This is a genomic window from Pilosibacter fragilis (genome assembly GCF_032490495.1).
Classification (GTDB): domain Bacteria; phylum Bacillota; class Clostridia; order Lachnospirales; family Lachnospiraceae; genus Pilosibacter; species Pilosibacter fragilis.
The window spans coordinates 115,343-162,378 of record NZ_JAVYJB010000009.1; the positions used below are offsets into that span (position 1 = coordinate 115,343).

Annotated in this window: 38 protein-coding genes and 2 pseudogenes (1 of these 40 cut by a window edge); 36 read left to right on the plus strand and 4 right to left on the minus strand. The window is 46.8% G+C overall.

Annotation, left to right across the window (positions count from 1 at the left end):
- Nucleotides 1-538 carry the 3' portion of an aldose 1-epimerase family protein gene (locus ABCW45_RS10375; RefSeq protein ID WP_015552484.1) on the plus strand. 509 nt of this gene lie to the left of the window's left edge, so the window shows 538 of its 1,047 coding nt (coding positions 510-1,047); the start codon falls outside the window, past its left edge; the stop codon is at nucleotides 536-538.
- A complete protein-coding gene (locus tag ABCW45_RS10380; RefSeq protein ID WP_117470460.1) occupies nucleotides 526-1,476 on the plus strand; it encodes a carbohydrate kinase family protein in 951 nt (316 codons plus the stop codon). The genes ABCW45_RS10375 and ABCW45_RS10380 overlap by 13 nt, the downstream gene beginning before the upstream one ends.
- A gap of 59 nt (nucleotides 1,477-1,535) precedes the next feature.
- Here ABCW45_RS10380 and ABCW45_RS10385 read toward each other — a convergent pair whose 3' ends face one another.
- A complete protein-coding gene (locus tag ABCW45_RS10385) occupies nucleotides 1,536-1,697 on the minus strand; it encodes a helix-turn-helix domain-containing protein (protein WP_117470459.1) in 162 nt (53 codons plus the stop codon).
- 132 nt (nucleotides 1,698-1,829) lie between these two features.
- On the opposite strand from ABCW45_RS10385, the gene ABCW45_RS10390 reads away from it, so the two are divergent.
- The 8 genes from ABCW45_RS10390 (at nucleotide 1,830) to ABCW45_RS10425 (ending at nucleotide 13,876) form a co-directional block, all read left to right on the plus strand.
- Entirely contained in the window at nucleotides 1,830-2,792 is a 963-nt protein-coding gene (locus ABCW45_RS10390) for a LysR family transcriptional regulator (protein ID WP_015552488.1), read from the plus strand.
- Nucleotides 2,793-2,981: 189 nt separating this feature from the next.
- Nucleotides 2,982-4,265: an SLC13 family permease gene (locus ABCW45_RS10395; RefSeq protein ID WP_015552489.1), complete on the plus strand. Its 1,284-nt coding sequence runs from the start codon at nucleotides 2,982-2,984 to the stop codon at nucleotides 4,263-4,265.
- Between the two features lie 33 nt (nucleotides 4,266-4,298).
- Complete coding sequence (locus ABCW45_RS10400; RefSeq protein WP_343220797.1) at nucleotides 4,299-5,738, plus strand: serine hydrolase domain-containing protein; 1,440 nt, start codon at nucleotides 4,299-4,301, stop codon at nucleotides 5,736-5,738.
- Between the two features lie 90 nt (nucleotides 5,739-5,828).
- The gene (locus ABCW45_RS10405; protein WP_015552491.1) at nucleotides 5,829-6,779 is read left to right on the plus strand and encodes a carbohydrate kinase family protein; all 951 of its coding nucleotides are present in this window, start codon (nucleotides 5,829-5,831) and stop codon (nucleotides 6,777-6,779) included.
- A gap of 145 nt (nucleotides 6,780-6,924) precedes the next feature.
- Complete coding sequence (locus ABCW45_RS10410; protein ID WP_343220798.1) at nucleotides 6,925-7,818, plus strand: DMT family transporter; 894 nt, start codon at nucleotides 6,925-6,927, stop codon at nucleotides 7,816-7,818.
- A 574-nt stretch (nucleotides 7,819-8,392) separates the two neighbouring features.
- Nucleotides 8,393-9,790: a magnesium transporter gene (gene mgtE / locus ABCW45_RS10415; protein WP_343220799.1), complete on the plus strand. Its 1,398-nt coding sequence runs from the start codon at nucleotides 8,393-8,395 to the stop codon at nucleotides 9,788-9,790.
- Nucleotides 9,791-10,184: 394 nt separating this feature from the next.
- Nucleotides 10,185-11,480 (plus strand): phosphopyruvate hydratase, encoded by a 1,296-nt coding sequence (gene eno, locus ABCW45_RS10420; protein WP_117552670.1) that lies wholly within the window; start codon nucleotides 10,185-10,187, stop codon nucleotides 11,478-11,480.
- Nucleotides 11,481-11,863: 383 nt separating this feature from the next.
- Nucleotides 11,864-13,876, plus strand: a complete 2,013-nt coding sequence (locus ABCW45_RS10425; RefSeq protein WP_117567135.1) for a tannase — start codon at nucleotides 11,864-11,866, stop codon at nucleotides 13,874-13,876.
- Between the two features lie 233 nt (nucleotides 13,877-14,109).
- Here the strand turns inward: ABCW45_RS10425 and ABCW45_RS10430 are convergent, their stop codons facing one another.
- Nucleotides 14,110-14,973 (minus strand): TMEM164 family acyltransferase, encoded by an 864-nt coding sequence (locus ABCW45_RS10430; RefSeq protein WP_485020648.1) that lies wholly within the window; start codon nucleotides 14,971-14,973, stop codon nucleotides 14,110-14,112.
- Between the two features lie 209 nt (nucleotides 14,974-15,182).
- Between ABCW45_RS10430 and ABCW45_RS10435 the strand changes: the two genes are divergently transcribed.
- From ABCW45_RS10435 to prfA, 7 genes and pseudogenes are all read left to right on the plus strand, one after another.
- Entirely contained in the window at nucleotides 15,183-16,364 is a 1,182-nt protein-coding gene (locus tag ABCW45_RS10435; protein ID WP_343220801.1) for an acyltransferase family protein, read from the plus strand.
- Between the two features lie 329 nt (nucleotides 16,365-16,693).
- Nucleotides 16,694-17,146 (plus strand): annotated as a pseudogene (gene tenpIN / locus ABCW45_RS17930) (type III toxin-antitoxin system TenpIN family toxin); the annotation flags it as partial.
- Nucleotides 17,147-17,194: 48 nt separating this feature from the next.
- Nucleotides 17,195-17,599, plus strand: coding sequence for a C-GCAxxG-C-C family (seleno)protein (locus tag ABCW45_RS10440; protein WP_343220802.1), 405 nt, complete (start codon nucleotides 17,195-17,197; stop codon nucleotides 17,597-17,599).
- Nucleotides 17,600-17,885: 286 nt separating this feature from the next.
- Entirely contained in the window at nucleotides 17,886-18,095 is a 210-nt protein-coding gene (gene rpmE, locus ABCW45_RS10445) for a 50S ribosomal protein L31 (RefSeq protein WP_015552500.1), read from the plus strand.
- A 260-nt stretch (nucleotides 18,096-18,355) separates the two neighbouring features.
- Entirely contained in the window at nucleotides 18,356-19,357 is a 1,002-nt protein-coding gene (locus tag ABCW45_RS10450) for a DUF1385 domain-containing protein (RefSeq protein WP_021905622.1), read from the plus strand.
- Nucleotides 19,354-20,505 (plus strand): N5-glutamine methyltransferase family protein, encoded by a 1,152-nt coding sequence (locus ABCW45_RS10455; RefSeq protein WP_343220803.1) that lies wholly within the window; start codon nucleotides 19,354-19,356, stop codon nucleotides 20,503-20,505. Before ABCW45_RS10450 ends, ABCW45_RS10455 begins: the two co-directional genes overlap by 4 nt.
- Before the next feature lie 13 nt (nucleotides 20,506-20,518).
- Nucleotides 20,519-21,592, plus strand: a complete 1,074-nt coding sequence (prfA, locus tag ABCW45_RS10460; RefSeq protein ID WP_015552502.1) for a peptide chain release factor 1 — start codon at nucleotides 20,519-20,521, stop codon at nucleotides 21,590-21,592.
- Nucleotides 21,593-21,869: 277 nt separating this feature from the next.
- Here prfA and ABCW45_RS10465 read toward each other — a convergent pair whose 3' ends face one another.
- Complete coding sequence (locus ABCW45_RS10465; RefSeq protein WP_215704878.1) at nucleotides 21,870-23,207, minus strand: MATE family efflux transporter; 1,338 nt, start codon at nucleotides 23,205-23,207, stop codon at nucleotides 21,870-21,872.
- A gap of 430 nt (nucleotides 23,208-23,637) precedes the next feature.
- On the opposite strand from ABCW45_RS10465, the gene rfbA reads away from it, so the two are divergent.
- The 10 genes from rfbA to guaA all read left to right on the plus strand — a co-directional run bounded on the left by rfbA (nucleotide 23,638) and on the right by guaA (nucleotide 39,278).
- Nucleotides 23,638-24,540 carry a glucose-1-phosphate thymidylyltransferase RfbA gene (gene rfbA / locus ABCW45_RS10470; protein WP_015552504.1) on the plus strand — a complete coding sequence of 301 codons (903 nt, stop codon included), beginning with the start codon at nucleotides 23,638-23,640 and terminating at the stop codon, nucleotides 24,538-24,540.
- Between the two features lie 162 nt (nucleotides 24,541-24,702).
- Nucleotides 24,703-25,728 (plus strand): dTDP-glucose 4,6-dehydratase, encoded by a 1,026-nt coding sequence (rfbB, locus tag ABCW45_RS10475; protein WP_343220804.1) that lies wholly within the window; start codon nucleotides 24,703-24,705, stop codon nucleotides 25,726-25,728.
- A 44-nt stretch (nucleotides 25,729-25,772) separates the two neighbouring features.
- Complete coding sequence (gene rfbD / locus ABCW45_RS10480) at nucleotides 25,773-26,621, plus strand: dTDP-4-dehydrorhamnose reductase (RefSeq protein WP_343220805.1); 849 nt, start codon at nucleotides 25,773-25,775, stop codon at nucleotides 26,619-26,621.
- Between the two features lie 315 nt (nucleotides 26,622-26,936).
- The gene (gene glmM / locus ABCW45_RS10485) at nucleotides 26,937-28,295 is read left to right on the plus strand and encodes a phosphoglucosamine mutase (protein ID WP_343220806.1); all 1,359 of its coding nucleotides are present in this window, start codon (nucleotides 26,937-26,939) and stop codon (nucleotides 28,293-28,295) included.
- Between the two features lie 587 nt (nucleotides 28,296-28,882).
- Entirely contained in the window at nucleotides 28,883-30,556 is a 1,674-nt protein-coding gene (leuA, locus tag ABCW45_RS10490; RefSeq protein ID WP_117472428.1) for a 2-isopropylmalate synthase, read from the plus strand.
- A gap of 337 nt (nucleotides 30,557-30,893) precedes the next feature.
- A complete protein-coding gene (locus ABCW45_RS10495; protein WP_015552510.1) occupies nucleotides 30,894-32,138 on the plus strand; it encodes a PspC-like choline-binding domain-containing protein in 1,245 nt (414 codons plus the stop codon).
- Nucleotides 32,139-32,244: 106 nt separating this feature from the next.
- The gene (locus tag ABCW45_RS10500; protein WP_117504601.1) at nucleotides 32,245-32,736 is read left to right on the plus strand and encodes a hypothetical protein; all 492 of its coding nucleotides are present in this window, start codon (nucleotides 32,245-32,247) and stop codon (nucleotides 32,734-32,736) included.
- Between the two features lie 289 nt (nucleotides 32,737-33,025).
- Nucleotides 33,026-35,875 (plus strand): excinuclease ABC subunit UvrA, encoded by a 2,850-nt coding sequence (gene uvrA, locus ABCW45_RS10505; protein ID WP_343220807.1) that lies wholly within the window; start codon nucleotides 33,026-33,028, stop codon nucleotides 35,873-35,875.
- A 336-nt stretch (nucleotides 35,876-36,211) separates the two neighbouring features.
- Complete coding sequence (iadA, locus tag ABCW45_RS10510; RefSeq protein ID WP_117470439.1) at nucleotides 36,212-37,360, plus strand: beta-aspartyl-peptidase; 1,149 nt, start codon at nucleotides 36,212-36,214, stop codon at nucleotides 37,358-37,360.
- Between the two features lie 373 nt (nucleotides 37,361-37,733).
- Complete coding sequence (gene guaA, locus ABCW45_RS10515) at nucleotides 37,734-39,278, plus strand: glutamine-hydrolyzing GMP synthase (protein ID WP_117504597.1); 1,545 nt, start codon at nucleotides 37,734-37,736, stop codon at nucleotides 39,276-39,278.
- A 335-nt stretch (nucleotides 39,279-39,613) separates the two neighbouring features.
- Here guaA and ABCW45_RS10520 read toward each other — a convergent pair whose 3' ends face one another.
- Entirely contained in the window at nucleotides 39,614-40,051 is a 438-nt protein-coding gene (locus tag ABCW45_RS10520) for a helix-turn-helix domain-containing protein (protein WP_343220808.1), read from the minus strand.
- Between the two features lie 59 nt (nucleotides 40,052-40,110).
- Between ABCW45_RS10520 and ABCW45_RS10525 the strand changes: the two genes are divergently transcribed.
- From ABCW45_RS10525 to ABCW45_RS10560, 9 genes and pseudogenes are all read left to right on the plus strand, one after another.
- Nucleotides 40,111-40,824 carry a hypothetical protein gene (locus ABCW45_RS10525; protein WP_015552545.1) on the plus strand — a complete coding sequence of 238 codons (714 nt, stop codon included), beginning with the start codon at nucleotides 40,111-40,113 and terminating at the stop codon, nucleotides 40,822-40,824.
- 14 nt (nucleotides 40,825-40,838) lie between these two features.
- Entirely contained in the window at nucleotides 40,839-41,099 is a 261-nt protein-coding gene (locus tag ABCW45_RS10530) for a hypothetical protein (RefSeq protein WP_343220809.1), read from the plus strand.
- A 195-nt stretch (nucleotides 41,100-41,294) separates the two neighbouring features.
- Nucleotides 41,295-41,630, plus strand: coding sequence for a histidine phosphatase family protein (locus ABCW45_RS10535; RefSeq protein ID WP_337495046.1), 336 nt, complete (start codon nucleotides 41,295-41,297; stop codon nucleotides 41,628-41,630).
- 18 nt (nucleotides 41,631-41,648) lie between these two features.
- Nucleotides 41,649-41,891 carry a hypothetical protein gene (locus ABCW45_RS10540; RefSeq protein WP_243121999.1) on the plus strand — a complete coding sequence of 81 codons (243 nt, stop codon included), beginning with the start codon at nucleotides 41,649-41,651 and terminating at the stop codon, nucleotides 41,889-41,891.
- Nucleotides 41,892-42,081: 190 nt separating this feature from the next.
- Nucleotides 42,082-44,631 carry an AAA domain-containing protein gene (locus tag ABCW45_RS10545; RefSeq protein WP_343220810.1) on the plus strand — a complete coding sequence of 850 codons (2,550 nt, stop codon included), beginning with the start codon at nucleotides 42,082-42,084 and terminating at the stop codon, nucleotides 44,629-44,631.
- A 17-nt stretch (nucleotides 44,632-44,648) separates the two neighbouring features.
- Entirely contained in the window at nucleotides 44,649-45,743 is a 1,095-nt protein-coding gene (locus ABCW45_RS10550; protein WP_015552550.1) for a restriction endonuclease, read from the plus strand.
- Nucleotides 45,744-45,781: 38 nt separating this feature from the next.
- A pseudogene (locus ABCW45_RS17935) lies at nucleotides 45,782-45,982 on the plus strand (helix-turn-helix domain-containing protein); the annotation flags it as partial.
- Nucleotides 45,974-46,492 carry an NUDIX hydrolase gene (locus ABCW45_RS10555; protein ID WP_425518602.1) on the plus strand — a complete coding sequence of 173 codons (519 nt, stop codon included), beginning with the start codon at nucleotides 45,974-45,976 and terminating at the stop codon, nucleotides 46,490-46,492. The pseudogene ABCW45_RS17935 and the gene ABCW45_RS10555, both read left to right, overlap by 9 nt.
- A 20-nt stretch (nucleotides 46,493-46,512) precedes the next feature.
- Nucleotides 46,513-46,923 (plus strand): AlbA family DNA-binding domain-containing protein, encoded by a 411-nt coding sequence (locus tag ABCW45_RS10560; RefSeq protein ID WP_343220811.1) that lies wholly within the window; start codon nucleotides 46,513-46,515, stop codon nucleotides 46,921-46,923.
- Nucleotides 46,924-47,036: the final 113 nt, after the last annotated feature.

Genomic DNA, 47,036 nt, shown 5'->3' on the forward strand with positions numbered 1-47,036 from the left:
GGAGATCGTATTCACGGACGAGATCGAAAATCAGGGCTTTGAGGACCAGCCGCTCTGTTTTCTCTATCACTGCAATGCCGGATACCCGTTTCTGGTGCCGGGGCTGCGGGTCGTGATGCCATCGATCTTCTGCGGTCCGAGAGATGCGGACGCAAAGGCAGGCGCGGCGGCCTGGAACGTCATGGAGGAGCCGGTGGAGCATGCGCCGGAGCAGGTATTCCAGCATGAGCTGGCAGCGGATCGTAATGGAAATACGTTTGCGGCATTTGTCAATGACGAGCTGCAGATTGGGCTCTGCATTCGTTTTGAAAAATCTGTGATCCCCTACCTGACCCAGTGGAAGAGCACGGCGGCCGGAGATTTTGCGATGGCGCTGGAGCCGACGAACTGCGGATTTGACGGGCGGGCCGGAAAGACGCAGAGTTTAAAGCCATTTGAGAAACATGAGAACCGGATCCGATTCCAGATCCTGGACGGAAAAGACGAGATAAAACAGCTGGAAGATGAGTGCAGGGAGGTATTGGAATGTACGATGTGATCGCTCTTGGTGAGCTTCTGATCGATTTTGCGGCAAAGGAGACGGATGCGGATGGATATCCGACTATGAAGGCGAATCCGGGCGGTGCGCCGGGAAATTTCCTTGCAGCGTTAAATAAATACGGAATGAAGACGGCATTTCTCGGGAAAGTCGGAGATGATGCGTTCGGAAAGCTCCTCTTAAAGACATTTGAGAAAGCCGGGATCGAGACAAAGGGGATCGTGACTGATCCGTCGGTGTTTACGACGCTGGCGTTTGTGACCTTCTCGCCGGAAGGAGACCGCTCCTTCAGTTTCGCAAGAAAACCGGGAGCGGATACGAGACTGAGCTTTGAGGAGATCGACCTTGCGATGATCGATGAGGCATCGGTCTTCCATTTCGGAACCTTAAGCCTCACGGATGATCCGGTGCGCACGGCGACGAAAAAATGTGTGGAATATGCGAAGAGACAGGGAAAATTCATCACGTTTGATCCAAACTTAAGACTTCCGCTCTGGGAGACAACGGATGCGGCAAAGGAGCAGATCTTATGGGGACTTGCACATGCCGATGTGGTGAAGATCAGTGATGAGGAAGTGGAGTTCCTCTGGGGGATCACGGATGAGAAAGAGGCGGCGAAGAAGCTCCTCGATGAGTTCGGGATCCGCCTCGCGATGATCACGATGGGACCGAAGGGGGCGTACCTAGCGAACCAAAACGGCGCTGCATACGCAAAGTGCCCGGAGGTAAAACCGATCGATACGACAGGAGCCGGGGATATCTTCGGCGGGAGTGCTGTTTCAAGACTCTTAAAGACCGGGAAGAAGCCGGAAGAGCTGGGAGTGGAAGAACTTGTCTTTATCGGCAAGTTTGCCTGCACGGCGGCGAGTCTTTCGACAACACAGTCGGGCGGGATTCCGAGTATTCCGGAGGAAGATGTGGTCCTGGAGAGAATATAGGGATAAATGGAAAGATGTATTTAGGCGATGAGGCCGGTGTTATGTGGAGTGGCATTGACTCACTGTTTCCGGTATTTGTTTGGCGTGCATCCAAAGATTCGCTTAAAGCAGTTTGTAAAATAACCCTGTGAGGAAAAGCCGGTATTCTGGGCGATCTCAGCGATGGTGAGGCTGGGATCTTCCGGGAATTCCCGGCTTTTTATGATCCTGCAGGAAATCACTTACATTTTTATTGGAATGCGGGCGCCGGCTTCTGGCAGAAATTCCTTTTTTCTGGTATACTGAATGGAAATAGAAACGCAGAAGAGGAAAGACGGATTTATTTGCTATAAATTGCGAAAAGGGGAAAGGATATGGACAGAAGTATTGATTATGTGATCGCTGTGGCAGAATGCAAAAGTATTTCGCAGGCAGCGGAAATGCTGTATATCAGCCAGCCATCGCTGAGCCGGTACCTTTCAAACCTGGAAAATGAACTGGGAGTCAATCTGTTTGTTCGGACGCTGAATGGAACGGAGCTGACAGCAGCTGGGAAAATTTATCTGGAATATGCAAAAGAAATAAAATTGTTAAAAGAAACGATGAACTCCAAGCTGAAAGAACTGAAAAGAGAAAAGAAGAGCCGGATCCGGATCGGAATGCCATTAAATGCTGCTTCTCTTGCCGCATTTGATGTAGTAAAGGAGGTAGAGAAAAAATACCCGGACTGTGGAGTCGAAATATATAATATTTTCTCAAAAGACATGGAGAAAGCCTTGAAGGAATGGGCATATGACTTTGTGATCGGTCCAATGGCCGACCTTTCAAAAAATGTTGATTATGATCTGATGTACCGTGATTTCTATGTATTGGTAGTGCCGAAACGATATGATCTCGAAACGTATGCGGAATATGGGGAACAGGGATCGTTCCCTGTGATCGATATGAAAAAACTCCCGCCGATGGATTATATTTTTCAGGATGAAACAACATTTGTGAGAAAAGGGATCAACCGGATCCTGGAGAAACAAAAGCTCAGCATTGCTCCCCGTCTGGTCGTGACGAGCAGTACGCTTGCTTTGCAGGCAGCGGAGAATGGATTTGGATGTTGTATTGTATCGACCGGCCATCTGGCCTATCTGAACCAGTCAGCCAATTTAAAGGTCTATCTGATCAAAGGCGAAGAGACTTCCTCCTGCGGCGTGGCTTATCTGCATAACAAAATATTTTCGGAAGAGGAAAAATGCTGCATTGCTCTGATCAGACGTGCGCTCCGGGAAGGTGAAAAGAAGATCATGCAGCGCTTTGGAACATGGGAAATGAAGGAAAGGGAATAGGAATAGATTTTTTGAAGGGGCATAGCATAAAGCTATGCCCCTCTTTCGTTTTGGCATTGGAAAAGATCGGGAGAATGTTTTACAATAAGGACAGATGAAAGATGTCGGCCGACATAAAATCGTAACTATGAGGATACTGAATGATTGTGGGAAATTTAGTAAGAAATTTCAACGAAGGAGGAAATTTTCATGAGTACGACATTAATATGGGCATTTGTATGTCTGATCATTTTTGTGGCGGTACTGGCACACCCGAAACTTCCGAACTGGATGACATTTATCTGCATGGCTCCCGTTGTTTTATTGGCAAAAGTTATGGAGGCAAAAGATATTTATGCGGTGCTTAACAGCTCCAGCCTGCATCTGATGATCATTATCTGTATGTTTTCCGGTATGATCGCAGCAACCGGTCTGGACATCATCATCGGGGATTTCGTGGATCACATGACAAGCTCCCAGACAGGGAAAAAGAAAGAAATGATGATCTTTGCGATCGTGTATCTGGTATCAGGACTGATCTCTACAGTCCTTCAGAACAGTTATGTAGCATTGGCATTCCTTCCGGTTCTCAAGAGTATTGCAAGAAAGAACCGGATCAGCCTTTCCAAACTGGTTTTATTTGTTATTTTTGCAACGACACTTGGCGGCGCGATCACATTGATCGGCACTCCGACGAACGTGTATGCAAACACCGCATTAGAGGAAGCGGGTCTCCAGCTGTTCGGCATGCTTGATTTTGCATGGGTTGGCATTCCGATCTTTATCGTCGGCGGAATTTATATGATCGTAATGAACCGCTGGTGTGCATCTTATGATGATTTTGGCGAAGAGACAGAAGAAAAAGCTCTTACAAGCGGACAGAGAAGAAAACAGATGGTCGTTGGCATCACATTCCTTGTATTTGTAGCAGCACTTGTATTAAAATCCCTGAAGGTGATCTCGATCGATCCGAACTTTATCGGATATGCAATGATCGCAGTTGCAGTTCTGACAACGGTTGTAACACCAAAAGAGGCACTGGAATCTCTGGATTCACAGATGATCCTGTTCTGTGCAGGCATCAACTTAATGATCGCAGTTATGAACCAGAGTGGGCTTGGACAGGTATTTGGCGATATGATCATCAACATTATCGGCGAATCCAAAAACCTGTATCTGATCACCGCAGTTTTATGTATCGGCGCTTCCATTGCGACCTCTTTCATGAATAACATGGCATGCGCAGGAATGCTGGCTCCGGTAGGTATCTCCATTGCAAATGCATTAGGAGCAAACCCACAGGCGATCGTTCTTGCGATTGCAATCGGAGCCGGCTGCTCTTACCTGACACCGATCGCATCAGGAACAAATCAGACCATGATGATCTTTACAAAATTGAAATTCCAGGATTTTGCAAAATTTGGCTGGCCGCTGCTGATCATCTCCTGGATCTTATGTATCGCGATCCTTCCGCAGGTATTCCCATTCTTCTAACAGAGATGGATCGTTAAAAAGGAGAGAGTGACTATGAAAACAGAACTGAGATATTCGTGGCCGTCAGCAGAAGGAGTGAATCCGGAATATATTGTTAATTTTCTGAATGCCTGTGAAAAAGCAGATTCCGAGATCCATGGGATCATGATCGCGAGACATGGAAACGTGATATTTGAAGCTTATAATGCTCCGTATGCAGCAGAGATTCCGCATATCATGCATTCCTTCACGAAGACACTGACCAACACGGCGGTTGCTCTGGCTTATGATGATGGTCTTCTGGATCTGGATAATCCGATCCTGAAGTATTTTCCGGAATATGAGCCGGAAGCAAATGAGTATTTAAAAAAATGTACGATCCGCAATATGATCACCATGCGGAACGGACAGGAGCGCTCCGTCGGCGGCAACGAATGGAGACCTTTAAAGACAAGCTGGAAAGATGCGTATTTTAAAATACCGTTTGATAAGGAGCCTGGGAAAACATTCATGTATTCCAGCGGAAACAGTTACATTTTGTCCTATATCGTGCAAAAACTTACCGGAAAGACATGCCGGGAACTTGTTCAGGAGAGAGTCGGAAAGGAGATCGGTCTGACAGACTTTCCATGGATGCTCAGCCCGGAAGGTGTCTGCTCGGGGGGAAACGGAGTTTCACTCACAACAGGGGACATGCTCCGAATCGGACTGCTTTACCTGAATAAAGGAAAGTGGAACGGAAAACAGCTGATTTCGGAGGAATGGATCGATCATGCGCTCGGATATACAGATCCGTTGGATCCGGTGGATGGACTTCAGTATAACTTCCACTGGGATCATGCCGGAGACATCTGGGCAGCCCGGGGAATGTTCGGGCAGACATGCGGACTTGTTCCGGCTTTAGATATGGTATTTGCCGTCACAGCTGCAGACAGCGGGTATCAGGCGATGAAATTGTTCCAGAAAGAGGTGATCGATCCGGTAAAAGAAAATGATGGAAGGCTGATCACAGACGGGACTATGGATGACATCCTGAAGCAGAAAGCTCTGCGGATGACATTGGAAGGAAAAAACTGTTCTGTACCGGGACATAAGGAGATCCTGAGAAAAATGACATGGACTCCTGAGAATCATGTGGATGGAATCAGAAAAATAGAACTGTGTCCGGCAGAAGGCAAGAATCTGATTTATCGGATGGAGGATGACAGAGGAGTTCATGAGATCCATGCCGGACTGGACCACTGGATCCATGGCACGACGACGATGACGGGAGCTTATCTTCATCATCAGTATGAACAGCCTGTCTCAAAAATCGCAGCGATCGCTTACTGGACAGCTCCGGATGTCCTGATGATGGAATGGAGATATCCGGAAATGGCATTCTGGGATCATGTGACGCTCACATGGGATCATGGAGATGTAAGAATGGATCGGTGGGTGAACATGAATTCGCAGGACTTAAAGAGACCGACCGTTTGTATGAAAGAACAGTAAAAATATAAAGAAAATCCCACTTTTAGCTGTCGTGACAGGAAAGGGGGATTCCTATATACTGTTGCACCATGAGTGCAGGGAGGTATTGGAATGTACGATGTGATCGCTCTTGGTGAGCTTCTGATCGATTTTGCGGCGAAGGAGACGGATGCGGACGGATATCCGACGATGAAGGCGAATCCGGGCGGAGCGCCGGGAAATTTCCTTGCAGCGTTAAATAAATACGGAATGAAGACGGCATTTCTCGGGAAAGTCGGAGATGATGCCTTTGGAAAGCTCCTCTTAAAGACATTTGAAAAAGCCGGAATTGAGACAAAGGGGATATTGACAGATCCGTCCGTGTTTACGACACTGGCATTTGTGACTTTTTCGCCGGAAGGTGACCGTTCCTTCAGCTTCGCAAGAAAACCGGGAGCGGATACGAGACTGAGCTTTGAGGAGATCGATCTTACCATGATCGATGAGGCATCGGTGTTTCACTTCGGAACCCTGAGTCTTACCGATGATCCGGTCCGCACGGCGACGAAAAAGTGTGTGGAATATGCGAAAGAGCATGGAAAGCTCATCACTTTTGATCCAAACTTAAGACTTCCGCTCTGGGAGACAACGGACGCGGCGAAAGAGCAGATCTTATGGGGACTTGCACATGCCGATGTTGTGAAGATCAGTGACGAGGAAGTGGAGTTCCTCTGGGGGATCACGGATGAGAAAGAGGCGGCGAAGAAGCTCCTCGATGAGTTCGGGATCCGCCTCGCGATGATCACGATGGGACCGAAGGGGGCGTATCTGGCGAACCAAAACGGCGCTGCATACGCAAAGTGCCCGGAGGTAAAACCGATCGATACGACAGGAGCCGGGGATATCTTCGGAGGAAGCGCGGTGTCCAGACTGTTAAAGGCAGGAAAAGCGCCGGAAGAGTTCAGCACGGAAGAACTTGGATTTATCGGTCAGTTCGCCTGCACAGCGGCAAGCATCTCCACGACACAGTCGGGCGGGATCCCGAGTATTCCGGAGGAAGCGGCGGTTCTGGACCGGATGTAAAGAAAGACAAATTCGGATTTTTATTGAAATTCTGCTGTACACATCTTCGAGATCCCGATATAATTCAAATGTCAGGGCAGCAGGTCCAGACGGGCAGGCTGCAATGACGATATTATGAAGATCGATCGATTATCTGGAGGGTGTTATGACAGACACAAAGGACAAGAAGAGAGAAAAACTTGGAATTCTCTGCTGCACGGCGGGGGCGACGAGCTGGGGACTTTCAGGAACCTGCAGTGAGGCGCTGTTTTCCCAGTACCCGGTAGATACGACATGGGTGACGGCGGTGAGAATGACATCAGCGGGGATCATATTGCTGTTTCTTGCGTTTGCGAAGCACAGTCTGAATTTGAAAGAACTTGGAAAAGACAAAAAAGGGCTTATAGAGATCATTCTGTTTGCCATTGCGGGTCTGGCGCTCTGCCAGTACGCGTACCTCAGCGCCATCAAATGGACGAATTCCGGAACCGCGACGGTGATCCAGAATCTATCCATCGTATTTATCGCAGTCTATGTCTGTCTGACCACAAGGACAGCACCGGATAAACGGACCGTATTCTGCATTATTCTGGCGCTGTTTGGTGTCTGGCTTCTCGCCACCGGCGGAAAGCCCGGAAACATGGAGCTCACACCGAGGGGACTCTTCTGGGGACTCATGGCCGGAATCGGCGCGGCAAGCTACTCCCTGCTTTCCAGAGCACCGGTAAAACACCGCGGAAGTATTCCGGTGTCCGGAATGGGGATGTTCATCGGCGGGATCGCTCTGTCCCTGATCGCCCAGAGCTGGAGGATCCCGGCAGGTCTGGACGGACGGGCGATGCTCTATATGGCGGTGATCGTCCTGCTTGGGACTGTCGGTGCGTTTACGTTATTCCTCCAGGGGATCGCTCTGGTAGGCCCCGTAAAAGCGGCACTCCTGTCCTGTCTGGAACCATTGACCGCGGCAACCTTGTCCGTCGTCTGGCTGCACTCCAGCTTTTCTCCGACGGATCTGATCGGGTTTGCGTGTATTCTGGCAACGGTAGTGTTGATGAGATAGAAAAAAATTACGGGCTTTTCCCGGATAGCTGTGTAGTCCTGTTATCGCGGACGTTGAGGATCAGGACAGCAGACAGCCGGAACATTTTACATGTTTTAACCGTATTTCCCACCTTTATTTTGCCAGATTTTTACTTTACAATTCCTATAAAAAAATGTTATACTGCTGTGTGCGGAAAAAGATATCTGTGCGCAGCAGTTTCCTTTTTTCGCAGAGAATATTTAAAACCAAGAAATTTTACGGAGGTGAATTGCATGGATAGTTGCGATAGTACAGGGCGAAGTACGAAATGCGGTGTGAAAAACAGACAGGCGCAGAATGCGGCTATCGGTGCGATGATGTAATCCTCTGATAGCTGGATTCCATATTGAGATGTCTCGAGAACACCGCAAGGGAACGGCCTGTCCATCACAGCGATGTATGGTTGGACCCCGCCAGGAATGATCCTGGGCGGTGTTCTTTTTGTTGCCGAAATTCAGGCAATTCGATCAGGAGGCGTGAAGATACGCATAGTCCTGATGATAAGAAGTAACTGGACGGATAAAAGACAGTTACAACGGAAAAGGAGGCAGAAATGGAAACAGAAGTTTTAAAAGAACAACATTATGTGGAAGAACTGGTCGATATCATCCGCAGCGGACTTCCGAAAGAGGAGCTGATCGACCGGTTATCCGATTATCATGATAACGATATCGCGGATGCCCTCACGAAGTTGACACCGGATGAGAGGCGGGAACTTTATCCGCTGATCGGTGTGGAGCGGGTTGCGGAGATCTTCGCGTACTTAGATGACGCGGAGCCGTACCTGAAGGAGCTTCCGATCGAGAGCGCCGCAAAGATCGTCTCCGAGATGGACTCCGACGATGCGGTGGATGTATTGGAAGAGATGGATGCGACGACGAAGCATAAGATCGTCGGCATGCTGGATAAGGAAGCCAGCGAGGATGTAAGACTCCTGTTCTCATACGATGAGGATGAGATCGGTAGCCGCATGACTACCAACTTTATTATGATCCACAATAACCTGACGATCCGTCAGGCAATGCGGGAACTGATCGAGCAGGCAGGAGAGAACGACAATATCTCCACGATCTATGTGATTGATGAGGAAGATAAGTTTTACGGAGCGATCGATCTGAAGGATCTGATCATCGCAAGAGAGTATACGGACCTTGAGGACCTGATCAGCCACTCGTATCCGTATGTCAAGGATCATGAAAAGGTTGCGGATTGTATCGAGCAGATCAAGGATTACGCCGAGGATTCCATCCCGGTACTGCAGGAAGACGGAACGATCGCCGGTATCATCACATCCCAGGATATCGTTGAGGCCGTGGATGATGAGATGGGCGAAGATTACGCGAAATTAGCCGGTTTGACTGCGGAGGAGGATCTGAACGAGAAGCTGACGGAGAGCGTGAAAAAGAGACTTCCGTGGCTGGTCATTCTGTTATTTCTGGGCATGGTAGTATCTTCCGTTGTGGGCGCTTTTGAGGCTGTCGTTGCGGTGATCCCGATCGTCATGTGCTTCCAGTCCCTGATCCTCGACATGGCAGGAAACGTCGGAACACAGTCTCTGGCTGTTACGATCCGTGTGCTTATGGATGAGGAACTGACTGCAAAGCAGAAGCTTATGCTTGTTGTGAAAGAGATGAAGATCGGTTTCGTGAACGGACTGTTTCTTGGAGTTATGGCGTGGCTTTTCCTCGGAATCTATATCTGCGTGATCAAGGGATATCCGATCCACCATGCGCTGCTTGTCTCCGGCTGTGTCGGAATCGCGCTTGTGACAGCGATGGTGATCTCCAGTATGGTCGGCACACTGATCCCGATGTTCTTTAAGAAGATCAACGTAGACCCGGCAGTTGCGTCCGGCCCGCTGATCACGACAGTGAACGACCTTGTCGCAATTGTGGTTTATTATGGACTGGCGATGCTGTTTCTGGTTGATCTGCTGCACGTGACGGGCTGATATCAGATGAAATAAAAATGCGAATAAATATAAAAAAATGGGCGATCCTAAGGATATCAGGATGGTCCATTTTTTATGCAACAGGAAATTCCGAGGAATTCTCTGTTACATAAAAAGACACACTCTTTTTTATTCCGGGAACTGCCGATCAATTTATGGTAACGACAACTTTTTTCAATTGAATGTTTTGGCATACGATCCTCTTGAACTGAAAATGATGCTATGATAAAATCATGATGGTTAGAAAAAACTAACCGAAATACTGGCTGGCATTTCCTAAACATGTGCAGGTGGTTGATTTCGCAGGTGGACAGATCAATAGATCACGTTGTTTTTCCTGCCTGATCCGGGTGGGAGAGTAATTGGCGTTGATACTCGAAAGGAGCTTATGATGATGAATTATCTGGAAATTGAGAAAGTCATTGGAAGAGAGATCTTAGATTCCCGTGGAAATCCCACGGTTGAGGCGGAAGTATATCTGGCAGACGGAACCATCGGGAGAGGAACCGCGCCGAGCGGTGCATCTACCGGCGAGTTCGAGGCGCTGGAATTAAGAGACGGAGATCAGGCACGTTATGGCGGAAAAGGTGTGACAAAGGCTGTTGAAAATATCAATACAATTATCAACGAGACCCTGACAGGCCTGGACGCGTCCGATATTTATGCAGTTGACCGCGCGATGATCAAGGCTGACGGAACAAAGGACAAGTCAAAGCTTGGCGCGAACGCGATCCTTGCGGTATCCATCGCCTGCGCGCGTGCCGCAGCCATCTCCTTAGATATTCCGTTATACAGATTCCTAGGTGGAATAGGCGGAAACCGTCTTCCGGTTCCGATGATGAACATTATCAACGGCGGCTGCCATGCACTTTCCTCCGGTCTTGATGTTCAGGAATTTATGATCATGCCGGTCGGTGCTCCGTCCTTCAAGGAGTGCTTAAGATGGTGTGCAGAGGTCTTCCATGCACTGGCTGCGATCTTAAAAGAACGCGGACTTGCAACCTCCGTTGGAGATGAGGGTGGCTTTGCTCCGGCATTGAAGTCTGATGAGGAAGCGATCGAGACGATCCTCGAGGCAGTAAAGAAAGCCGGATATGAGCCGGGCCGTGACTTCAGGATCGCTATGGACGCGGCGTCCTCCGAGTGGAAGACAGGAAAAACCGGAGAGTACAAGCTCCCCAAGGCAGGAACTGTCTATACTTCCGAGCAGCTCATCGAGCACTGGAAAAAGCTTGTTGAGAAATATCCGATTATTTCCATCGAGGATGCCCTTGATGAGGAAGACTGGGAAGGATGGAAAAAGCTGACCGCAGAGCTTGGAACGAAGGTGCAGCTAGTCGGAGATGACCTTTTTGTAACAAACACAGAGAGACTTTCCAAAGGGATCAAGCTCGGCTGCGCAAACTCCATCCTGATCAAGTTAAATCAGATCGGTTCCGTATCTGAGACATTGGAGGCGATCAAGATGGCGCACCGTGCCGGCTACACAGCAATCTCCTCCCATCGCTCCGGTGAGACCGCAGATACGACTATTGCAGACCTCGCCGTAGCTCTCAACACCTGCCAGATCAAGACTGGTGCCCCGTCCAGATCCGAGCGTGTCGCGAAGTATAACCAGCTTCTCAGAATCGAGGAAGAACTCGGAGAGAATGGGGTATATCCGGGAATGGATGCGTTTCATGTAAACTAAGACAGATTTATAATATAAAATAGATATTCTCCAACTAAAACTTAAGGTATGATTGCACGAAGAGATCCCCGACGGCTGATGAGGCTATTGGGGGTCTTTTTATGGTCTGATCCATTGTATTATTGAAAGAATAAACGCTCTGCGAGGGTGCGCGGTGATTCGGACAAGAACATGTCAGCTTCGCTGACCAGAATCACGCGGCAAGTCTCTAATGGTCCGATAGGGCTATTGGAGACTTTTATGATATCCGCTGCTGCAAAAAAGACACAATTCTTCTAAAAATTAACACAATATTTTCACAGGCTTTTCACAAAAGTTTCCTAATCTATAAAATAGACAGTGACGATGTGTTATAAATGGAAAGGAAACGGAGAGAAACGGTTATGATGAAGGTTGGAAGGCGGATCGGGTTATTTTTGGCGGCGGCGCTTATACTTTCCGGATGCAGCAACAGTGCGGCAGAAATCGGGAGCAGCGCGGCGCAGACGGAAGCAGAGACAAGTCAGGCGGAGACGGAGCGTGCCGGGGAGACGGCGGTGACATCGCTGCCGCAGATCGACTCCACGAAATGGCAGTATAATTCTGATGATAAGATATACTGGCAGACAGGAATCTCCTACTGTGAGAATCCGGCAGATGAAAATTATGAGACACTTGGAATCTTTATTCCGGCGGCATACATGAACGCGAAGGACAACGGGGACGGAACATTCACCTGTGAGATTAATAACCAGGCGGCTGTCCAAGGATATACGGCGGACTCTGCGCCCATCGTGATTCCGGTCAATACGCCTGGATATTCCGCAATGGAAGCGCCGACAGACTATGTGACAGATTCCGTATCTTACACGAGCGCCGGATTTATCTATGTGGCAGCAGGCTGTCGCGGACGCGACGCAGGCGCACCGGCGGGAGTGACAGATCTGAAGGCTGCGATCCGGTATATCCGGTATAATGACGGTGTGATCCCGGGAGATGTGGACAGGGTATTTTCCTTCGGCATGAGTGGCGGAGGAGCCCAGAGCGCACTTTTGGGAGCAACCGGTGACAGCGAAGAGTATGAGCCATATCTGACAGCCATCGGCGCGGTCTCCGGTGTCAGTGATGCAGTGACCGGTTCCATGTGCTGGTGCCCGATCACGGAACTCGATTACGCGGATGAGGCGTATGAGTGGAATCTTGGGAGCACAAGAACGGACCTTACGGAGCAGGAACAGACGCTGTCAAACGGAATGGCAGAGGCATTTGCGCAGTATATCAATGATCTTGGGCTCAAGGATTCTTCGGGAAATGTGCTGACATTGACGGAGTCTGAAGAGGGAATCTATCAGTCTGGCACATATTATGAGTATCTGAAAGGTGTGGTGGAGACATCACTGAATAATTTCCTGGAAGATACCACGTTTCCGTATACGGTGGAGACGAAAAAAGGTCCGCGGGGCGGCGGAGAACGACCGGACGGCCAGAAACCGGACGGAGCGCCGCAGGGAGAAAATAGTGGTCAGAAGCCGGATGGAGCACCGCAGGACGGAAACGGAATGCCTGATGATATGCAGAAAGACGGTCAGAAGGATGGACGACTGGACGGAAAACAAGCTCAGGGAACATCGGATGAAAATAAAGCCGGAGATGATACGACAAAGACAAGGACAGAAAAAAATCGCAAAGCATCGGAAGAGAAAGCACCGGCAGACAAGAATGCGGACGGAGATGCAGCTTCGGATAAAGGAAACGGCGCTCCTGATTTCTACGCCATGGACGGAGTAGACCGCAATCTCTCCACAGGCGGCGTGACACTCTCCGGTACCTACGAAACTGCCCAGGACTACATCGATGCCCTGAATGCGGACGGTACATGGGTCAACTATGACAGCGCAACCAACACGGCGACGATCACCAGCATCGTGGATTTCACGAACGCATGCAAGCGTGCCTCCAAAGGAATCGGTGCGTTCGACGCCCTGGATGAGAGTCAGGCAGAAAACACCTTATTCGGATATGGCGATGGAACGACATCCCACTTTGATGCCACACTGGCAGCCCTCTTAAAGGACGACGAGACCTACGGCGCGGCATTCACAGAGGCGATGGAAAAGACCGATTCACAGGGAAATACTGTAACTGAGCGTGGAAATATGTATAATCCCCTGTACTATCTGTCCAGCTATTACGACGGTTACCAGAAATCCACCGTTGCCGACTACTGGCGCATCCGCACCGGAATCGCCCAGAGCGACACTTCTCTCACAACAGAAGTAAATCTGGCGTTGGCGTTGAAAAATTATGGCGCAGATGTGGATTTTGCGACAATCTGGGGGGAAGGCCATACGATGGCAGAGAGCACTGGGGACTCTGTGACGAACTTTATTGAGTGGGTTAATAAGTGTCTGAAATAAAAGTCTTAGATTAGGATATGATCAAAAAGGCCGATATGTCAAACCACTGTGATGGAAAGAGATATCGGTCTTTTATGTTCGCAGACGTACATCAGGCAGACGCTGCCAGTGGTAGGTTGTGCAGGTGGTTATTCAAGTCGAACGTCCGTGAGACTTGGCGCGTGATTCTGGTCAGCAAAGCTGACATATTCCATACAGAATCACTGCGCATCCTCGCGGAGCGCTTTTGTTAATTATAAAAGCTGCGATGAAAATTTGTGCATTAGAAGTCCTCCTGCTATCATGGATACGACATACAGCAGATTTCCCCAGAAGATACCAGCCGTACACGCGATTTCGTGGAAAACCGGCTGCGAGGACGGATGGAATGGGGATATGTAGAACATGTCAGCGTCAGCGGTGGGACCTGCGGCGATGTTGATCACACAGGCAATTACACAGCATAGGAAAAAGAACGGAAGAATATCCATATAATCCCGCCGTTCATGTCCGGCGATGCCTGACATACAGGATAAAAGTCCAAGGAAGAGCAGAGTAAAATGCCAGAGGAAGCCATGGAGCGTCATCGTCCAGTACGGATGCATGAGTCCTGGCGGCACAGCCAGGGCCATGATTCCGCCCAGCAGCCCGAAATCCTGAAGGAAGGTGGCGGCGCGGCGAAGTGTTTTTTCGGAGTGAAGGAGCGGTGCAGCAAGACAGATGTACATGGGAATGCTGCAGAGTTGGAATGGAAAATACCACCAGTCGAAATGCCCGTGAAATTCGATGACATATAAAAATGCCTGCTTATAGAGTTCCATGAGTGCAAGAAGTACTCCACAGGAAAAGAGAATATGGCGGAAATACGGTTCAGGCGATGCCATGGACCGTATTTTTTTGCCGAAAACCCGTGCAAAAGAGAACGCAAATCCTGCCCCAAAGAGAGTCAGCAGAATATGGAAGGCAGAATAAGGCACCGGGGGTGTCATCGGCCATGCGGTCATGCGCAGGATGGACTGGAGAAAAATGTACATATAAGGACCTTCTTTCAAAAGGATCGTATTCTGAAAATATTCGCAATTTGCTCGTTTCTCTTTGAAAAATAGCTGCTTACACATGTTTGGGCGGGAATCAGGGTTAAAAATCCTCCTGCAAGCAGGCCTGAGGCAGGTTTCTGACCTCTTGCCCCGACATCACAAATATTAATGGGAAATGAGGAATCTGTCAAACCTCACGGACGTTCAACTTGATTTTGGATTCTTTGATAGTCTGTCTGGAAATGTCCTATTTTATATGGTAAGATAAAAGAAAACTGTGGGGAGTGCGTATGGTGACAGGCAGCGGAGAAAAACGATTTCATGACCAGATATCATGGCTGATGTTTCTATTCAGCATATTTGTGATCTGGGTCCACTCTTATAATGTGGATCTGTTTTCCGGCGGGGCGCAGGATGGGGTATGGAGCCTTGCGGACCGGATCGAAAATTTCGTGTCGGTGGGACTGGGACAGATCGCCGTTCCGGGCTTTTTCCTGCTGTCATCCTACCTGTTTTTCCGGAATTTTTCCTGGGACAAGCTTTTAAGAAAATGGAAGAGCCGGGTATTCAGCGTCCTGATCCCTTATGTAGTCTGGAATCTCATCTACTATCTGGGTTATATGGCAGCATCCCGGTTTCTCGCCATACGATCCGTGGTCGGACGTGACATCATTCCATTTTCCGTGCAGGAGATCTGGCGGGCGGTCTCACAGTATGCGTATGCGCCAATCTTCTGGTATCTTTATCAGTTGATCTTCCTGATCATCGTGTCACCGATGATCTACGCACTTGTTAAGAATCGGGCGGTCGGTCTTTTCTGGATCGTGGGACTTGTGTTTGCGGTGCATCTCCACCTGGATATGCGCCATCCGAATACGGACGCCCTGCTTTACTATTCGGTTGCCGCATACTTTGCGGTTCATCGCCGAGGGCTGGTGGAGAGAAGCATGGAGGAAGAGGCAGCCGGATGGAATGCAGATCATGGAACGAAAGAAAAGAAAGCTGCCCCAGAGGACAAAGATGGAAATACAGCCGGTGTCATCCCGGACCACGTGAGAAGGCGCTGTTTTGCAGAAGGCCTGGCGGGAGTCATGATCTCTGTATTCTGTTACAGGAGGATGATGGCACCTGAAGCGGCCGTCCTCTGGACCTGCTTTTACCGTATGGCTGTGCCGATGACCTGTTGGGCGTTTGCCTGTGGAGTGCGCCTTCCGAAGATCCGTCCATGGATGCGCCAGAGTATGTTCCTCTATGCGATTCACTTCATCGTCGTACGGTTCGTAAACAAAGGAACAGCCGTCGTGACGAGAAGTCTTGCAGGCACGACAACAGCCGCCGGAATCTCCCTGGTCGTCTATTTCCTGCTTCCGGCAATCGCAGTTATTGCCTCTTACATTCTCGCAAAATTCCTCGTCCGTTTCCTGCCGGGGGTGTGGAGAGTATTGTCCGGAGGGAGAAAACTGGAAGGATAGGGGGGAATAAGAACTGCAGAAAATCCGTTACTGTCTGCGTACCGCATGAACAGCAGCACGTAAAATTCAAACGTTCTTTTTTGTAAAAAATGCTAATAGTATTTCGATAAGAAATCCACTATACTATCAGTGAAAGAGTTAATCTTTCCTTCGCAGATGAGACGAGTGACGGTTCCGACTCGTCGGTAAAATAAAAAGTGACCGAGCGATGAGACGAGTGACGGTTCCGACTCGTCGGTAAAATAAAAAGTGACCGAGCGAAGAATCTTTGAGGGAGGAGAAATCCTCCCTTTTCTATACCAGTCTATTTTTCTTAGGGGATTCTTACCATGAATACATCAATTGAATTTTGTATAAAGAAATTAAGCAAAAAATTTTATCAGAGGTATCCATCTAAAATGTATGAGGAAATTCTAAGTAAAGAGGATAGACCATATTCATGTCTTCTTGTTAAACAACATGGATACTTGATATGTGTACCGTTTCGGACTGAAATACGTCATAAATATGCGTATCATTTCCAAGCATCAGAAAGATCGAGAAAGCATCATTCGGGATTGGATTTTACAAAAGTGGTAATTGTCACCAATCAAGAATTTATAAACGAGGATATCACTGTTGTTGATCAGGACGAATACAAAGAAGTTATATATAATATTGAAAAGATAGTAGATTCTGTGATAAAATTTGTTGATGATTATGTCGAACATATAAAAGGAATAAAAAAGCTTCATGAAAGAGAATTTGAACGTCGATATCATTTTTCATCATTAAAATACTTTAAGAGAGAATTGGGACTCAGTCAGAAAAAAGAACCGGAGGAAGAGGATATGCTGAGAGATAACGTAAAAAAATACTATCTGGAACAGGATTACAATTGTGCGGAGACGATCTTAAGATGTATTGACGAGGAATACGGGATCGGTCTTACGGAAGATGATTTCAAGTTGGTCAGTGCGTTTGGCGGCGGCATGGGATGCGGCTCCTCCTGCGGTGCATTATGCGGCGCAATGGCAGCGCTGGGACGGCTGACGGTGAAGACCCGTGCCCATGCAACCGATGGTTTTAAGGATACATGCGCGGACCTTGTAGATGAATTCCGAAAGAAGCTTGGAAACACAGACTGCTCAGAGCTGGTAAAGATCTATAAGAAAGACGATGTGCGCTGTCTGGAAACTGTCTGTCTTGCAGCAGATGTGTTTGAAGAGTTTTATAAAAAGAACATTGCCAGATAGGATCATGGCACCTGCAGGTCGGCTGCTTTTGAGCAAAACCGGTCCATTCCCGGGGCAATTTATTTGTGAATATGTGGACAAAGGCACTAAGAATAAAAAAACCTGTGGATAACCTGCAAAAATCATGAAAAACCGCGGAAAATATACTTGCATTAGCAGTATGCATATGCTATAATTATTAAGCTGTTCTGGCGGAACAGGACATATGGCTGTAAAGCTGTATTATTTTTTATTAACGTAACGTGACTGTCAGTCATGTACCAAAAATTTTAAAGAGGTGAAAATCATGAAACAGGGAATCCACCCAAATTACTATCAGGCCAAGGTCGTTTGCAACTGCGGTAATGAATTTGTAACTGGTTCTACCAAGAAAGACATTCACGTAGAAATCTGTTCCAAATGCCATTCATTCTATACTGGTCAGCAGAAGGCTGCTTCCGCTCGCGGACGTATCGAGATGTTCAACCGTAAGTATGGTATGAAAACAGACAAATAAGGTTTGATTAGTGAAAGGTTGAGCTTTTGGATAACTCTGAAAACTCAGCCTTTTTTGTCATACAGGGAATCAAGGAGAAAAAATCAACGCAAGCTTGCTTGCAGGGGATTTTTTATCTTTGATTCCCGCACAAACATGAACAAGCAGCCATTTTTCGTAAGAAAAATGAGCGGATTGTGAATGTTTGTGGAGAATCGCGGGAGCACAAAGTGCGGAGCGATTCGTGTATGACACTATGAGACATATATGGAGGTAAAATCTTGAAATATTCCGGTATCGGGGGACAGGCAGTATTAGAGGGTATCATGATGAAGAACAAGGACAATTACGCCACGGCTGTCAGAAAGCCGGACGGCGAGATCGTTGTCAAGAAAGATACCTATGTGAGCATGACAGAAAAAGTAAAGTTTTTCTCCCTGCCGTTTGTGAGAGGAATCTTTAGTTTCGCGGACTCCATGATCCTGGGAATGCGTTCCCTGACATGGTCGGCAAGCTTCTTTGAGGACGATGAGGAGGACGAGGAGCCGGGAAAGTTCGAGAAATTTTTGATCGATACATTTGGTGAAAAAGTAGATAATGTCGTTATGTCGGCGGTGATGGTATTCTCCATCTTTATGGCGATTGCGATCTTTATGGTACTCCCGCTTTTGATCGCGGGAATCTTCCGGAAATTTATCCACTCTGAGACTGTGATGGCGATTCTTGAAGGCTGTATCCGAATTGCGATTTTCATCACCTACATTAAGGTGATCTCACGGATGGAGGACATCAAGCGGACGTTCATGTACCACGGATCGGAACATAAATGCATCAATTGCTTAGAGCATGGCCTTGTGCTCAACGTGGAGAATGTAAGAAAAAGCTCCAAAGAGCATAAGCGCTGCGGAACGAGCTTTCTTCTGATCGTTATGGTGATCAGCATCCTGTTCTTCATGGTGGTCCGTGTAGATACGATCTGGCTTCGGATCGTCAGCCGGATCGTCCTGATCCCGGTGATCGCGGGTGTCTCCTATGAGGTGCTCCGCCTTGCAGGAACCAGCAATTCGAAGATCATGGACATCGTCAGCCGTCCTGGCATGTGGATGCAGGGACTTACGACGAAAGAGCCGGATGATTCGATGATCGAGGTAGCGATCGTCGCGGTCGAGGCTGTGTTTGACTGGAAGAAATATCTGGAAGAAAATTTCCCGGAGCAGTATCCGGCAGGATATTTTGAGAGAGAAGATCAGACAGGGAAGAACGCGCAGGAGATAACGGCATGAGCGAGATGAAGAACGCTGTCGGGGCTGGAACAGGTCGGTCTGGAGATGATCTATGCGCGGGAAATAGTGTGCGTGAATTTAAGATCTGGGCAGATGTCCTAAACTACGGAAAAAAGATCTTAAAGAATGCGGGGATCGCGGAGGCGGATCTTGACGCCTGGTATCTGTTTGAGCAGAGCTTCGGGATCTCCAGGGCGCAGTATTTTCTTTGCGCAAGGGAGAACATTGTCGGAAGCACGGCACAGAAGATCGCTGTGCAGGAGCAGCACGGAGATCTTTTAGAGAGCGGTAACGCGCTGGAATGTGCAGAACTGTGGCTGAAAGAGAAACTGTCAGTGTATGAGAGCGCACTGAAAAAACGCGCAGCCCGCATTCCTCTGCAGCAGATCATAGGGCGGCAGGAGTTCATGGGACTCACGTTTTTTGTCAATGAGCATGTTCTGATCCCGAGACAGGATACGGAAACGCTGGTGGAGCTTGTGCTGCAGGAGCAGAAGGATAAGGATATTTCGATCCTTGATATGTGTACCGGATCCGGCTGTATTGCGGTGAGCCTGAAGAAGCTTGGCGGGTATGCGCATGTGGAAGGCGCGGATATCTCAGAGGAAGCGCTGAAGGTTGCAAGAAAAAATGCAGCAGAGATCCTCAAAGAACATCCGGAAACGCTGACTGATGCGTTTGAACAGAACAAGGCCGTTCCGGAAGAGAATTGTCTGATGGCGTCTGGCCATCAGAAGCAATATGACGATTCTGAACAATGTATGATGTTGAATGCGGGCGTGAGCTTCCGCCACAGTGACATGTTCAGCGCTTTTCCGGAGACAGAACCGTTCGATGTGATCGTCTCCAACCCACCCTACATCCCCAGCGCAGTTATCGAAGAGCTGGAACCGGAAGTGCGGGACCATGAACCCCGGGGTGCCCTTGACGGGACCGCGGACGGGCTTTATTTTTACAGAATTCTGGCAGAAGAATGTGCCAAACATCTGACGCCGGGAGGACATGTGTATTTTGAAATCGGATATGACCAGGGGATGGCGGTGAAGGAACTGCTGGATAACCATGGTTTTAAGGATACAAGAGTGATTCAGGATCTGGCAGGAAAAGACCGCGTCGTGTGCGGAGCCTGGCAGACCGCAGGTGTATGAGGAGGTTTTATAGATGTTTGACCGTTTGGATGACATGTTACGGCATTACGAAGAACTGATGCTGGAATTAAATAACCCGTCGGTGGCGGAAGACCAGAGAAAATTCCGCAAGCTGATGAAGGAGCAGGCAGACCTGGCGCCGATCGTTGACGCCTACAAGCAGTATAAGCAGGCGAAACAGGATGTCGAGGACAGCCTGGCGCTTCTCGACGAGGAGAGCGACGAGGAGATGAAGGAACTCGCGAAGGAAGAGCTTGCCGATGCGAAGAAGAGGATCGAGGAGCTGGAACAGGAGTTAAAGATCCTGCTTCTTCCGAAAGACCCGAACGATGAGAAGAACGTTATCGTTGAGATCCGTGCCGGTGCAGGCGGAGACGAGGCGGCGTTATTCGCTTCCGAGTTATACCGCATGTACGTGCACTATGCGGAGAGCCAGCACTGGAAGACAGAGATGATCAACGTCAGTGAGAGTGGAATCGGTGGAATGAAGGAAGTGGAATTCATGATCACGGGACATGGCGCTTACTCCAAGTTAAAATATGAGAGCGGTGTTCACCGTGTACAGCGTGTCCCGGAGACAGAGTCCGGCGGACGGATCCATACCTCTACCGCAACCGTTGCGATCATGCCGGAGGCAGAAGAGTTTGACGTTGTGATTGATGATAAGGATATCCGTATCGATGTTATGCGTGCGTCTGGTAACGGCGGACAGTGTGTCAACACCACTGACTCCGCGGTACGTTTAACTCACATTCCGACAGGAATCGTGATCTACAGCCAGACAGAAAAATCCCAGCTGCAGAATAAGGAAAAAGCCTTCCGCTTACTGCGTTCCAAGTTATATGATATGGAGCTTGAGAGACGTCAGAATGAGGAAGCGGCAGAGCGTCGCAGCCAGATCGGTACCGGCGACCGCTCCGAGAAGATCCGTACCTACAACTTCCCGCAGGGACGTGTGACAGACCACAGGATCAAGCTGACACTCTATAAGATCGATGCCATCATGGACGGCGATATTCAGGAACTGATCGACAGCCTGATCGCAGCAGACCAGGCGGCGAAGCTTGCAAAAATGAATGAGAACTAATTAAAAAATACCTTCGAGGATCAAAATGATCTTTGAAGGTATTTTTTACCTCAGTCGAGAAGACTCCCGCCTCTTCAGGTGGTGAGTCATAACAGATTAGTCTCAGTGGGAGTTAGGTCTCCGACTGAGAGAGACGCTCCGCGAGGATGCGCAGTGATTCTGTAAAGAATATGTCAGCTTGCGCTGACCAGAATTACGCGTCAAGTCTCATGGACGTTCGACTTGAAAAAATGGGAAATTCCAAGAAATTCCCTATTTCACAAAAGGCACATTCTCTTTATGAGAAAATAATCTTCTGCCACCGTCCGCTCTTATACCTGCAGACAAAGAAGATCCCGCGGACAAGCCAGTCGATGGTCATAGCAACCCAGACACCGAAGATTCCCATATGGAACACCATGGTCAGCAGGTAGCTGAAACCAAACCGGAACACCCACATGGAGATGATGGAGAGCACCATGGTGACCTTCACATCCGCCGCGGCGCGCAGCGTATTCGGCAGCGTGAAGGACAGCGGCCAGATCGTCACAACGCAGGCAGCATGATACAGGATAATATCGTTTGCATACTGGGCGGCCTCGTCGGAGAGATTGTAGACCGACAGGATAAACGGCAGCGCCAGGATCACGATGAGGTTTGATGCGATCAGGCAGAGATACTCCACGCGCATCATATGCTTTGTGTAATATTTTACCTGCTCGAAATCTCCCGCGCCGACGCACTGGGCGCAGACCGTGAGAAGTGCAAAGCCGAAGGACATGCCGGGCAGGATCGCAAAGTTCGCGATATTATTGCCGACCGCGTTCGCTGCCAGGGATGCGGTTCCGAGACCGGAGACGAGACTTAAAACGGCGATCTTTCCAAGCTGGAACATACTGTTCTCCAGGCCGTTCGGAATTCCGATATAGAGGATCTTTTTCAGTACATTCCACTTGATCTTAAACGGGTATGGGTGCAAAATGTGAAGTTCATGTTCCTGGTTGTTTAACAAAATAAGAATCACCACGCAGGCAACACCTCGGGACACGACCGTTGGGATCGCAACGCCCTCGACACCGCGGTGGAATCCGAAGATTAAAAGTGCGTTTCCGAATACATTGATGGAGTTCATGAGTAGTGAGGTCTTCATGGCGATATTGGAATTTCCCATAGCACGGAAGATCGCGGCTCCCGCATTGTACATGGCGATCATCGGGATGGAAGACAGGACGATCAGCAGGTAGGTACGACTGTCCTTCATGACTTCCGGCTCGATCTTTCCGAATACATGGTACAGGATCACGTTCTGTCCGAGGTAGCCGAGAATCATAATAAAGATCGAGAACAGGAATGTGAAGTTAAAAAGCTGGGCGGTCGCTTCGCAGCCGGTTTTCGGATCTTTTCTTCCAAGATACTGTCCGGCAATCACCGCACCGCCGGTGGCGAGAGCCGTGAAGATATTGATGATGAGAAGCATGACCGTGTCGACCAGGGAAACACCGGAGACGGCTGCCTCCCCGACCCGCGCGACCATGATGGAGTCGGAAAGACCGACGGCGACCTGTAGAAACTGATCCACGATCAGGGGGATGATCAGGCGCACCAGGTCGTTCCGGCTGAAAAGACGATTATTCATATGTAGATACATCCTCCAGAAAAAAATATAATATAGGTTCTAACATATTTTTATAAGATTTGCAATTGGGAAAAGTTACGGTTTTTAAGTATGGTCCTATGGTATGATTTCAGCGAATTTTCTTAAACAAAGGGATAGTCTATAAGAATATTTAAGAATAGAACTGCAAAGGGAAATGAATGTCGAAGAAGGTGCAGGGGCAGTTAAGAAAAGAGTCAGGAGGAAAAACAGATGTCTGCAGAGGAAAACGGACAGCGAACATTATAGGTATGATGTGAAATATGGGGAAATTATAAAAAATCCACAAAAATCTTCATGTTTTTTAAGAGAATTATAAGAGGAAGTACCTTTAAAAGAAAAGGCATTTATGCTATAATGACCCCAGTATAGGGCGTAGTGTGCCCAAAAACAGATGAGAAAAGGAGAGCATATGAAAGGAATCATACTTGCCGGCGGAAGCGGCACAAGACTGTATCCGCTCACTAAGGTAACTTCCAAACAGCTTTTACCAATTTATGATAAACCAATGATCTATTATCCGTTATCCGTGCTGATGAACGCAGGAATCAGAGATATCCTCATCATCTCCACACCGGACGATACCCCGAGATTCGAGGCACTGTTAGGTGACGGAAAGCAGTTCGGCGTGAACTTATCCTACGCCGTACAGCCGAGCCCGGACGGACTTGCCCAGGCCTTCATCATCGGTGAAAAATTCATCAATGGTGACTCTGTTGCGATGATCTTAGGAGATAATATCTTCCACGGACAGGGCTTAAAGAAGCGTCTCCGCGCAGCAGCAGAGAAGGAGAAAGGCGCCACTGTATTCGGCTACTATGTCGATGATCCGGAGCGTTTCGGTATCGTTGAGTTCGACGAGACAGGAAAGGCGATCTCTATCGAGGAGAAGCCGGAGAAGCCGAAGTCCAACTACTGCGTAACCGGTCTTTATTTCTACGACAACCGCGTTGTGGAGTACGCAAAGAACTTAAAACCATCCGCAAGAGGCGAGCTTGAGATCACAGACCTTAACCGGATCTATCTTGAGAATGGTGAGCTTGATGTAACACTCTTAGGTCAGGGCTTCACATGGCTGGATACCGGTACCCACGAGTCCTTAGTTGAGGCCACAAACTTCGTTAAGACCATCGAGACCCACCAGCACAGAAAGATCGCGTGCCTGGAAGAGATCGCCTACACAAACGGCTGGATCTCCAAGGAAGAGGTTATGGCCGCATACGAGATCTACAAGAAGAACCAGTATGGCCAGTACTTAAAGGATGTTATCGACGGAAAATATATCGACAAACTGCCGGGACACGCAGATAAGTAAAACGAAAAGAGACAACAGGATTTCAGCGCACTCACGCCCAAATACAAAGCGTTTGAGTGAAAGCTTCTGAATTGATACAGGAAAGGATGGAACATGAGCTGAGTGTATTTCTGTATGAAAATTTTGCAGTCAGGATCATGTTCATGAAGGAGAAATAAACACATGAAAATCATCGTAACAGGCGGCGCCGGATTTATCGGCGGCAACTTCATCCACCATATGGTAAACAAATACCCGGAGTACCAGATCGTAAACCTCGATCTCTTAACATACGCCGGAAACCTTGAGACATTAAAACCGGTCGAGAACAAGCCGAACTACAAGTTCGTAAAGGGTGATATCGCAGACCGCAAATTCGTATTCGACCTCTTCGAGAAAGAGAAACCGGATATCGTTGTAAACTTCGCAGCGGAGAGCCATGTTGACCGTTCCGTTGTCGATCCGGAGAGTTTTGTCCGCACAAACGTAGTGGGAACAACGACACTGCTCGATGCATGCCGTACCTATGGAATCAAGCGTTACCACCAGGTTTCCACCGATGAGGTCTATGGAGATCTTCCGCTGGACCGCCCGGACCTCTTCTTCACAGAGGAGACACCGCTCCACACCTCCAGCCCGTACTCTTCCTCCAAGGCAAGCGCTGACCTCTTCGTTCTCGCCTACCACAGAACCTACGGACTCCCGGTGACGATCTCCCGTTGTTCTAACAACTACGGTCCGTACCACTTCCCGGAGAAGCTGATCCCGCTGATGATCAGCCGTGCCCTCGCTGATGAGGCACTTCCGGTATACGGAACAGGTGAGAATGTCCGCGACTGGCTCCATGTTTCCGACCACTGTGAGGCCATCGACCTGATCATCCACAACGGACGTGTCGGTGAGGTTTATAACGTCGGCGGACACAATGAGAGAACAAACCTTGAGGTCGTTAAAACGATCTTAAAGGCATTAAATAAGCCGGAGAGCCTCATTAAATTCGTAACAGACCGCCCGGGCCACGACAGACGTTACGCCATCGACCCGACAAAGCTTGAGACAGAGCTTGGCTGGAAGCCGAAATACAACTTTGATACCGGTATCCAGCAGACGATCCAGTGGTATCTGGACAACGAAGACTGGTGGAAGCACATCTTAAGCGGTGAGTACAGCAATTACTTTGATAATATGTACGGCGACTCGCCTTGGTAAAGATTTAAAGTAAGGCACTTTCAGGTGAAAGGAATAACGCGAACATGAGAGTTTTAGTAACAGGCGTAAAAGGCCAGCTTGGTCACGACGTTGTAAATGAGATGGAAAAACGCGGTCTGACTCCGGTCGGAGTGGATCTTGCAGAGATGGATATTACCGATAAAGAGGCATGCGACCGTGTGATCACGGAGGCAAATGTCGAAGCGGTCATCCACTGTGCCGCTTATACAGCGGTTGACGCAGCGGAGGACAATGTGGATGTTTGCATGAAGGTCAACGCAGGCGGGACAAGAAATATCGCGGAAGTCTGCAAAAAGCTCGGCATTAAGATGATGTACATCAGCACGGACTATGTGTTCGACGGACAGGGAACCCGCCCGTGGGAGCCGGATGACGAGAGACATCCACTGAATGTCTATGGACAGTCCAAATATGAGGGAGAGCTTGCAGTTGAGGAGCTGGTAGAGAAATTCTTTACCGTCCGCATCGCCTGGGTATTCGGCGTAAACGGCAAGAACTTTATTAAGACCATGCTGCGGATCGGAAAGGAGCGTGGAGCCGCATCTGTCGTTGATGATCAGATCGGATCCCCGACCTACACCTACGATCTCGCAAGACTTCTTGTTGATATGATCCAGACCGACAAATACGGCAGATACCATGCGACAAACGAGGGACTCTGCTCCTGGTATGAGTTCGCGTGTGAGATCTTCCGCGCAGCCGGCATGGATGTCAAGGTGACACCGGTGCACTCCGATGAGTACCCGGCTGCAAAGGCAAAACGCCCGATGAACAGCCGGATGAGCAAGGAAAAGCTTACAGAGAACGGCTTCGAGCATCTTCCGGAGTGGAAGGACGCGGTTGCGAGATATCTGAAGGAGATCATCTGGTAGAAGGATTCACTGCCTGAAAGCGGTGGAGTCTTATCGGACTGGGATAAAGATCAGAATTTGGCGATGAAGGACCGGTCCTGCTTATAAAAAGACATACGGCTGTCGGTGAAGACATGTTCTCCGGCAGCCTGTTTTATCAGAGAAAACAGGATCTGCGAAGTCCTATCAGCAGCGTATCAATGCGGACGATTTGGTGCAGATGCGCATAATCTATGAAGAGACAGAAGACCGCAGACTCTATAGAGAATGAGGATATCGTTTTATGGAAATGTCCGATTCTCTATAAGGTTCGCGGGATATGGAGGAAATTGAGGAATGGGAAAATATTTTGGTACCGACGGCTTCCGCGGCGAGGCAAACGTCGATCTTACCGTGGAACATGCGTATAAAGTCGGAAGATTTCTCGGATGGTATTATGGAAAACAGGCCAAGGGAGACCGCTGCAGAGTCGTGATCGGAAAAGATACGAGACGCTCCAGCTATATGTTTGAGTACTCCCTTGCGGCGGGACTCACAGCATCCGGCGCTGACACTTATCTCTTACATGTAACAACAACTCCGAGCGTGTCTCATGTGATCCGCACGGAAGATTTTGACTGTGGGATCATGATCTCCGCCAGCCACAATCCGTACTATGACAATGGAATCAAGGTCATGAACGGCAACGGCGAGAAACTCGAGGAGAGTGTGATCACAGAGATCGAGAAGTACTTAGACGGAGAGATGGAAGAGATCCCGCTTGCGAAGAGAGAAAATATCGGAAGAACGCAGGATTTTGCAGCGGGAAGAAACCGCTATATCGGTTACCTGATCTCTATCGCTACGAGATCCTTTAAGGGTAAGAAGGTTGGCCTCGACTGCTCCAACGGAAGCGCTTCCTCCGTTGCGAAGAGTGTATTTGATGCCCTCGGCGCTGACACTTATGTCATCAACGATAAGCCTGACGGACTGAACATTAACCGCGGTTGCGGTTCCACGCATATCGGGGAGCTTCAGAAATTCGTGAAGGAAAAAGGTCTCGATGTGGGATTTGCCTATGATGGTGACGCGGACCGCTGTCTGGCTGTGGATGAGAACGGAAACGTCGTGGACGGCGACCTGATCCTCTACATCTGTGGAAAGTACATGAAGGAACAGGGACTTCTGCGCAACAATAAGATCGTTACCACAGTTATGTCAAACCTTGGCCTTTACAAGGCACTTGACCGTGAGGGCATCGGCTACGAGAAGACGGCTGTCGGCGACAAATATGTATACGAGAACATGTCCAGGACCGGAAACTGCCTCGGTGGCGAGCAGTCCGGACATATCATTTTCAGCAAGTACGCGACTACCGGTGACGGAATCCTGACGTCCTTAAAGATCATGGAGGTTATGCTGGAGAAGAAGGAGACGCTCGGAAAGCTTGCTTCCGAGGTTACGATCCTTCCGCAGCTCTTAAAAAATGTCCGCGTGGCAGACAAGGCGGCGGCATTAAATGACCCGGATGTGCAGGCAGCAGGAAAGGCTGTTGATGAGGCACTCGGAAATGACGGAAGACTTCTCCTCCGCCAGAGCGGAACAGAGCCGCTGATCCGCGTTATGGTCGAGGCGGAGACACCAGAGATCTGCGAGAAGTATGTGGATCAGGTGATCGATGTATTGAAGAAAAAAGGTCATGTGACAGAAGGCTGATTGCTTGAAATATAAAAGATGAACGATGAGGCAGTGAAAAAATTCGCTGCCTCATTTTATATACGGTTACAGTCTCAGAAAGGCTTGGGAGGTGTATAGTGACTTCATAGTGACTTCATAGTTACTTTTCATGGGTAAGAATTTTCTGAACTGAAAATTCCGTATGATATCGTTATGACCGCGGATTTTGTCGATACGGAATGCGAAGCATCGGCAAAATCCTGTTACAGTGTGCGGGCATGGAGTGCCCGTGTACTGTAACACTTCATATCTCCTATATCTAAATGTTATGGCATAGATCCTTGCGATTCCATTTTCACAGTGATATAATGAAAAAACGGAAAAGGACGGTCAAAAACGCGACCGTCGATTGAATTTCACAAAAAAAGGACTGATGAAAATGGGGTTAGACCTAAAAGCGTAACATTGTTTATAATTGAGAAGTACAGCGTGGTTTACCGACTCCGTGGCCTGCAACTATGAAGCTGGAGGGAAACTGCAGTGCCTGGAAAGACTGCATGATTACAGAAATTCATGAAATGCAGGAATGAAAATAACTTTTATCAGAAAAGCGGAGGAAAGAAACTATGATGAATTATAAGAGATATCAGAGAGTACCGGTCATGAATTACCCGGAGCGGGAGTGGCCGAATAAAGAGATCCAGAAGGCGCCGATCTGGTGCAGCGTGGATCTGCGCGACGGCAACCAGGCCCTTGTAGAGCCGATGGTCGTTGAAGAGAAGATTGAAATGTTCAATATGCTGGTGCAGATGGGCTTCAAGGAGATCGAGATCGGTTTCCCGGCCGCTTCCCAGATCGAATTTGACTTTTTAAGACAGCTCGTTGAACGCAGGCTGATCCCGGACGATGTGACGGTTCAGGTTCTGACCCAGTGCCGTGATCACCTGTTAAAGAGAACCTTCGAGTCCATTCAGGGAATCCCGAAGGCAGTTGTGCATATTTACAACTCTACATCCACCTTACAGCGTGATGTTGTATTCCATATGGACCGTGAGGAGATCAAGCAGATCGCAATCGACGGTGTCGATATGGTAAAGAAGTACATGAAAGATTATGACGGAAAAGTGATCCTGGAGTATTCCCCGGAGAGCTTTACCGGAACAGAGATGGACTATGCGCTTGATATCTGCAACGCGGTCCAGAGAGCATGGGGACCGACACCGGACAATAAGATGATCATCAACCTTCCGTCCACTGTCGAGATGACGACGCCGAACGTATTTGCAGACCAGATCGAGTGGATGAGCAAACATCTGGAGAACCGCGAGAGCATCATTTTAAGCGTTCATCCGCATAATGACCGCGGAACAGGTGTCGCTGCTGCAGAACTTGCAATGCTTGCAGGCGCTGACCGCGTTGAGGGAACCCTGTTCGGAAATGGTGAGCGTACCGGAAACGTGGATATCCTGACCATCGCCTACAATATGTTCTCTCAGGGAATCGACCCAGAGCTTGAAATCGGCGATATCAAGAAGATCGCGGAAGTTTACGAGCGCTGCACAAAGATGCATATCGATCCGCGTCATCCGTACGCTGGAAAGCTGGTATTTACTGCATTCTCCGGTTCCCATCAGGATGCTATCAACAAGGGAATGCATGTGCTTATGGAAAGAAAGAGCGAGATCTGGCAGGTTCCGTATCTGCCGATCGATCCGTCCGATATCGGAAGAGAGTACGAGCCGGTGGTCCGTATCAACAGCCAGTCCGGAAAGGGCGGTGTTGCTTTCGTTATGGACAGCTTCTTTGGATTCAAGCTTCCACGCGGCATGCACAAAGAGTTCGCGGATGTGATCCAGAAGATCGCAGAGAAGCAGGGAGAGGTCGCACCGGAACAGATCATGGAAGAGTTCCGCATCGAGTATCTCGACCGCAAGGAACCGTACCACTTCCGCAAGTGCAAGACCACAGATTTCGAGTCCGGAGACCAGTTCACAACCGTTGCTGTTGTTACCTACTCTAACCACGGCGAGACAAAACAGTTTGAAGGTGTCGGAAACGGCCCGATCGATGCTGTGAAACGCGGACTGGAGGAGGAGCTTGGTATCTCAATCAAGGTTCTCGATTACAGCGAGCATGCGCTGACATCCGGTTCCGGGGCACAGGCGGCTTCCTATATCCACCTGATGGATCAGAAGACCGGCAAGGTGACATACGGTGTCGGCATCAGCTCCAACATCACGAGAGCATCCTTAAGAGGTATCTTCAGTGCAGTTAACCGTCTGTTTGGAGATGCAGAGTAAAATAAAAATGTCGGATATACGTTCAGTGCTGCGGTAAGACATAGGGAGAAACTGCAGTGTCCGGCGGCAAATCATAAGAAAATTTTAAATGCGGCAGAAATGGGAATGCAATCCTGTTTTTGCCGCATTTTTGCGTCATATTTTTAATGAAATGTAAGGAAAAAGAGAAGAGTTTTTAGGAAGTTTTCTGTATAATACAAGTACAAACAAAAAACGAAAGATATCTAACGGAGATATCGAAAACAAATAGCCACCGTGGGAACGATGAAAAGGAAACCGGTGGGAAAGTGAAAAAGTATATTCCGGAAACGGAAATATTTAGAAGAGGAGGGTTTCTATGAAGAAGAGATATTTTGCAGGTGCAGCAGTTGCGGCGATGATTTTAACCGCAGGAATGGCGACGACCTCTTTTGCGGACTGGTCGCAGCAGAATGGAAAATGGTATTACTACAATGACAACAACGGACGCCTCGTTCGGAATGACTGGGTATGCTCCAAGGATGCATGGTATTATATGGATTACAATGGAGTGATGCAGACAAACAGCCTGATCGATGATACTTATTATGTAAACGAGAATGGTGTCATGATCACAAACACATGGAAGTACATCAACAACAGCCGCTGGAACGAGAGCGGATGGAGATATTTTGGAGCGAACGGAAAGGCGTACACAAACGGCTGGAAACAGATCAATGACGTGTGGTACCACTTTACGGATTCCGTTTTGGATATCGGCTGGGTGGAGATCGATGGTAAGATCTATCATTTAGAAGATTCCGGAGCTATGACGACGGGCTGGAGAAAACTGGCGGACAGAGAGGATGACTGGGGTGAGTACTGGTACTATTTTAATTCCAGTGGAAAGCTGATCTATGATGGTGAGCTGAAGATCTCCGGTGAGACCTATATCTTTGACCACAGCGGAAGGATGCTGACTGGCTGGGTAAATGAGTCTGATTACACATCTACAGGACGTGACGACCTCTCCAACAGCGATGTCAATGCCCTTCGCTACTTCCGCAGCGGCGGACAGCAGATGAACGGCTGGAGATATATGGCATCCCCGGATGACGCTGAGGAAAACTGGTACTACTTTAAAGATGGCCGCGCATACTCCACATCCTATAAAACAACGGAGGCCTGCGGATACGGAATAGCAAAGATCAAGGGCGAGACCTACTGCTTTGATAAAAAGGGCCGCATGAAGACAGGTCTTGTGGAGCTGAGCGACGGCAGAAAGTTCTACTTTGACAGTGACGGAAAGATGAAGACCGGGCGGATCGTGATCAACGACGATAACCATGACAACGAAGTATTCTACTTCACAACTTCCGGCAGTATCGGAACGAGAGGCGACGGATTCACGGGTGTGAAGGACGGAAGTCTCTACGAGAACGGACGCCTTGTGAGTGCGGAAGAAGGAATGAAGTACGAGAAAGTCACCGTTGACGGAAAGACATATGTGGTCAACGAATCCGGTAAGGTAAAGACCAGCGGAACCGTGACAGATGCGGACGGCGTGAAATATAAGATCACGAAGGATCAGAACGGTGGATATAATGTAGAAGTTTCCTGGTAGGAATGGATACAAAAAGCTTGATTATATAAAGGATGATGACGGCGATGTTTTTATTGAATTGAAAAGAAAGTGTGTCTATTACATTATCTCATATGATTAGGAGGGAATGAATAGCTATGAAGAAAGCAAATTTTTTTATTTATCATCTTTGACAGTTATTTTGTTTAATATATTCTTTATTGGTTTTATTCTGAAAAACGGACATAAAGAATATATCCCTCCGGCAGGAGTCATTACATATGAATATTGGAACGAGCTGGTAAAAAATCCAGAATTAGTCGATGAAGTACTGGCAAGTAATGTTGCGAATATTTCAAGCGTATCATGCATTATATTTGTGCTTGAAATTCTATATGCACTGGCTGTTTACGATAGTTTAAGAAGTAGAGACGGACGATGGATACTACTCATAGTTCCTATAGCTTTTATCTCATACAAGATATGTCGACAGCTTTTCATAACGTATATCCCGGTGTACCATATGTTTATGCTGCTTCTACCGACTGAATTTGTATCAATAGTTCTGGAAGTCTTAAATTTATATGCGTATAGAAGATCTCGTAGCAGGGAAATGCTGAAAAACAGTACACACAGATAATGTAGAATTTCATAGAAACCCATAAAGAGAGACCCCGGCGGGCAGCTGCCGGGGTCTTTCGCGTTTTTGGGGGAAAAGACAGATGGATATGCCGATTGAAACGGTCTGCGCAGTCTGTGCAGATGAAAAGTGGTAAAACATAAAACGAACAAACGTTTGCATATGAGGCGAATTTGTGGTATACTGACCGTAACATGGGATAATGTCCGGAATACCTGGAAAACGTATAGTCCCGGAGCTCTGTGAGAATGATAAAGCAAAAGCAGACATGGCAAAGAGGAGAGACACAATGCCGAAGCAATATATAAAAATACGAGGTGCCAACGAGCACAACTTAAAAAATATTTCCCTGGATATCCCGAGAAATGAGCTGGTGGTCCTGACCGGACTTTCCGGATCGGGAAAATCCTCCCTGGCATTTGATACGATCTACGCGGAGGGACAGAGACGCTATATGGAGTCTCTGTCCTCCTATGCGCGTCAGTTCTTAGGCCAGATGGAAAAACCGGATGTTGATAGCATCGAGGGACTTTCCCCGGCGATCTCCATCGACCAGAAATCCACGAACCGCAACCCGCGTTCCACCGTAGGAACTGTGACGGAGATATACGACTATATGCGTCTTCTGTACGCGAGGATCGGTATCCCCCACTGCCCGAAGTGCGGCAGGGAGATCCGGAAACAGACCGTGGACCAGATGGTGGACCAGATCATGACACTGCCGGAGCGGACGAAAATCCAGCTTTTAGCGCCAATGGTCCGTGGAAGAAAAGGACGTCATGAGAAGGTTCTGGAACAGGCGAAACGCAGCGGTTATGTCCGCGTGATGATCGACGGAAATCTCCACGAGCTGTCTGAGGAGATCACGCTGGAGAAGAATATCAAGCACAATATCGAGATCGTTGTGGACCGTCTTGTTGTGAAGCCGGGGATCGAGAAACGTCTGACGGACTCCATCGAGACTGTGATGAAGCTGTCCGATGGTCTGATGATCGTGGATGTAGCTGGCGGTGAGCCGATCAACTTCAGCCAGAGCTTTTCCTGCCCGGACTGCGGGATCAGTATCGAGGAGGTGGAGCCGCGAAGCTTCTCCTTTAATAACCCGTTCGGCGCCTGCCCGGACTGTTTCGGTCTGGGATATAAGATGGAATTTGATGAGGATCTGATGATCCCTGATAAGTCCCTGAGTATTAACGAGGGAGCGATCGTCGTCCTTGGCTGGCAGTCCTGCGCGAAGCCGGGAAGCTTTTCGAGGGCGATCTTAGATGCCCTGGCTGCGAAGTACCACTTTGATCTCGACACCCCATTTCAGGATTATCCGAAGGAGGTCCATGATATCCTGATCTACGGAACCGGCGGAAAGGAAGTAAAGGTCCACTATACGGGACAGCGCGGAACCGGCGTTTACGACGTGGCCTTTGAGGGCCTGATCGAGAACGTAAACCGCCGTTACCGGGAGACGTTTTCTCAGGCCAGTAAGGCAGAGTACGAGAGCTTTATGCGGATCACACCATGTACCACATGTCATGGACAGCGTTTAAAGCAGTCTTCTCTGGCGGTGACAGTAGGTGGGCTGAATATTTACGAAGCTACGAATATGTCCATCGTAAAATTCAGGGAGTTTATCGATGATCTGAAGCTATCCGAGATGCAGAAGATGATCGGTGAACAGATTTTAAAGGAAATCCGTGCGAGGATCAGCTTCCTGATCGATGTGGGACTGGATTATCTATCCTTATCCCGGGCGACCGGTACCCTTTCCGGCGGCGAAGCACAGAGAATCCGTCTTGCGACCCAGATCGGTTCCGGACTTGTGGGAGTTGCTTATATCCTCGATGAGCCGAGTATCGGACTGCACCAGAGAGATAACGATAAGCTGCTGAAAACGTTGGAACATCTCCGGGATCTCGGAAACAGTGTGATCGTCGTGGAGCACGATGAAGATACGATGCGGGCGGCGGACTGTATCGTGGATATCGGTCCGGGAGCCGGGGAACACGGCGGAAATGTGGTCGCTGTGGGAACGGCAGCCCAGATCATGAAGTGTAAGGAATCGATCACCGGTGCGTATTTGAGCGGCCGGATCAAAATTCCGGTGCCGAAGGAGAGAAGAAGCCCCACGGGCTGGATCAAAATCCGCGGCGCGAGGGAGAATAACCTGAAAAATATCGATGTGGATGTGCCACTTGGAATTATGACCTGCGTGACCGGTGTGTCGGGATCGGGAAAGAGTTCCCTGATCAACGAGATCCTCTATAAGGCGCTGGCGAAAAAGCTAAACCGTGCCCGGACGATCCCGGGAGATCACGACGGAATCGACGGCGTGGAGCAGCTGGATAAGATCATCGCTATCGACCAGTCCCCGATCGGAAGAACGCCGCGATCAAACCCGGCGACCTATACCGGTGTGTTTGACCTGATCCGTGATCTTTTCGCAGCGACCACCGATGCGAAGGCGAAGGGATACTCAAAGGGTCGGTTCAGCTTCAACGTGAAGGGCGGTCGATGCGAGGCCTGCAGCGGTGACGGAATCATAAAGATCGAAATGCATTTCCTTCCGGATGTCTATGTGCCCTGCGAGGTCTGCGGTGGAAAGCGGTACAACCGTGAGACGCTGGAAGTGAAGTATAAGGGAAAGAGCATTTACGATGTGCTGAATATGACCGTGGAGGAGGCGTTAAAGTTCTTTGAGAATGTGCCGTCTATCGCGAGAAAGATCGCGACATTGAACGATGTGGGACTTTCCTATATCCGTCTCGGACAGCCTTCGACGGAGCTTTCCGGCGGCGAGGCGCAGCGGATCAAGCTCGCCACAGAGCTTTCCAGACGCGGAACCGGAAAAACGATCTATATTCTTGATGAGCCGACGACAGGACTCCACTTTGCGGATGTCCATAAGCTGGTGGAGATCTTAAGAAAGCTTTCCGAAGGTGGAAATACGGTGGTTGTGATCGAGCACAATCTGGATGTGATCAAGACCGCGGATTATATTATCGACATGGGACCGGAAGGCGGAGACCGCGGCGGTACCGTGATCGCGAAAGGAACGCCGGAGGAGATTGTGAAGGTTCCGGAGTCTTATACGGGGCAGTATGTCAAGCGGTATCTTGAGAACGGAGATGCCGGTTCAGACGAGTAAAGGTTACTTTTCATGGGTAGGAATTTTCTGAACTGAAAATTCCGTATGATACCGTTATGACTGCGGATTTTGCCGATTCGGAATGCGAAGCATCGGCAAAATCCTGTTACAGTGCGCGGGCATGGAGTGCCCGTGTACTGTAACGAGTAAAGAAATGAAAGTTTTGAATCATCACTTGGAATACTTCCGGCGGTATGTTATACTAAAATAATAAGAAAATCATAATTGCCCGACAGTAATTTCTATTACAGTTCAGCCGTACGCTGGTTTGTCTGAACTGAATTTCCCGCTGTCGGGCAGTTATGTAAAACAGGGATTAAACAGGAGGAATAAGCCATGCTGCTAGTAAAAAACGCAAAAGTTTACGCACCGGAATATCTCGGAGTGAAGGATATCCTGATCGCCGGAGGAAGGATCGAAAGAATCGCGGATCATCTGCCGGAGTATGAGGGATGTGAAGTAATCGACGGAACCGGAAAGATCGTGACTCCGGGTATTATCGACCGTCATGTCCATGTGACCGGAGGCGGCGGAGAAGGAAGCTTCCACACTCAGGCACCGCAGGTCCAGCTGTCCAGCCTGATCAAGGGTGGTGTTACAACTGTACTTGGACTTTTGGGAACTGACGGAATCAGCAGAAGCGTGGAGAATCTTTTAGCAAAGGTAAAAGCGTTAAAAGAAGAGGGAATTTCCGCTTATGCGATCTGCGGAGCCTATGGTTATCCGAGTACGACCGTGACCGGAAGTGTCAGCAAGGACATTATGTTTATCGATGAGATCCTTGGAGTGAAGCTTGCGATCTCTGATCACCGTGCGCCGAATATCACGACAGAGGAACTGATCCGTCTGGCCAGTGATGTCCGCACCGCAGGAATGCTGAGTGGAAAACCTGGATTTATCTGCCTTCACATGGGCGGAGATAAGAGAGCATTAAAACCGGTATTTGAGGCATTAGAGCGCACCTCGATTCCGCCGAAAACATTTCAGCCGACTCACGTGGGACGCAACGCGAACCTCTTAGAGGATGCGTTTAAGTTCGCGAAGATGGGCGGAACGATCGACCTCACCTGTGGGGAATCTGAAAGTAAGTTCCACTCTGTTGCAGATGCTGTCAAGAAAGCGAAAAAAGAAGGAGTTCCAATGGAGAAGGTGACCATGAGCTCCGACGGACAGGGAAGCTGGTCTAACTATGATGCAGAAGGAAAACTTGTGGAGATCGGTGTTTCCGATGTGGATACGATCTACCGTCAGATCGTCTACATGGTAAAAGAAGAAAATATGGATTTGGAGGAACTTCTGGCTCTCGGAACTAAGAATCCGGCGATGGCTCTGGAATTATATCCGAAAAAGGGTGCTGTGAAGGAAGAAAGTGATGCGGATATCCTGATCATGAATGAAGATCTCTCTCTTGATACGGTGATCGCTATGGGCGTGCCTATGATGAGAGACGGAAAAATCCTTAAAAAGGGAACGTATGAGAAATAATGTTGCTGCCTGCGCGAGGTGCAAACATGCCTGATTATGTACAGGAACCTTCATAGTTACTTTTCATGGGTAGGAATTTTCTGAACTGAAAATTCCGTACAATACAGTGGTGGTAGTGGATTTTGCCGATTCGGAATGCGAAGCATCGGCAAAATCCTGTTACAGTGCGCGGGCAAGGAGTGCCCGTGTACTGTAATCCTTCATACTCATTAAAGTACAGGTTTTGAGGGAAAGCACTTGCCAAGTTTCCATGAATCCCTTATAATTAGTTCCAAATAGGAAAATTTATATCTGTCCGGCATTCCGGCATGAATCGATGCGGATTGCCGGGCAGTTATCAAGAAGTACATGCACATATTTCAGGAGGCACCCGATGAATCAGGAAAAAATTATTGTTATCGACTTCGGCGGCCAGTACAATCAGCTGGTTGCCCGTCGTGTCCGTGAATGCCATGTATACTGTGAGATCTACTCCTACCGGACTCCGATCGAACAGATCAAGGCAATGAATCCGAAAGGAATCATCTTAACCGGAGGTCCGAACAGCGTTTATGAGGAAGGTGCTGCTACATGCAGCAAGGAACTGTTTGAGATGGGCGTTCCGGTACTCGGACTCTGCTACGGCGCGCAGCTGATGTCCCACGTTCTCGGCGGACATGTATGCAAGGCACCGGTTCGTGAGTACGGCAAGATCGAAGTGACTGTGGATAAGACAAGCAAGCTTTTCGGAGATGTATCCGAGAAGACGATCTGCTGGATGAGCCACAATGACTACATCGAGAAAGAAGCACCTGGATTCAGAATCGTCGCACATACTCCGGACTGCCCGGTTGCAGCCGCTGAGTGCGAGGAGAAGAAATTATATGCGATCCAGTTCCATCCGGAAGTCCTTCATACTCAGGAAGGTACAAAGATGCTCCATAACTTCATCTATGAAGTCTGTGGATGTGCCGGCACATGGAAGATGGACGCATTTGTTGAAAACAGCATCAAAGCGATCCGCGAGAAAGTTGGAAATGGAAAAGTTCTCTGCGCGTTATCCGGTGGAGTTGACTCTTCTGTTGCAGCCGTTATGCTCGCAAAGGCAGTCGGCGACCAGCTCACCTGTGTATTCGTTGATCACGGTCTTCTCCGTAAGAATGAAGGCGACGAGGTCGAGGAAGTATTTGGACCGAATGGCCCGTACGATCTGCACTTTATCCGCGTAAACGCACAGCAGCGCTTCTACGATAAATTAGCAGGCGTTGAGGAGCCGGAGAGAAAGAGAAAGATCATCGGTGAGGAGTTTATCCGTGTGTTCGAGGAAGAGGCAAAGAAGATCGGTGCTGTTGACTTCCTTGTACAGGGAACGATTTATCCGGACGTTGTAGAGAGTGGTCTCGGCGGAGAATCCGCAGTGATCAAATCCCACCACAATGTCGGAGGACTTCCGGATTATGTTGATTTCAAAGAGATCATTGAGCCGCTCCGCGACCTCTTCAAAGACGAGGTTCGTAAGGCCGGTCTGGAACTCGGAATTCCGGAGAAGCTCGTATACCGTCAGCCGTTCCCGGGTCCGGGACTTGGTATCCGTATTATCGGCGCCGTAACACCGGAGAAAGTAAAGATGGTACAGGAAGCTGACGCAATCTATCGCGAAGAGATCGCAAAGGCAGGAATCGCCCGCAATATCGGCCAGTACTTCGCAGCACTGACTAATATGCGCTCCGTAGGTGTTATGGGTGATGAGAGAACCTACGACTATGCGATTGCCCTGAGAGCCGTAAACACCATCGACTTTATGACTGCCGAGGCCGCTGAGATCCCGTGGGAAGTTCTCGGAATTGTATCTAGCCGTATTGTCAATGAAGTACCGCATGTTAACCGCGTACTCTATGACTGCACAGGGAAACCGCCGGCTACGATTGAGTTTGAATAATTTTCAAAAGCTCGCAAAGCCTAGTAAAATGAGCATTTGCGAGCTTGTTTTTTGCCTTGTGGTACTATTTTGGTACTAAAGTGAGCTGTGCAGGAATAGAAAATTGATGGCTTGGAATGCTTGCATTCCACAGACAGCAGATTTCTATTCCTATAGGGCGAACGCCCTACATCGAGATGAATCGAAGTGGAATCGAGATGGTGCACATCGGATGGCATTATGTTTCACGCATGAGGCCATGTTATTTTCTACTCAAAATATTCATTTGGAGAAATCTCTCCGTTATTTAATTTCGTTTTCATTTCACACCATTCCGAAAGGAAATCATTTACCAATCAATATTCAAAAGTTAATGCAACAGGTGCACCTGTACAGTCATAATCATCTTCGTTATAAGTTGGTCTGACTGTTTCAGATGGTTTTGCCGGAGTCATTGCAGTTAAGTGAATCAAATTGCCAGGAGCAGTGTACTCAGGAAATCTTGCACCTTTTCCTCTTGCTGGAAGTGAAGCTGCACTTTCTTCAAGCCAGAAAAGAGTTTCAATGATATCCTCTGCAGCACCAAGGCTGTAATCAGAAGTAGCTTTGTAATTGCAGTGCAGTGCATCGGCGAGCTTCAAAATCATATCTTCGCCGGGAATACGTGCACCAGTTTCGTATTGTGATATACGGACTGACATATTTTTTCCTTCAAAGCCAAGTGCACCGCCTAGATCATCCATTGTCATTTTACGGAATACCCGTATTTTCTTTATTCTTTCACCTATTGTCATAGTGTAGTTACCTCCATTTTGTGATCCTGTATGGGCTGTTGAACACTAAGTTATCTGACATGTCAGATAAAGTAGTTGTCACCATTCCAGAAAAAGTTTTATGCAAAGCTATACAGATTAAGGATTGTAGAGCAGAAGCGTTTTGTGGTTGGTGGAGCAAAGTATACAGAGAAAGCTCGAGCCGGAAACGGAATATTGAGAACGAGGAGCAGTATCATGAGTATCAGATATGGCATGTGGGAGTGCAGGAAGAACTGGACGAATTGAAGCAGGAGAAAAGGAATATTAAGAAGCAAATACAGCTTGCTGATGGAATTGTGAAAGAAGATTTGTATACGGCTTATTATGCAGTGTCGGAGAAAGAAGAAATCGTTGCAGACAGGGATGTTGAGATACCGGGGATGGAAGATGAGGCAGTGTCAGAGAAAGATGTGGCTGTTGAGCCGGAGACGAATGTTGTGGTAATAAATCCAGACAATAATCAGAATGAAATAGGCAGACAGAAAGAGCAAGCTGATAGTGCGAGAAAACAACAGACTGATTTAGGGGGAATAGGAATACCAGAGATTCTTAATTTGTCTGATGTGAATATGACAAGAATGGACGAAAGTATAATTAATGTGACAAGTAAAAGTGAATTGGTGAACATGAAGAAAAAGAGCCTGTGGACGAAGTTGGCTGGATTGTCAGGAGAATATCAGAGCTTGGTGGTTTTGAGAATGTCAGTGATTCTGTTAAGGCAGATGTATTCGGATTTGATATTGCTGATGTGAGTGGAAGCATAAGGATGTTTTCAGATGTGATGAAAAGGTTGGGGATAAAACTGGATGGAGATGAACTTTATGAGGAATTTCAGAGGATTTATGATGAAAGTGTTGGTAGAGATGTTGATAAAGGAAAGATGGAAGATAAGATGAGGAATAGGGACAGAGGAAGAAGATTCCTCTGCATATCCACGATTCACTTTACGCACCCGAAATATATATTGCAAACTAGGAAACAATCGCAAGAAGTTGCGATTGTTATTGATGATGTAGTGATTCTGTGATATCATATAAAAATATGGTACATGAAAACGGAGGTCAAAATGAAAGTATTGGTAACGAATTGTAGTCCTGTAAGAAATGGAGCAAGCGAAGGAACAGGGCGTATTACAGATTGCGTTGGAAGCGACGGATATGGGACGACCTTTGTATGAAAGACATGGATTTGTGAAAATGGAAGATGAAATGGAGCTGATCAAATGACAAGAGTTTATTTTGTACGTCACGCACAACCGGAGCATGATTGGGAAGAAGACAGAACAAGACCTTTGACGGAAGAAGGGAAGAAAGATTCAGTAGTTGTGTTAGAATTTTTGAGTAACAAGAAAAAAGATGCGTTTTATTGTAGTCCATATAAACGTAGTATGGATACTATTGCAGAGGCAGCAGATTTTTTTACAAAAGAGATTATAACAGATGAGAGATTGAGGGAGCGAGAAAAAGGTCCTGATGGAAACAACTACGGAATGTTTCAGAAACGCTGGGCTGACCATGATTATCATGAAGATGGTGGAGAATCCATTGCTATGGTTTAAAATCGTAATATAGAGGCGTTGAACGAGATTTTAGCAGATAATACAGATAAAGAGAGTGTTATAGGAACCCATGGTACTGCCCTTAGTACGATATTGAATTCTTATGACAATAGTTTCGGGTGCGAAGAATTTCTGCGAATTATAGATTGGATGCCATATATTATCGAACTGGATTTTGAAGGCGATAAGTTGGTTGGCAAACATGAACATTGCTATGTGGAGAAGGAATTCAAGGGCAATCAGCGTGCGGATAAGAAGTAGTGAGGAATAGATGAATACACGATATTATATGGTCATTATCAAGGGTGAAATAAAGACATCCGAAATAATGTCATGTGGTTATAATAGAAATACCCAAAAATGGGATGTAAAATTCAATAATGGAAAAACATACTCGTATGCATATTTGAATGTGGAAAAGTTGACTGATCCGGAGGTTTTGAATCCTAACATGTATCGGATTAGCAGAGAAGGACGAGAGTTCTTTGCTGTTAATGCAATATATGTATTTAGAAGCGGAAGTGAGTCTTATTGGCACATTTGTTTTGGCGATGGTAGTGAAAGAGATTATCGTCGGAACGACTTGCATATTATAGAGTCATGTCTTGCCCATAGTCAGTCATCAAATGTATTTGAATATATAAAGCAAATTGCAGGTTTGAGTAATCTTAAGAATGAAGAGACTGGTGAAAAATTATTGTCTAAGAAGTTTGCCAAGATTTCTTTTGTGGGTAGTGATGTAGCTTTAGCAAAGTATTTGAATCCATCATCATTGCAAGGAAAAAGAACAGGACGCGAATACATTCCAATTTTCCCATTTGGATGCAATAACAGTCAGTATAAGGCTGTAAAAAATGCCATGGAGAATCAGATTAGTGTTATACAGGGACCTCCAGGAACGGGGAAGACACAAACGATATTGAATATTATTGCCAATATATTAATGCAAGGGAAAACGGTACAGATAGTATCCAATAATAATTCGGCAACGGAAAACGTATATGAAAAATTATCTTCTCCAAAATACAATTTGGGTTTTATTGCTGCGACGTTAGGAAGTTCTAAAAATAAGAAATTATTTGTTGAGCATCAGGATGCCGCTTATCCCGATTTTTCGTCGTGGAAAACGGGAGAAGATCAAAGTGTTTTGCAGAAGGAAATAGAAGAGCAATCCAGTCAGTTAAAAAGTGTTTTTGATAAGCAGGAAAAACTGGCGTGTTTAAGGCAGGAACTTTCACGGTTGGTTACTGAACAGGAATATTTCAATCAATATGTTAAAGAATCAGATGTTCATACAGATAGTATTAAGTTCAAGAAAAAACTATCTTCAAAGCAATGGATGGTATTGTGGCAGGAGTGCCAGTTGATTTCAGAAGAGAAAACGGCAATAGGATTTTGGTTTAAGATAAAAGCCTTATTTAAATATAGAGTAACCGATTGGAGCATTTATAAGCAGGATATTTCAAAGATAATTACAACCTTTCAAGCAATGTATTATCGTGCGAAGCAGGCGGAGTTGTCTGGGAAAATTGCAGATATTGAAAAGTATTTAAATAGTGTTAATAAGAATTTGCTTGAGGATTTATGCGATCAGTCAATGGTTGTCCTAAAAGACAAACTGGCAAGGAAATATGAAGGTAACAGTAGTAGGAAAACTTTTAGTGAAGATAATTTGTGGAAGGAACCATACGATGTATTGGCTGAGTATCCGGTTATATTAAGTACAACATTTTCATCAAGAAACAGCCTGAATTCAGATGTGGTGTATGATTACCTTATCATGGATGAGGCATCACAGGTAGATATTGCAACTGGTGCGTTGGCATTGTCCTGTGCAAGGAATGTTGTTATTGTAGGGGATACCAAGCAACTTCCCAATGTTGTTACAGGTGATATAAAAGCTAAAGCAAAAGTTATATTTGACAGCTTTAATGTGAGTGAAGGATATCAGTATACAAACAGTTTTCTGCAATCCATTTTGGATGTTATGCCAAATGTAACACAAACATTGTTGCGGGAACATTATAGGTGTCACCCCAAAATAATCAATTTCTGTAACCAGAAATTCTATCGTGGTGAATTGATTATTATGACAACGGATAATGGTGAAGAGGATGTTTTATCGGTAGTAAAAACGGTAGTGGGAAATCATGAGCGTAACCATTATAGCCAGCGCCAGATAGATGTTATTAAAAATGAGATTATACCAAAATATGTTTCAAATCCGGAAGAAACCGGAATTATTGCACCGTACAAAAATCAGGTAGAAGCTTTAAGCAAGGAGATTACAGATATTGATGCTGCTACAGTGCATAAGTTCCAGGGCAAGGAGAAAGAGAATATTATTATATCTACCGTGGATGATGAAATATCTGATTTTGCAGATGATCCATATTTAATCAATGTTGCTGTATCAAGAGCCAAAAAGAAATTGATGTTGGTTGTAACTGGAAATGAGCAATCAAAAGAGCGTAATATAACAGATTTGATTGATTATATTCAATATAATAATTTTGAAGTTACTGAAAGCAAGATTTATTCGATTTTTGATTACCTTTACAAGCAGTATACTGAGGAAAGAAGGGCATACTTGCAGAAGCACAAAAAAGTATCAGAATATGATTCGGAAAATCTGATGTATTCATTGATAGAGGACATTATCTCCGCTAACAAGTATTCAAGCTTGGATGTTGTTTGTCATTTTCCGTTGAATATGTTGATTAAGAATCCAGAACTATTAAATGAGCAGGAATGTCAGTATGCAATGAATCCAGCAACACATTTAGATTTTCTGGTTTATAACAGAATTGGTAAAAAGCCTGTGTTGGCGATTGAGGTTGACGGATATGAATACCATAAAGAGGATACTGTTCAGGCTTCAAGAGATTTGTTGAAAAATCATATTATGGAGTTGTATGAAATTCCATTACTGAGATTTATGACTAATGGTAGTGGCGAGAAAGAAAAGATTATAGAGATGCTGGATAAGTCGGTTGGGTAACGAAAGGAAAGCTGCGTATGGAGATTATAAGAAGGGACGAGTTACAGGAACTTTTAGATGTTGTCAGGATGAAACCATATGGCAAAATCTTGATAACAGGTGCGGCAGGAAGTGGTAAAACTTTTTTGTTAAATATAATTGGAAAGATATTAGAGGAACAAGGAAGAAAAATCTGGTATGAAACGATGGTTTTTTCACAGATGGGAAATAAAATATGGAAACATTCATCTGATTTTACAGATGTTGTTTGTTTAGTGGATGGTTTGGACGAAATATATAGATATAAACAACAAATGGTAGAGAACATTAAAAATGCTAGAGGGTGTTATATATGCACTGCTAGAGAAAATAAGTTTGATATAAATTTTGATTATGAAATAAGGTTAAAGCCATTAACAGATAAACAGATATTATTGTTTATTAGTGATTATCTTGGTGCCCGTATCTCGAGTGACAGTATTGTAGAAGGTATTTTTAAAGAACTTGATAAGCAAAATTTAACGCCTAGAACGATAGCTGAAAAGCTTCATACAAAACTAAAGGGCGAGGGGCTTAACGAATATTTTCTTGATTTCGAAAAGGATATACATCAAATATATACATATAAAGGTGGTGTATCTCTACAACATCCAGAGATAGTTGTTCCAGAACGAAAAATTATTAGAGTACCAGACGAAATAAAAAATGATATAAAGGTAGTAACGCATTCGCTTGTGGATAAAGTTGCATTAAGACCAGAAATACTTCAAGAAATTACTCCTAGACAGTTTGAGGAACTGGTTTGTGAATTGTTTGAAAGAAAAGGATATAATGTGCAACTTACGAAACAGACAAGAGATGGTGGTAAGGATTTGATTGTTCTTAATAATTCAGTGTTAGGCGATTTGGTGATTTATGCTGAATGTAAAAAGAAAGCGCCTAGGCATCCTGTGAATGTTGGACTTGTTAGACAACTATATGGAACTGTTGAAGCGGACAGGGTTACAGCAGGAATAATGGTAACTAACTCATATTTCTCAAAGGATGCTCGTAGATTTCAACAGACGATAAAAAGTAGAATGAATTTAATAGACTATTCAGAGTTAATGAAACAGATAATGGATTGCAGATAGGAAATTGATAATTATTGAAGGTGAATGGAGACATTGTTATGGCAGTATCATACAATAAATTATGGAAATTATTAATAGATAAAAAAATGAGTAAATCGGATTTGCGTAAAAAGGCAGAAATTGCCCCTAACACAATGACAAAGCTTCGACGTGATGAAGAGGTAAGCCTTACAATTCTTAGTAAAATTTGTAAAACTTTACATGCAGACTTTGGGGATATTGTGGAGTATGTGCCGGATGCAGAAATATGGGATTTGTATAATGAGAACCGAGAGCTTCTGGGAAAAGACCATATCAGAGGAGAACAGTTACCGATAGACGGCTACCATTTGGTGGTGCATGTCTGGATTCGTAATTCCAAGGGCGAGTACCTTATCTCGCAGCGTTCTGCAAACAGACCAACACATCCTTTGATGTGGGAATGTGTGGATGGTTCTGTAGTAAAAGGAGAGGACAGTCTGCAAGGAGCGCTTAGAGAAGCCAAAGAAGAGGTTGGAATAGATTTATTGCCAGAAAAAGGTCAAGTTGTTTTGTCAGACATTAAGAAAATCGAGTTTGGAAAAGTGGCTAATAAAATTGTTGATGTTTGGCTGTTTGATTACGATGGAGAGGTTGATTTAGGCAATGCCACAACAGATGAAGTGGCGCAGGTTGCATGGATGAATCGGGAGCAAATTAAGGAATTGTTTGAGCATAATATGTTTGTGGATACATTGGAATACTTCTTTACGGAAGTGGACAAGCAGTAATTTGGAAAGTTGGTGGATATATGAAGGAAAAAGAACATCAATCCATAGAGTGGAAGGAATCATGGCAGGATGAGTATTTAAAATGGATTTGTGGATATGCCAATGCCTACGGTGGAACAATATACATAGGTACGGATGACAATGGTAATGTTGTAGGTATTGATAATGCAAGAGATTTATTAGAGCGAATTCCTAATAAAATTACGGACACAATGGGAATCATTGCAGATGTGAATTTGTTATATAAAGGCGAACTTGAGTATTTGCAGATAATTGTTGATAAATATCCATCTTTAATAAGTTTTCGTGGAAAATATTATTATCGTTCCGGAAGTACCATGCGTGAGATTACTGGAAAGGAATTGGAAACGCTGATTGTCAAGGTAGTTGTCAGTAAAAATTTATATTCTTGTTTCGACAGGTTACGCTGATTGTCAAGGTAGTTGTCAGTAAAAATTTATATTCTTGTTTCGACAGGTTATCAGATATTGTTCTGTACCTGACGTGAGTATCAATGAATACCCCATTTTTATTGACAATCACG

What these genes read in the sequence shown, in the direction of transcription:
- ABCW45_RS10380 (WP_117470460.1), top strand. Translation starts at nt 526, where the DNA reads ATGTACGATGTGATCGCTCTTGGTGAGCTTCTGATCGATTTTGCGGCA.
- ABCW45_RS10390 (WP_015552488.1), top strand. Translation starts at nt 1,830, where the DNA reads ATGGACAGAAGTATTGATTATGTGATCGCTGTGGCAGAATGCAAAAGT.
- ABCW45_RS10395 (WP_015552489.1), top strand. Translation starts at nt 2,982, where the DNA reads ATGAGTACGACATTAATATGGGCATTTGTATGTCTGATCATTTTTGTG.
- ABCW45_RS10400 (WP_343220797.1), top strand. Translation starts at nt 4,299, where the DNA reads ATGAAAACAGAACTGAGATATTCGTGGCCGTCAGCAGAAGGAGTGAAT.
- ABCW45_RS10405 (WP_015552491.1), top strand. Translation starts at nt 5,829, where the DNA reads ATGTACGATGTGATCGCTCTTGGTGAGCTTCTGATCGATTTTGCGGCG.
- ABCW45_RS10410 (WP_343220798.1), top strand. Translation starts at nt 6,925, where the DNA reads ATGACAGACACAAAGGACAAGAAGAGAGAAAAACTTGGAATTCTCTGC.
- mgtE (WP_343220799.1), top strand. Translation starts at nt 8,393, where the DNA reads ATGGAAACAGAAGTTTTAAAAGAACAACATTATGTGGAAGAACTGGTC.
- eno (WP_117552670.1), top strand. Translation starts at nt 10,185, where the DNA reads ATGAATTATCTGGAAATTGAGAAAGTCATTGGAAGAGAGATCTTAGAT.
- ABCW45_RS10425 (WP_117567135.1), top strand. Translation starts at nt 11,864, where the DNA reads ATGATGAAGGTTGGAAGGCGGATCGGGTTATTTTTGGCGGCGGCGCTT.
- ABCW45_RS10430 (WP_485020648.1), bottom strand. Translation starts at nt 14,973, where the DNA reads ATGTGTAAGCAGCTATTTTTCAAAGAGAAACGAGCAAATTGCGAATAT.
- ABCW45_RS10435 (WP_343220801.1), top strand. Translation starts at nt 15,183, where the DNA reads ATGGTGACAGGCAGCGGAGAAAAACGATTTCATGACCAGATATCATGG.
- ABCW45_RS10440 (WP_343220802.1), top strand. Translation starts at nt 17,195, where the DNA reads ATGCTGAGAGATAACGTAAAAAAATACTATCTGGAACAGGATTACAAT.
- rpmE (WP_015552500.1), top strand. Translation starts at nt 17,886, where the DNA reads ATGAAACAGGGAATCCACCCAAATTACTATCAGGCCAAGGTCGTTTGC.
- ABCW45_RS10455 (WP_343220803.1), top strand. Translation starts at nt 19,354, where the DNA reads ATGAGCGAGATGAAGAACGCTGTCGGGGCTGGAACAGGTCGGTCTGGA.
- prfA (WP_015552502.1), top strand. Translation starts at nt 20,519, where the DNA reads ATGTTTGACCGTTTGGATGACATGTTACGGCATTACGAAGAACTGATG.
- ABCW45_RS10465 (WP_215704878.1), bottom strand. Translation starts at nt 23,207, where the DNA reads ATGAATAATCGTCTTTTCAGCCGGAACGACCTGGTGCGCCTGATCATC.
- rfbA (WP_015552504.1), top strand. Translation starts at nt 23,638, where the DNA reads ATGAAAGGAATCATACTTGCCGGCGGAAGCGGCACAAGACTGTATCCG.
- rfbB (WP_343220804.1), top strand. Translation starts at nt 24,703, where the DNA reads ATGAAAATCATCGTAACAGGCGGCGCCGGATTTATCGGCGGCAACTTC.
- rfbD (WP_343220805.1), top strand. Translation starts at nt 25,773, where the DNA reads ATGAGAGTTTTAGTAACAGGCGTAAAAGGCCAGCTTGGTCACGACGTT.
- glmM (WP_343220806.1), top strand. Translation starts at nt 26,937, where the DNA reads ATGGGAAAATATTTTGGTACCGACGGCTTCCGCGGCGAGGCAAACGTC.
- leuA (WP_117472428.1), top strand. Translation starts at nt 28,883, where the DNA reads ATGATGAATTATAAGAGATATCAGAGAGTACCGGTCATGAATTACCCG.
- ABCW45_RS10495 (WP_015552510.1), top strand. Translation starts at nt 30,894, where the DNA reads ATGAAGAAGAGATATTTTGCAGGTGCAGCAGTTGCGGCGATGATTTTA.
- ABCW45_RS10500 (WP_117504601.1), top strand. Translation starts at nt 32,245, where the DNA reads ATGAATAGCTATGAAGAAAGCAAATTTTTTTATTTATCATCTTTGACA.
- uvrA (WP_343220807.1), top strand. Translation starts at nt 33,026, where the DNA reads ATGCCGAAGCAATATATAAAAATACGAGGTGCCAACGAGCACAACTTA.
- iadA (WP_117470439.1), top strand. Translation starts at nt 36,212, where the DNA reads ATGCTGCTAGTAAAAAACGCAAAAGTTTACGCACCGGAATATCTCGGA.
- guaA (WP_117504597.1), top strand. Translation starts at nt 37,734, where the DNA reads ATGAATCAGGAAAAAATTATTGTTATCGACTTCGGCGGCCAGTACAAT.
- ABCW45_RS10520 (WP_343220808.1), bottom strand. Translation starts at nt 40,051, where the DNA reads ATGACAATAGGTGAAAGAATAAAGAAAATACGGGTATTCCGTAAAATG.
- ABCW45_RS10525 (WP_015552545.1), top strand. Translation starts at nt 40,111, where the DNA reads ATGTCAGATAAAGTAGTTGTCACCATTCCAGAAAAAGTTTTATGCAAA.
- ABCW45_RS10530 (WP_343220809.1), top strand. Translation starts at nt 40,839, where the DNA reads ATGTTTTCAGATGTGATGAAAAGGTTGGGGATAAAACTGGATGGAGAT.
- ABCW45_RS10535 (WP_337495046.1), top strand. Translation starts at nt 41,295, where the DNA reads ATGACAAGAGTTTATTTTGTACGTCACGCACAACCGGAGCATGATTGG.
- ABCW45_RS10545 (WP_343220810.1), top strand. Translation starts at nt 42,082, where the DNA reads ATGTATCGGATTAGCAGAGAAGGACGAGAGTTCTTTGCTGTTAATGCA.
- ABCW45_RS10550 (WP_015552550.1), top strand. Translation starts at nt 44,649, where the DNA reads ATGGAGATTATAAGAAGGGACGAGTTACAGGAACTTTTAGATGTTGTC.
- ABCW45_RS10560 (WP_343220811.1), top strand. Translation starts at nt 46,513, where the DNA reads ATGAAGGAAAAAGAACATCAATCCATAGAGTGGAAGGAATCATGGCAG.